This window comes from Desulfovibrio sp., assembly GCA_016208105.1.
GTDB lineage: Bacteria > Desulfobacterota > Desulfovibrionia > Desulfovibrionales > Desulfovibrionaceae > Fundidesulfovibrio.
On record JACQYS010000025.1, the window covers coordinates 1 to 57,671 of the forward strand.

Sequence of the window (57,671 nt, forward strand, 5' to 3'; positions counted from 1 at the left end):
AGGCCTTTTCGGTTCCGAACCGGCGCTGGAATGTAATCAGGTCCATATCGTGGTAAGGTTTGGCCATGGCGAGCCTCCTCAACAGTCTAGATTCTTTCTATAAAGTATGGAAATTGCGGAGCGAAGGCAATAGCCACGTACGGAGAATAATCTCCCTAATATGTATCGTGGGCATATCTCCGTGCCCGAACAGAGGTCAGCATGAAAGACATGACCCTCGGGATCAAAATCGGCATCGGCTTCGCGGTCCTCATCCTTTTTACCGTCTTTGTGGCTTCCGTCGGCTGGTTGAGCCTTGGTTCGGTGACCGACCGGGCCGCCAAGTCTGAAAAAGTAAGTGAGATTTACACTGAAACCCTTCTCTCCCGCATAGATGCCCTCAACATCATGTATGCCAACGATGAGAAGCGGGTCGACTCGTTCAGAAAGAGGTTGGAGACCGCCCGTACCGATGCTTCTTCTCTCAAAAGTGGTTTCAGCGATGCATGGAACAGGGAAAAGCTGGATGCGATAACCAAATCCGTTCTTCTCTATGAAGCTGACTTCGGGAAATACCGCGAAGCCAAGGAATTCAAAATGGGGGCGGTAAGGACCATGGCCGCCGCTGCGGTCGGCCTGCAGCAGGCGGCGGGAGAATTGAATAAGACCCTCAGTGGAGCGTTGGACAAGGCCAACACAGCGGGCGGCTCTCAGGTCTCAGCCCGAAGCATAGGGATGCACCGGAAATTGAGTGAGATAATGCAGTTCTTTCTCTCATCCCGGATCGAGGTCCTCTACTATCTGTGGCAGGACGACAAGGCACGGGCCGCCAACGCCATGAAGCACCTCGACACCGTTGGGGAGGCATGCAGAGAGCTCACCCCCATGGCCTCCACCAATGAAGAGAGATCCATGATCGAGGATATCGCCCAAAAGGCTCAAGCCTACAAAGGCAGGATTGCGGATCTGCTCGCGGCTTCGGATTCACAGCTCGCTGCCGTCAAGGACATGGTGTCGCGGGCTGCTGAAATGAGCCAGCTCACCCAGGAGTCTCTGGAGTTTCAAAGAAAAAAGATGAGCTCCGACGCAACCAGTGCCAGCATGGTCAATACGGGGGTGGCTGCAGCCGCAGTATTTATCGGAATCCTGGTGGGCGTTTTTCTTACCAGAGCGATCACAGGACCAGTCACTAAGGGCGTCAATTTCGCCCGGAACATGTCCGGCGGCGATTTCACCGCAACACTGGACATCGCCCAGAAGGATGAAATCGGTATTCTGGCCCAGTCGCTCAATGTCATGGTTTCCAAGCTGCGCGATGTGGTGGCTGAAGTGCAGACCGCGTGCGATAATGTGGCGGCCGGGAGTGAAGAACTTTCCGCCACAGCCCAGACCCTGTCCCAGGGAGCTTCCCAGCAGGCCGCCAGCGTTGAGGAAGTTTCCTCCTCAATGGAACAGATGACCTCCACCATCCAGCACAACGCGGACAATTCGGCTCAGACCGAAGCTCTTGCCATGAAGGCGGCCGCCGAGGCCGAGGAAGGAGGCAAGACCGTGGCCTTGACCATGAACGCCATGAAACAGATCGCTGAGAAGATTTCCATCATCGAGGAGATCGCTCGTCAAACCAATCTGCTGGCCTTGAACGCTGCCATTGAGGCAGCCAGAGCCGGCCAGCATGGCAAGGGTTTCGCCGTTGTGGCGGCAGAAGTGCGCAAGCTGGCGGAACGCTCGGGCCTAGCGGCCGCGGAGATATCCACTCTCTCCGTCGAGTCCGTGGCCGTGGCCGAAAAGGCAGGGGCCATGCTCGCCGCCATCGTACCGGACATCAAACAGACAGCCGTTCTGGTCCAGGAGATCGCCTCATCTTCGCGTGAACAGAACTCCGGAGCCCAGCAGATCAATCAGGCCGTGAACCAGCTGAGTCAGGTGGTTCAGAACAGCGCGGCCGCTGCCGAAGAAATAGCCTCCACCGCGGAGGAGCTCTCCAGCCAGGCCGAACATCTGCAGCAGGCAATCTCCTTTTTCCATGTGGGCAATCTTGACTCGGCACGATCTTCAAGTAGTATCCGACCATCAGCAATCCGAGGGCGGCCACTTCCTCTCACAGCATAACGTCTTTGATGCGGCCAAGGGTCTACGCCGGGCTTTGGCAAAGGAGAACAGCATGTCTGACAGGCTTAAGATATCTCTTGGGTTCACAGGACAGCAGTTCGAGCCGGGCGTTCATATCTGCCAGATATTCAGCGAGGACAACGAACGCCAGGACGCTCTCCTGCAGTTTATTTTGTCAGGACTGCAGGCGGGGGAGCGTGTCAGCTGTTTTTCGGAGAAAGCCACCGAAGAGGCCCTGGACGAATATCTGTCCAATTTCGGAATATCCTACTCCAAGGTTCGGGAGTCCGGCTCGTTGACACTTTCCGGGACCCGACAAGTCTATTATCAAGACGATCGTTTCGATCCTGAAAGGATGCTGGGTCTCTTGCGGACCTTCTATGAGGACGCCACCGGCACGGGCTACAGAGCGGCAAGGGTCATCGGTGAAATGACGCCCGAGGTGCAGCATCTGCCAGGTGGATCACGCCTTCTGGAATATGAATCACGGGTCAGCATGCTGCTGCGGCAATACCCCGTGACGGCCGTATGCCAGTACGATGCCCGTTCCTTTGATGGAGCAACCATCATGGATGTCCTCAAGGTGCACCCGTACATGATCGTCCGCAATTCAGTGGTCCACAACCCATTTTTTATCGCACCGGAACAGTATCTCCAGAGCGAACGGCTCATGTGAAGCCAACGGCCCGCCCATGCTCGACCCAAAGCCCCTGGGGCAACTCCTGCTCATGCAGAGCATCGTGGTCAACCTGCCCGATGAGCACTCCGTCTTCAGTTTCGTCTGCCGGGGCCTGACAGACGTGCCCGGCGTGGCGCGAGCCGAGTATTCGCCGTCTCCATCGGAGAGCCTCCCAGTTTCCGTCACGCGGCTGTCCATTTCCGCAGGGTCTTTCAGCAAGGGAGAACTCCTCCTAACCGTCACCGACCCTGAAGCTTTCACCCCCTACCTTGAGTATCTCCAGAACTTCTCCTTCATGCTAGGAGTCATATTTGAAGAGCGGCGGCAACGAGACCTGGTAGAATCCCACAAGAAACACCTGGAAGAGCGTGTCCTGGAGAGGACGCTCCAATTGCGCGAGCAAATCGAGGAACGCGAGCGCACCCAGGAGGACCTCCGCCAGTCCCGAGCCCTCTTGAACGACATCCTCGATTCCATGCCCTCGGTAGTGGTCGGCATCAGCGACCAGGGCCTTGTCACGCACTGGAACGAGAGCGCCGCGGCCATGACCGGGGTAGCCCGCAAGGACATCCTGGACAAACCCCCGTGGGTCGCCCTGCCCATGCTGGCCTCGCTTAAGGACAAGCTGGACGAAGCGCTCGCCCAGAAGCAGGCGGTATTCGTGCGCAAAGTTCCTTTCACAAGAGACAACGACCTCCAACTTCTCAACATCCTGTTCTATCCATTGCAAGGCAAAAGCACGGGCGGGCTGGTTGTACGCATCGACGACGCCACGGAACAGGAGCGTCTGCACGAGATCATGATCCAAACCGAGAAGATGATGAGCGTTGGCGGGCTAGCCGCAGGCATGGCCCATGAGATCAACAATCCTCTGAGCGGAATAATGCAAAGCGCCCAGGTACTTTTGAGCCGCCTGACTGACGATTCCCCGGCCAACCTGAGGGCAAGCCGGGAGGCCGGGTGCGAACTGACCGTTATACACGACTTCCTTCGCCGCAGGGACATCCTCACCATGATCGGCATTATACAAGACGCGGCCCAGAGAGCGGCGCATATCGTCTCCGGCATGTTGGAATTCAGCCGCAAAAGCGAATCATCACTTGCTCCAACGGATATAAACCAGCTGATCGTCAAGTCTCTTGAACTTTGCTCCACGGACTACAGTCTGAAGAAAAAGTATGATTTTCGTAATATTCTGATCGTTAGGGACTTTGCCCCGAATCTTCCGGAAGTTCCCTGTTCCAAAACCCAAATCCAGCAGGTTCTCATGAACCTGCTGAGCAACGCCGCCCACGCTCTTTCCGGCCTTGAGCCCGGGCATGAGCCTGCTCGCATTGTGGTACGCACGGCAAGAGAGGACAGGTTTATTCGCATTGAAATAGAAGACAACGGCCCGGGCATGGATGAAATGACAAAACGCAAGATATTCGAGCCCTTTTTCACCACAAAGCCGGTCGGTGAAGGCACGGGCCTTGGGCTGTCGGTGTCGTACTTCATTGTCACCAGCAACCACCATGGAACCATCGAGGTGGATTCATGGCCGGGCATGGGAGCAAAATTCACCATCCGCCTGCCACTGCGGGACCAATAATTTGCCAAGTCAAAAGTGATATTGACGCGCCTGGCATCGAAGCAGAATATCTCCCCCTCGGATTGAGCTCATCCGTGCCCCCCCAAGTAATCGCTGAAGTGGAGAAGTGTCATGCTCGACAAGTCCCAAGTTCGCGAGATTGCCCAAAGTCTGGTTGACGATTGGAACAAACACGACCTTGTGAGTATCCTCAAACACTACCACGAGGATGTTCAGGCAACCAATCCCATATTCTGTCTTCTACTTGGCAAGGAGGACGGGGTACTGTGCGGCAAAGCGACCCTTACACCATACTGGGCCAAAGCGCTGGAACAGATGCCGCACCTGCACATCAAGATACACAACGTCTACCTGGGAGTGGACAGCTTCGTGATCCACTACCAAGGTATATTCGAACGCGACGTGGTGGAGGTCTTCAAGTTGGACAGCGCGGGTAAGATTGTGGCCACGACAAGCTTCCTTGAATCGTTGGACATGCCCTGAAGCAACCCACGGGAATATCCGAGGTTCACGCCGCGGTCTGCCGGTCCAGATTCCGGTAATTTATGGCTTCGGCCAAGTGCTCCACCCGGATGTCCTTTTCTGAATCCAGGTCAGCTATGGTGCGGGCCAGCCTCAAAATTCTGGTGTGGGCCCGGGCCGAAAGCCCCAGGCGGGCGTTGGCCATTTCCAGAAAGCGGTGACTGTCTTCAGTGATGGGGCAGAACGTTCCCAGGGCCTTGCCTGAGAGCTGGCTGTTGGTGCGAATCTTTATTCCCTGGAACCGCTCGGCCTGCACGTGTCTGGCTCCAAGCACCCTTCGCCGCATGGTGGCCGAATCCACTTTTCCCGCCTCGGCCTTCAAGTCCTTGTAGGGCACCGCCGGGACCTCCACCTGCAGGTCGATGCGGTCCAGAAGCGGACCGGAAAGCTTGGACAGATACCCCCGCACCTTCATGCCCGTACAGGTGCAGTCGTGGCGTTCATCACCCCTGAAGCCACAGGGGCAAGGGTTCATGGCCGCCACCAGCATGAATTCCGCCGGGTAGGTCAGGCTCATGGAGGCCCTTGCGATGGTCACTCGGCCATCCTCGATGGGTTGGCGGAGCACCTCCAGCACGCTTTTCTTGAACTCCGGCAGTTCGTCCAAAAACAGCACCCCCCTGTGAGCCATGGACACCTCCCCCGGCCGGGGAACGCTTCCCCCGCCGATGAGCCCGGCATCCGAAATGGTATGATGCGGAGAGCGGTAGGGGCGAACAGTGATGAGCGATCCCCCGCGCAAAAGCTCGCCGGCCACGGAATAGATCCGGGTGACCTCCAGAGCCTCATCAAAGCTGAGGGGTGGCAAAACCGTGGGGATGCGTTTGGCCAGCATGGTCTTGCCCGATCCTGGCGGTCCCATGAACAGAAGGTTGTGTCCGCCCGCCGCAGCGATCTCGATGGCCCTCTTTGCGTGCTCCTGCCCCTTCACTTCGGCGAAATCCAGAGGGAAGAGACCCTGGTCCGGATCGAGCACAGCCGCATCGAAGGGCGTGGGGGGCAGACGTTCCTCGCCGGTCAGGTGGCGTACGGCCTGATCCAGCGAGTCCACTGCGAACACGTCCAGTCCCTTGACCACCGAGGCTTCCTGGGCGTTGGCAGCCGGGACCAGAAGGCCTCGCGCCCCTTCCCGGCTGGCCCGGATGGCCAGGGGCAGAATGCCTGACACGGGTTTTACTTCCCCGGTCAGGGAGAGCTCACCTGAAAAGAAATAACCCGCGAGCGAATCGGCTGGAATTGCCTCTGCGGCTGCCAGGAGCCCCAGCGCCAAGGGCAGGTCGTAGCCCGCACCCTCCTTGCGCATGTCGGCAGGAGCCAAATTCACGGTGATGCGCGAAGGCGGCAGCTTATAGCCCCGGTTCTTGAGCGCGGCAAACACCCGCTCCTTGCTTTCGCGCACCGCTCCTTCTGCCAAGCCTACCATGGTGAACGACGGCATGCCCTGGCGGGCCACGTCGGCTTCCAGAACGACTGTATGGGCCTCCACTCCGACAAGGGCGGCGCATAATGCACGAGACAGGGCCAAGACCACCTCCGGACATGTTCCGTTCGAAAACCAACACCCCGGCCGGGGGCATCGTTCGGGCGAACCAATACCGCTTTATGCGCTTTAAATCCACAGTCCGTTACATGCCGCCACACCTGAAAATAGCACTTTACATACAAACCCCGACAACAGTTTTCTTGTGCTGCCCTGGTTTCAAAATTGGCAACGCCTGTGGGGAGTCTTCCGAACGGCGAAATGAAAAAGCGCCCCGTCCGCATGGGACAGGGCGCTTCAATGGACTGATGGTCGCTCGTACAGTTAGCGGATGACGCTTCCTATCCGTCCCCAGCGCATGTCTGTACCGCCGCCCCAGGACCAGTAGATCACCCAGGCCTTGCCCCGGATGTATTCGCGGGGAACGAACCCCCAGTAGCGTGAATCCTGCGAGTGGTCCCGGTTGTCTCCCAAGACGAAGTACTTGTCGGCAGGAACGGTGATTGGACCGAACGTGGACCTGTTGCCACCCACGGGCGCCGGATCAACCTTCTTGTAAGGCTCGTCTACTTTCTGCCCGTTGCGATAGAGGACATTGCTTTTCAACTCGATCACATCGCCGGGCAGCCCGATGATGCGTTTGATGTAATCCAGGTCGCGGTTTTCGGGGTATTCGAACACGATCACATCGCCGTGCTGCGGATCGCCGGTTTTGATGATGGTTTTGTCCATGAAAGGCAGCTTGACCCCGTAGGAGAACTTACTCACCAGCAGGTGGTCGCCCACAAGCAGGGTTTCCACCATGGATTCGGAAGGAATCTTGAAGGCCTGGACCACGAAGGTGCGGATGATGAGCGCCAAGACCAGCGCGACGGCCAGAGCCTCAACATATTCCTTGAGCAATTTCTGCCAGCGAGGATTCATTCTGTGTCCTTTCTTTTTAGAGAGAAACGGGGCACCGCCCCGTGCCCCGGCAGGGCTCCGCCCTGCACCCGCCAGGGGAATGATTCCCCTGGACCCCCAAAAGGGCCATCGGGATTATTCGCCTGCTTTCAGGGCGGCCAGGAAGGCCTCCTGGGGAAGCTCCACATTGCCCATGCGCTTCATGCGCCGTTTGCCTTCTTTCTGCTTTTCCAAGAGCTTGCGCTTGCGCGTGATGTCGCCGCCGTAGCACTTGGCGATGACGTCCTTGCGCAGGGGGGCCACCCTCTCGCGCGCGATCACCTTGGCCCCGATGGCCGCCTGGATCACCACCTCGAACATCTGGCGAGGAATGACCTTTCTCAGCTTCAAGGCCACATCGCGGCCAAGATAATAGGCCTTTTCGCGGTGAACGATCACGGCCAGGGCGTCTACGGGGTCGCCGTTCAACAGGATGTCCAGCTTGACAAGATCAGAGGCCCGGTAGTCGATCAGTTCGTAATCCAGGGAGGCGTAGCCCCGGGTGCCGGACTTGAGCCGGTCGAAAAAGTCGTAGACGATTTCCGCGAAGGGCAGCTCGTAGGTTATTATCACCCGGGTGGCGGTCAGGTAGCGGATGTCCTTCTGGATGCCGCGTTTTTCCTCACAGAGCTTGAACACGTTGCCCACGTACTCGTTGGGAACATGGACCTCCACCCTGGCATAGGGCTCGTAGAGGGTGACCGTGTCCTGCTGTTTGGGCAGCTTGGACGGGTTGTCGATGGAAATGGTGGTGCCGTCCTGCTTCTCAACCTTGTAGACCACGGACGGGGCTGTGGCGATGAGTTCCACCTGGAACTCCCGCTCCAGGCGCTCCTGCACGATTTCCATGTGCAGAAGCCCCAGGAAGCCACACCGGTAGCCGAAACCCAGTGCCTGGGAGGTCTCGGGCTCGTAGGTGAGGGCCGCGTCATTCAGCTGGAGCTTTTCCAGGGCGTTTTTCAGCTGCTCGTAGTCGCTGGCGTCCACGGGGTAGAGCCCGCAGAACACCATGGGTTTTACTTCCTTGAACCCCGGCAGGGGTTCAGGCGCGGGATTGCCGGCCAGGGTGATGGTGTCGCCCACCCGGGCCTCGTGCAGATTCTTGATGGCTCCGCACAAGAAGCCCACCTCGCCCGGACCGAATTCGGTCATGTCCACCGGCCCCGGGGAGAACACGCCGAGTTTTGTAACCTCGAATTCCGCGCCAGTGGAAAACATCTTGGCCCTGCTGCCCACCTTCAAGGTGCCGTCCATGACCCGAAACAAAACCACCACTCCCTGGTAGGCATCGTACCAGGAGTCGAAGATGAGCGCTTTGAGCGGAGCCTTGGCATCGCCCCGTGGGGCGGGCAGGCGGTCCACAATGGCCTCGAGCACCTTGTCCACGTTAAGACCGGTCTTGGCGGACACGGACACGGAATCCTTGGTGTCCAGGCCTATGGCTTCCTCGATCTCGCTCTTGACCCGCTCCGCATCGGCGGAGGGAAGGTCGATCTTGTTGAGCACAGGAATGATTTCCAGATCGTTGTCCAAAGCCAGAAAGACGTTGGCCAGGGTCTGGGCCTCCACTCCCTGGGTGGCGTCCACCACCAGGAGCGCTCCTTCGCAAGCGGCAAGCGACCTGGACACCTCGTAGGAGAAGTCCACGTGCCCCGGGGTGTCGATCAGGTTGAGTATGTAATCTTGCCCGTCATGGGCCTTGAAGGGAATGCGTACGGTCTGGGCCTTGATGGTGATGCCCCGCTCGCGCTCCAGGTCCATCTTGTCAAGGTATTGCTCGCGCATCTCCCGGGCGGTAATCACCTTGGTGACCTCGAGGATGCGGTCGGCCAGGGTGGACTTGCCGTGATCGATGTGGGCGATGATGCTGAAGTTTCTTATGCGCGACGGATCTACCATTTTTCACCTGCTGACATATGTGCAAACGCCCTCTAAAAGATGGCGGGGGGAAGGTCAATTGCCGCTTTGAGGAGAAACGCTTCCTGGAGAGCAAAAAAAAGCTAACCTCCTCAAGGTATTGGACTCACGGGGTTGCAAAAAATCCCCTTGGTGCTACCAAGTCGATCAAGGAGAAACACACATGACACCACTTCCGCGGCTTATAGCGATCGCGGTCTTCATCGCTCTTGCCCTCGCGAGCCTTTCGGGGGACTCCCTGGCCAAGAGCGCGGCCCTTCCCAAGCCGGTCTCCCCTGAGGAGGCGGCACAGCTCCTGGCCAAACCTCCGGCCGGGTTCGAAATAGTGGACATTAGGTCCCACTTGGAGATCGCCGACTACGCTCTGCCAGGAAGCATCGGCCTGGAGCCGGAAGCCGCGCTGGCTGATGAATCCCTGCAAAGCGGCGACGGCCCCATTCTCCTGGTGGACAAGGACGGCACCAAGGCCTTCGCCGTGGCCGGGGTGCTCTCCCAGAGGAGTTCGCGCCAGGTGCTGGTCCTCAAGGGCGGAATCACCGCATGGTGGGAAGCCAAGGAAAAAGGATTGGCCGTGAAAGAAACTCCGCTGGGCAATGCGCCAGCTCCGGCTTTTGCACCTGAGCAGGAGAAAGCTCCCGCCTCTTCCCCCGCACCCGGAGCGCCAGCTCCGGCTCCTCAGGCCCCGCAACCCCCGGCCTCCAAAAGCGCAGGATGTTAAATCATGAGCGATCAAAAGATACCAGATACTCCGCAAGATTCCGCTGAAACGCCCACCGGAGACGCCGAGCAATCCGCCGGAACCGTCAGCTCAGCCGCTGTCGGCGACACATTCAAGGGCGCTCCCGTCGCAGCCAATATCCCGAACGCTCCGCCCATGAACCCCTATCTGGCTGGGATGTTTCTTGGGCTGACGCTTTTGGCCTCCTATCTCATTCTCGGCACTGGCCTTGGGGCATCCGGAGCTTTCGCCCGCTTCGGCGCCTGGATCGAACACCAGTTTTTCCCCTCCCGGGTGGAAGCAAGCGCCTATTTCGGGCCGTGGTTTCCGGCTCCGCTGTCCTATTACCTGATCTTCATGGTCCTTGGAGTTTTCGCGGGAGGCCTTATTTCCGCGGCATCGGGCGGGCGCATCGGTTTCAAGGTGGAACGAGGTCCGACAGCCTCCGCTTCAACACGCCTGATCCTGGCTCTCATCGGTGGCGTTCTGGCCGGCTTCGCCTCGCGTCTGGCCCAGGGCTGCACCTCGGGGCAGGGACTGAGCGGCGGAGCGCTGCTTCTCACCGGCAGCTTCGTATTCATGGGCTGCCTGTTCGCCACAGGGTATCTCACTGCCTGGGCATTCAGGAGGCAGTGGAAATGATCGACACACTCTACTCAACAGGCCAGTTGAACGCCCCGTTGGGCTTCATGGCCGCCCTGGCCCTGGGCTTCTGCTTCGGACTCTGCCTGGAGAAAGCCGGATTCGGCAGTTCCAGGCGCCTTTCCGGCGTTTTCTATTTTACTGACATGTCCGTGGTGAAGGTGATGTTCTCGGCCATGGTCACGGCCGCCATCGGCTTGGTGGCCGCTGAACGCCTGGGAGTGGTGAGCCTTGACGCCCTCTACCAGATGCCGACCATCCTTGGTGCCCACGCCGTGGGCGGTGTCATCTTCGGCCTCGGGTTCGCCATGGGGGGCTGGTGTCCTGGCACTGCTGCGGTCGGCCTGGCTTCGGGCCGGCTGGACGCCCTGATGTTTCTTGCAGGCATCGTGCTCGGTTCCATCGGCTACAACGAGGCCTTCCCCTGGATCGCCCCGCACGCCTCGACAGGCTCGAAAGGCGTGGTGTTTCTGTACCAAAGCCTGGACATCACCAAGGACCAGCTTGTGCTGGGGCTCACGGTATCGGCCGTGGCCATGTTCTGGATTTCCGAGGTTATAGAGCGAGGCCCGGCCATCGCCCGGCCAGGAGTGAGCCGGCTCTTCCTGGCCGGTTTCAGCGTGGCCCTGTGCATCTTCGCCCTGGTGGCCTTGAACATGCCCAAGCTGGACTTGGCCAAGGTCCGGCAAGCTCCCACCAGTGGGGTCACGCAGATCCCGGCTCAGACGCAGCCTTCGACGTCTCCATCCGAAGGCCAGATTCTGGCTGCGGTCCAGTCAGGCAGGGACCACATGGAGCCCGAAGAGCTGGCCAAACGGATCATGGCCAACGACTCCACACTCACCCTGGTGGACATCCGTTCCAAAGAGGAATTCGACACCTTCCACCTCAAAGGCGCTTCCAACATTCCCATTTCCAAGTTGCCTGAAGCCCTTGCCCCAAAGCGCGGCCAAGGGGTCATCGTGCTCTATTCCAACGGCATGACCCACCCGGCCCAGGCCCGGGACGCCTTAGCACGTCTGGGCTTTGCAAACGTGTATATACTCACGGACGGACTCGCCGGATTCTTCGACACGGTTCTCAAGCCGGCATCGCTTCGCGAAGGTCCCGTTACGCAAGAAAAGGCCGCGGAGATCCGCGCCGCCAGGCAGTTCTTCCTGCCAGCCGAGCTGACCAAACCCACATCCCCGGCCTTGCTCTCGCCCCCAGGCCAGCTGCCCGGCTTGGTGGACACCACCTGGCTTGCGGCAAATCTCGGTAAGCCAGGGCTCAAGGTCGTGGATCTGAGGCCCCAGCCCCAGTACAACTCGGGGCACATTCCCGGAAGCCTGTCGCTTCATCTGGAAAGCCTACGCGGCAATGTGGGCGGGCTGCCTTCCATGCTCCTGCCCGGCCCCATGATAGCCCAGCACCTGGGGCAGATGGGCATCACGTCCCGCGACCTGGTGGTGATAGTGTCCGGGGAATCGCCTCACGACGCAACGCTTCTGGCGGTTGCCCTGGAACGTGTGGGACATTCGCGCTACGCCGTGCTCTCGGGTGGCATGAAGGCCTGGGCTGCCGGGAATCTCCCCAAGGACACCGTGCTTCCCAAGGTGACGCCCGTGCGCCATCCGGCTCCAGAAACCGGAGATGCGCCTGACGGGTTTACCGTAAGCGGCAGAGAGGTCCTCGCGGCCATGAACAGCGGCAAGACCGTGATCATCGACGTGCGCCCTGTGGAATTTTACACGGGAGCAAAATCCGACGAGGCCCGGGCCGGCCACATACCTTCGGCCGTGAACCGGCCCTTCACAGAAGACCACGCCAAGGGCCAAGGGGACTTGGTGGTTCTCAAACCCGTGGCCGAGCTGGAAAAGGCCTATTCAGCCGTTATCCCCGCCAAGAACTACCCGGTCATCGTGCACTGCCGCACCGGACACCAGGCTTCGCAGACGTGGTGGGTGCTCACCAGACTTCTGGGCTACACCAACGTGAAATACTACGACGCCGGCTGGACCGAATGGGCCGCCCGCCCGGATTGGCCTGTGACCGCTCCGGTACCCGCCGAAAAGGAACAGAAAAAATGAGCGTCATTGCCGAACTCTCTCTCTTTCCTCTGGGAGCACAGGGGAGCCTGTCGCCCTATGTGGCCAAGGCCGTGGGTGTTATCAAGGATTCCGGCCTTCCCTACCAGCTTGGGCCCATGGGGACCTGTATAGAAGGGGATTGGCAGGAAGTGATGGACGTTGTGACGCGCTGTTTCAACACCCTCAAGGAGGACCAGGACCGCGTCTACCTGACCCTCAAGGTCGATTGGCGCGCCGGGCGCGCGTCAGGGCTTACTTCCAAAACCCAATCTGTGGAATCATACCTGCGGAGCTGACCATGAAATCTGTAATGCTCATCCTTGCGACGCTGGTTCTAACCTCCTGCGCCCCCTCTTCCAAGCCCATCGACCAGGAGCAGCTGGCCCAGGCCAACATGCAGGCCGACATGAACTCGCTCAAATCCCGCTCCCAGGAAATGCGTATGCGTTTGGAGGAGATAGAATCCATCCTGGGCAGACAGGGGAGAGGATTCACCCTGGAGGATGTCAACAAGCGCCTGGCCCAGTTGGAAGAGACCGTGGCCCGCATGGCCGCCACCCTGGGCGTGGACACCGGGGCCCGCGCTCCTTCCTCGTCCGGTCCGGGTTTCTCTTCGTCCGGACATACTCCCTCACTCTCTGATACGGCTCCGGTTGGCCCCATCACCATGGGGCCCGACAGCACAGACCCGGCCGAAGCCATCTACAACATGGCCATGGAAGCCTTCAACCAGCGAGACTATGACCGCTCCAACACCTTGTTCTCGGAACTCGTGAAGAGCTACCCGTCCTCAAGGCAGACTCCGAACGCCCTTTTCTGGCAGGCCGAGTCCAACTACCAGCAAGGCGACTACGCCAGGGCTGCGCTCATCTGCCAGGACCTCATCCAGAAGTATCCCAACCATCCCATGGCCCCCTCGGCCATGCTCAAGCAGGGGCTTTGCTTCCGCAAGCTGGGCAAAGTCCAGGCCGCGAAGATCGTTTTTCAGGATGTGGAGAAACGCTATCCCGGCAGCCCGGAAGCCAGGAGCGCCCAAACCCAGCTGAGGGAACTGAGATAGGCACCAAGCATAGCCCGCCACCAGCCGGAGGGAGCAATCCCTCCGGCTTTTTTTGCTGCCGCATCAAGCCCCATTGTGTTCCTAACCGATCACACTTCCAGCAAATATTGACCGGATTAAGAGGCGGGAGTAGACGGATGAGCAGCCTCTCCTGTAATGTCTAGACGTTTCAATAACGAGTCGCAATGCAAGCCCGCTCAAAAGAAAAAATGCCAGCCCCACGAACCAACGAACCCAATTCGCCCGCTTCTTCACAGGGGAAAACCCGGGTGCTTGTCGCCGGCTGCCTGGCTCACCTTACCCACGACGGCCTGACAGACATGCTGTATGTCTTTTTTCCCGTGTGGCAGCAGCTTTTTTCCTTGAGTTTCCTGGAGGTCGGCTTGCTCAAGACCTTCTTCTCAGGGACCATGGCCAGCTTCCAACTACCGGCGGGCAGGCTGGGAACTCGCCTGGGACTCTTGCCCACCCTGGTGACCGGCACCATGATCACCAGCCTGGCCCTGTTCGCTACCGGTTATTGCTCAACCTTCCTGGCCATCGGCATTCTGCTCTTCCTGGGCGGCCTCGGCTCCAGCGCCCAGCACCCTCTGGCCTCCTCGGCCATCGCCAACGCCTATGCCGGCCAGGACCGCCGCACCGCGCTCAGCGCGTACAACTTCATCGGCGATGTCGGCAAATTGCTGATGCCAAGCCTCGCCGCCCTTCTCATCGCCCGCCTCGACTGGCAATCGTCCATCCGTTTCTTGAGTCTCTGCGGCATTGCCTCAGGTTTGATCGTGGCCGTTACCCTGGCCCGCGCGAATGCATCGCTCCCGATGAACGCTCCTGCGGGCAAGACGAGAAGCGGCTGGTTTACATTTCCCATAACCCCGGCCTTCGCCTCCCTGTCCGCCATAGGCGTTCTGGACAGCGCCACCAGGGTGGGGCTCCTCACCTTCCTTCCTTTCCTGCTCAGAGACAAGGGCGCGGACCTGCCCACCCTTGGGCTGGCTCTGGGGCTAATTTTCGCAGGAGGCGCGGCCGGCAAGCTCGCCTGCGGCATACTGGCATCCCGACTGGGTATCCTGCGCTCGGTTATTCTGACAGAGACGGCCACGGCCTGCGCCATCCTGTGCATGGTCTTCCTGCCGCTTTCGGGCGAACTGCTCCTGTGCCCAGTCCTGGGGGTGGTGCTCAACGGCACCTCGAGCATCCTCTACGGCAGCGTGCCGGAACTTGTGGACCCTCCCCGCAACGAAGCGTTCGCCTTCTTCTACACGGTGGGCATCGGGTCCGGCGCGGTCGCACCGTTTTTCTACGGGCTGTTGGGGGATGCCCTGGGCGTTGTGACCACGCTTGTAATCGTGGCCGTTATGGTCCTGGCCACCACTCCGCTCACATTTCCGCTACGTGGCAAACTCCGCTAGATACGGCTCAAAAAGACCAGCAGGGCATGGATGGAAAGGGAGTCTTCGGCTGTGGGAGGCTTCTGCGAATTACTTGCAACCCTTTCTGGGCCGCACAGGAAACGCTCTAGGCCACGTCTTGAAACACCAGGATTGGCAGGGCCGGAAGCCCGAGCAGACGCTCATCCACGGACGCCGCGCGCTTGCGTTTGGCCCTGGCCAAGTTCGCGCTTCCGATGGGGTCGAAATTTTTAAGGACAGACTCTTCCGGCGAATGCAGCACATCAAAAACCGCCCGAAGGGACAACTCGAACATGTCCTCTACGGGCTTTTCTCCGTTGGGCAGTGGCATCAGACGTTGGGCGAAACGCAAGGAGCGATTCCAGCCGCGCAGTCTGGAGAGCCTGACGCTGCCACCGAAAACCCGCTTGCGGCAAAGATAGGAAAGGGGATTCTTATCCAAGGCAGCCACAAGGCTGCGGTCCACCATGCGCTGCGAGGGCCGGGACAAACGGCCTTTCAGGGCATGCCCGCCGGTGAGGTGCGAATCCGCCTGCATTTCCACGTACACATGCGCCAGATTGCCGGGCATGGCCGTACGGGCCATCACGTCGGGCACATAGTAGTTGTGGGCCACCACGTCCGCAGCCAGGTGGGACATGTAGCCCAGGGCGTGCGCCATGAGCTGGGGTGAGTGCGCCGCGTCGGCCAGGCGGAAGGCCGAATCCCAGTTGTGGCTGTGACCCGGTTTTCCTTTCGTTCCCTTGCCCACGAAGAAGTCCGCGCTCAGGCAGCCGTACAGGTATGTGTTGGGGAACTGGGTTATCAACGAGGCGACGCTCACAGGCACGAGATCGAGGTTGGCCAGCACGAACCGGGCCGCGGCGGTATGAACGCCGGGCCCCCAGGCCAGGGCCTCCCCAGGAAGCAGGAGCACCAAAAGAAATGAGAACGCTATAAGAAGCGCCAAGGCAACGCCTCCATCACCGATTGCGGACGGGGTTGTATGTATGCCTCGTAATCGTCAAGTCAAGTGACAACCACGTTCATATTTAAAAGAGGGAATCCTTCCCGTCCAAAAGCGCGCCCATCACCGAGGGGTCTGCCAACCCGGAAACGTCTCCCATTCGGCCCTCGGCCGCGCCGCGCAGAGCCTGGCGGGCAATCTTGCCCGAGCGGGTTTTGGGCAGCTCCTCCACCACGCGGATCACCAGTGGAAACTCCGGGCCTTCCACTTCCTTGCGGACCACATCGGCCAGCACATCCTCGATGCCGTAGGGTTCGGCGGCTTCGGCCCTCAAAGTGGCATAGACGACCACCTGCTCTCCGGACGCCACGGCAGCGGCCTCTGCCACGTCCGGATACGCGGCAACCGCGGCTTCCACCGCTGCCAGGGGGAACTCGTTACCGACAAGTTCCGAGCGCCCCTGGATGATGATCTTGCCGTCTGGAGATGTGCGGGCCAGGTCTCCGGTATCGTATCGTCCTGAGAACTCCAGTGTCCCTCCCACCAGGCCAATGGCCAGACCTGGCCATGGACTGTCCAGTAAGAGCCGCCCGTCCTCGCCGGTCGAAACATCCACTCCGGTCAGGGGAGCCAATCCTCCCTGGCTGCCGGAGATCATGAGCACGCCGCCGGTTTCGGTCTGGCCCCAGGCATCCACCACCGGGGCGCGGCCCTTGCCCACGGAGCGGGCCAGCCAGCGACGGCTCTCCGGGGTGAGCTTTTCGCCCACACTCACGATCAGCTTGAGAGCGGGAAGGTCACGCGCCGCAGGCCAGGCCTCGCCTTCGCGCATGAGTTGGCCGGTCAGGGCGGGAGTGGTGATGAGCGTTGCCACCTGGTGCTTCTGGGCGATGCGCCAGATGCGGTCCGGCCTGGGGTACCCGGGCGAGCCTTCATAGAGAAGCGTGGTGGCCCCGAGGCACAGGGGCGCGAACACCGCGTAGGCATGCCCCATGATCCAGCCGGGCTCGGCCAGACACCACATCGTCATTCCCGGGCCGCCCCCGAAGGCCTGCCTGGCCGAATAGGCGCATGCTGTAAGGAATCCGCCCGCAGAGTGAACAAGCCCCTTGGGACAGCCGGAAGACCCAGAAGTATAGAGAATGAACAGCGGATCGGATGCACCGTGAACCGTCCCCGGGAGCATCGGTGGAGCACCCCGGGAATCCATGAGTTCGTGCCACCACAGATCATCCGGTCTCTCGTCCTCCATGGGTCTGCCCGTGCGGCGGACTACCACGCGGCGCGGCCCTCCCGGGGGCTGGCTCAGGCTGACGGCTTGGCCAGCCTTGAAATATCCGTCGGAGGTGATGAACAGGATGGCCTTGCATGCTAGCATGCGTTCCAGCACCACCGCGGGAGCTATCCCCGCAGGAATGACAAGATGCACCGCGCCAAGCCTGGCCAGTGCGAGCATGGCGATGACCAATTCAGGCAACGCCGGCAGGGCAATCCCCACCACGTCCCCCTTGCTTACTCCGAGTCCGGCCAACACCACGGCTGCCCTGCGCACCTGCTCCTGGAGCTTGGCGTATGTGAAGACTGCTGCCTCGTCCTCGGGCTCACCCTGCCAGATCAGGGCGGGAACATCCGCCCTGCCCGCCTCTATGTGCCGGTCCAGGCAGTTGGCGCTCACATCGAGGGTCGCCCCTTCAAACCAGTTTTCGGAGGGTGTGAATGATTCGGGGCAGGCCTTGGTCCACGGCGAGCTCCAGGTTATAAGTTCTCTGGCTCGCTCGTCCCAGAAGCGTTCACGGTTCGCGTGGTTCATGGCTCTCCTTGGCGCAACGAAAATGAGGCTTGCCGTATTGTTGCGGGACTACTATCCTGCAAAAAGTAAGGTAGTAATAGCCCAACCTCAGGATATCAACAAGCGGCGGACCATGAGCGTTGCCAATCTAGACGGACTCTTTAAGCCCAACTCCGTGGCTGTCATCGGTGCCTCCAACCAGCCCGGACACGTTGGGCGGGTGGTGATGGAAAACTTGCTGGCCGGAGCATTTCTGGGCCCGGTGATGCCACTGTGCCTGGACGAGGACGAAGTGCTTGGCGTCGAGGCGTACAAGGGGGTCGACACCCTTCCCCTTACTCCTGACCTGGCCATCCTGTGCATACCCCCCGCAGAAGCCCCGGACTACATTTTCCGGCTTGGCCGGCGCGGCGTCAAGGCTGCGGTGGCCCTCTGCCCTGGATATGCCAAACTGACGCCAGCGGAAAAATGGGAGATTCAGGAAAAGATGCTCGCCGCGGCCGAGGACGAGGACATCCGCATCCTCGGACCCTCCGGTCTGGGGCTCATCATTCCTCCCATCGGCTTGAACGCCAGCCTGGTGGCTGCGGAGCCGCCCAAGGGGCGAATCGCCTTCATCTCTCAATCCGCCTCGCTGTTCACCGGTGTTCTTGACTGGGCCAGGGGGCACGGAATCGGCTTCTCCTACGTGGTATCGCTTGGCGACCGCCTGGACCTCAAATACCATGACCTTTTCGACTATCTCTCCCAGGACCCCAACACCCGCTCCATCCTGCTCTATCTGGAGTCGGTGTCCGACGCCCGCAAGTTCATGAGCGCGGCCCGGGCCGCCGCGCGCAACAAACCTGTTCTGGTGGTCAAGCCCGGACGCAGGCGTGGCCCTGGCGGCGAATCAATCGCCAGGCCTGGCCAGGGACTGGACGAGGTCTACCACGAGGCTTTCCGCCGCGCGGGCATGCTGCGTGTTTTCGAGATCGACGCCCTGTTCGACGCCGCCCAGACCCTGGCCCGCTCCCAGCAGCTCAAGGGCGACAAACTGGCCATCCTCACTAACGGCGGATCCATCGGCGTCATGAGCGCGGACACCCTTGTGGAACGCGGTGGCAAGCTCTCTGGCGTGTCCGAACAGACCGGCCAAACCTTGCGTGAACTCTTGGGCCCCAACTGGCTTCGCGAGAGCATCATCGACATGGGACTCACGGCCACTCCTGAACACTATCACGACGCCCTGGCCGCCGTACTAAAGGATAAGGAGCCCAACGCGGTTCTCGTGATGCACGTTCCTTTCGCCGCGGTTCAAGGTGAAGAGGCCGCCAAGGCCGTGATAAAAGCCGCATCGAAGAGCCAGCGCCCTGTATTCACCTGCTGGCTGGGACACGGCATGGCCGAACCGGCACGCACTCTTTTCAGCCAGGCCGGAATTCCCACGTACAATACTCCGGACACCGCAGTACGAGCCTTCCTGGACATGGCAAACCACCGCCGCACCCAGGAACTGCTTATGGAAATGCCTGCCAGCATTCCGGCCGGGTTCACCCCGGACAGCGAGTGCGCCCAGGGAGTGGTGCAGGCGGTTCTCGAAGAAGGGCGCAGCGAGCTGACAGAACCCGAGGCCAAGGTGGTGCTTGCCGCCTATGGCATCCCGGTAATCCACTCCAGACTGGTGCAGACCACGGAGGAGGTGCTGGAGGCGGCCGAGGAGCTGGGCTATCCCGTGGCCATCAAGGTGGTCTCCCCTGACATTCCCCAGCCTTTCGACGTGGGCGGCGTGGTACTCGATATCGAGGACAGGGAAGAACTCAAACAGGCAGCGCTGGCGGTAAAAGCCCGAGCGCGCAAGCTGGAACTCGGCGCCAGAATCAAGGGCTTCATCGTCCAGAAGATGGGGCGCCGGGGAGCCCAGGAGCTCTTGCTCCAGGCTCAGGTGGACCCCGTGTTCGGCCCGTACCTCCGCTTCGGCCAGGGCGGCCTTGCTGCCAAGCTCTCTCAGGACAAGGCCATCGCCCTGCCGCCACTCAACATGAGCCTGGCCCGCGACCTCATCAACCGGACCCGCGTGTCAGCCTTCCTGCGTGGTTTGGGCGGCCGGGCGGCAGCGGACATAGACGCCATCTGCCTGACCATCATACAGGTGGCCCAGTTGCTCATTGACGTCCCGCAGATACAGGAGATCGACATCAATCCCCTCTTCGCGGACAGCCAGGGGGTGGCTGTACTGGGGACGCGCATCCGCGTCGCCGACGTGATGGCTTCCGGGCAGGACCGGTTGGCCATCCGCCCCTACCCCAAAGAACTGGAGGAATCCGCCGTCCTCAAGAACGGGCGCAAAATCATGATCCGCCCCATCCGCCCGGAAGACGAGCCAGCCCACTACGAGTTCTTCAAGCACCTCTCGCCGGAGGATCTGCGCTTCCGTTTTTTCGGGGTGGTGCGCGAACTTTCCCATATGGAAATGACCCGGCTCACCCAGATCGACTACGAACGCGAAATGGCCTTCATTGCCACTGCGCCCAATGAAGAGGGCGTGAGCGAAACCCTGGGGGTTGTGAGGGCTTCGGCCAAGCCGGACAACAGCTCGGCGGAATTCGCCATCATTGTCCGCTCCGACCAGAAGGGTCAGGGGCTTGGGAGGCGCTTGATGGAGAAAATCATTCAATATTGCCGTGACAGGGGCACGGGGTCCATTACCGGCCAGGCCCTTCTGGACAACAAAGGCATGCAGGGGCTGGCCGAAAAAGTGGGATTTGACGTGTGGCGCAACACGGACGACGAAGTGGTCGAAATGCTCCTGGACCTCAAACAACCGTCAACTGTACGATAAGTATCCAAACATTCTTACTGTAAACTGTGGCCGGCTGGAGTCTCCTACCCCGACCTGAGCGCTTCAACGATATTCAAGCGTGAGGCTCGAAGCGCGGGTAAAAAACCGCCAGCCACGCCCATGAACAGGGCGAACCCCAGAGACCAGGTGACAATCTCGCCTGTGAGCGTGAACCGGAAGGCCAGCTCCGCGAAGGTCTGGAAGTTGGTGGTGGAAAAGGTCAAAAAAGACAGAAACGACGAGAAGAAGAGCCCCCCTGCCCCGCCCAAGAAACCCAGCAGGAGCGACTCCGCCAGGAAAGCCGCCAGTATCGCCCGGCGCTTGAACCCAAGCGCCCTCATTGTGCCGATCTCCCCCACCCTGGTGGCCACGGCCGAGTACATGGTGATCATTGCACCGAGCATTGCCCCTATGGAAAAAATGCCCGTGAGAGTTATACCCAGCACCCGCAGAAAGCGCGACAAGGCCTTGGACTGGTCCTCGTAGTACTGGCGCTCCTCCTTCACTTCCGCTTGCAAACGCGGGTCCGCCTCTATGGCTGTCTTGAAGGCGTTAAAGTCATCGCGTGACTTGAGCTTCACCACGGTGACGGAATAGGCTTGGCGTCGAAAAGCCTGCATGAGCTGCTCCGCATCACCCCAAATCTCAGAGGCGAATCCGGTGTTTCCGGCGTCGAAGACACCAACAACAGTCCAGTCGCGCTGTCCGAAACGAAGCGATTGCCCAAGGCTCACCCCAGAGAATTTGGAAATCACGCTTTGGCCAACCATGATCTCCGTTGAGCCGGGTTCTGGCAGGCGACCTTCCCGGAGCACGACCTGCGGTCGCAATTCGATGGAAGCGTAGTTGGTTCCCCTTATGGCCACATTTGAGGATGTGCCGCTTTTTTTGGGCAGAGAGATCAGAACCACCAGTTCCTTGGCTGCGGAAAGCCGCCCTTCACCATCCACCGCGACCTCTGGCCTGGAGGCAACCACGTTGGCCGCGCTGCGCTCCATCGATGACTGGACCTCGGTCTCGGAGCTTTTACGGAGCACCACCGCGTTGTCAGGGCTTCCGGTTGCCACCAGAGTCTGGCGCAGCCCCTCGGCCAACATGAGGGTGGCCGTAAACACGAAAACCACCAAGGCCATGCCTCCAGCGGTGAGGATGGTGGTGGCCCTGCGGGTGAGCAGGTTGCGCCAGGAGTAGCTCAACGGGATGGCCACGCTATCCAACCTTCCGCAGAGCGACAGCTATGCGCACCCGGGCCGCGTACCAGGCAGGATAGATACCCGACAGCACTCCCACCGCAAGACCGGCGAGCATGCCCCACAGGATGGTCTCGTCCGACACTGCGAATACCGGGAAGAAATCGGTCATGAATGTCCCGAAAGCGCTGGCGCAAGGTCCAATGAGAACCAGGCCCAAAGCCGCCCCGGAAAGGCTTATCACCAGAGCTTCTCCAGCTATGAGCACGGCCACTGTTGAAGCGCGAAAGCCCAGAGTTTTGAGAACCGCATACTCACCCGTACGTTCCCTGGCGGACATGGCCATGGTGTTGGCCGCCACGGCCAGGATTATGAGCACAACAACAACGCTGACCAGCCTGATGGCCAGAATTATGGCCTCGGACATGGACACGAAGCTCATCTGGAAGGATTTTTCTGTTTCCGTGAGCGTTTCGGCGAGTGAGTTGACAAACTGGGCGTCCACGGCGCGGGAAATGTCAGCGGCCTTGTCCGCTTCCTTTATTCCCACAAGATAAAAGCCCACCTGTCCGGCCCGCTGGGGATAATTCACCCGCATGGTTTCATCCAGATAGGCCCAGTGGAAAAAAAACTGGGTTTCATCCGTGTTGGCCCGCCCTCCCCGGTAGATGGCCCTCACGGTCATACTCCAGTCACCAGGGAAGATTGTTCCGCGAAGTGTGACGCTATCCCCTACTTTCCAACCGAAACGCTTGGCGAGCTTTGCCCCGACGAGACATCCTTTTCGATCCTTCAGAAAATCCGCCTTCTGTCCCGCATCGTCGATGACAAATTCAGGGTAGAGTTCCAGGAGCGTCTGGGGCTCGTAGGCGAAGTTGGCGAAGAAGTTCTTCTCGTCGATGTAGATGCCGCCGAACCAATTGCCGGGGCAGACCTGCGTTACCCCTGGCACCGCCCTTATCTTTTCCCTGTACGCCAGAGGCAGGGAGAAGGTCATTGAGATGGCGTTGCGAGTGACCAGACGATTGGCGGAACTGGATTCCACTCCGGAATACCAGGCGTCGATGACAGTGCGCAAAAGGCCGAAGGCCAGGATGGCCACCATGACCCCAAGAATGGTCAGAAGCGAGCGCAGTCTGTGGCGGAAGGCGTTCCTAATGGCCAGCTTGACCAGCAACACGGGAGAGCTCCCCCTTGTCCAGCTGGAGCTGGATATGGGCCTGCTGGGCAGCGCGGGGATCATGAGTGACCATGATGATTGTCTTGCCAAGCTCGACGTTCAAGCGCTCAAGAAGCCCAAGAATCTCCTCGGCGCTCACCCGGTCCAGATCTCCTGTTGGCTCGTCCGCAACCAGGATGTCAGGGTCGGTGACTATGGCCCGGGCAATGGCCACCCTTTGCTGCTGGCCGCCCGAGAGTTGGGCCGGGTAATGGTCCATGCGGTCGCCCAATCCCACCGCCGCCAGAGCATGCTCAGCGTGTTCGCGCCGCTCGCGCCCAGAAAGGCTTGTGAGCAGCAAGGGCAGTTCAACATTCTCCAAGGCGGTGAGCACCGGGATGAGATTGTAGAACTGGAAGATGAAGCCAACGCTCTGGCTTCGCCACTCGGCCAGCTCCGTTTCGCCGAGCAGGGTAATATCCTGGCTGTTGACTGCGATGCTGCCTGAATCGACCCGGTCGATGCCTGCCAGGCAGTTGAGCAGTGTGGACTTGCCAGAACCCGAAGGCCCCATGAGAGCCAGGAACTCCCCGCGTTCGATGTCGAAGGAGATGTCTGCTAGTACCGGGATCACTTGTCCGCCGCGCTGGTAGGTTTTTGTGAGCCCTCTGATTTCGATCAGGATTTCCGCGTTCCGCGAACTGGCGTCAGAGGTTCCGGGCGTGCCTGCACCTGAAGAAGAAAGGGCGTCCCCGGTCACTTTGTGGCCGCCGCTATCTTGTCGCCGTCCTTTAACGAGGACGGTGGGGAAAGGACCACCCGGTCACCTGGCTGTATACCTTCGACAATCTCCAGCATATCTCCAAGAGCCATTCCATCCTTTACCAGAGCCAATCGGGCCACCCCGTCCCTCACCACAAACACGGCTTTGCCAGAGGCAACTCCCACCACTGCCTTCAGTGGCACCGCCAATCGGGGGTTTCTTTCTTCCGACGATGGCGCACGCTCCAGAAAGGCCACCTTGGCGCTCATCTGGGGGAGCACCCGGGGGTCGAGCGTGTCGAAACGAACCTTGACCATGACCGTTGCCTTGGTCTTGTCCGCAGTGGGCACCACCATGTGCACATAGCCCGGGAAGCGCTCCTCGCCGAAAGCGTCCAGCATGATCTCCGTGGGCTGACCCGTCCGCACCTTGGCCAAATTGGATTCGGACACATCTGCCTCGACCTGCAAAGACCCAAGGTCCGCAAGGGTAACAACCGAGGCTTTGGATGTGGTGGAGGCGCCGATGGGAGTCACGATGTCGCCCACATCGGCGCTCTTGGTGAGCACAACCGCGTCAAAGGGAGCCCGTATCTCGGTGTAGCCCGCCTGGGCTCTTGCCACATCCAAGGCGGCCGTGAAAGAAGCCACCTGCCGCACCGCGTTGCCGTAGGCTCCCTTGGCCTTATGGTAGCGAGCCACTGCGGTGTCGTAATCAGCCCGAGCCACCAAGGCCTGGTCCACGAGCTTCTTGAACCGGTCGAGGTTGAGTTTGGAATCGGCAAGCTCGGCCTTGGCCACATCCACGTTGAATTCAGCGGCATTCAAGTCGGCCTGGGCCTTGACCAAGGCGGCAGACACGTCCAGGGCTTCAAGCTTGGCGATCAGCTGTCCGGCCTTCACTCGGTTTCCTTCCTCCACCCCGAGCCATATCAAGGTGCTGGTGACCTTTGCGGCCACGGCGGCCTTGCGGTCGGCCACAACGTAACCAGTTGCGTTCACCAGGGTGAAGGACCTCGTTGGGTAGACAAGTCCGGCCTGGGCCGTTTCCACTTCGTACTTGCGGGGCATGATCCACCACGCGCTCAAGAGCACTATTGCTGCAGCCAGCACCCAAACCCACCGGCCAATCTTTCTCCGAGCGGGCTGCTGCGGTGAAGCGGAACGGTTTATGCGAAGATTTCCGAGATCCTGGTTCATGTCGCCGGAACTATAGCCAAGGCCTGGCCGAAGGTCACCAGCAATTTCGGTCAGCTGCGCCCGACGTGGACACTACCGAGACGTTGATATAAGGATCACAATACCGCCATGGCTCAGCAAAACACCAAAAAAACCCCCGCGCAGCCCTTACGCGGGGTCTTTTCCACCGAGACCGTCACCACGGTCGGCTTCGGCGCAACCAAACGCAGGGTCAAGCAAGCGGTTCATGTGTTCGCGGTGGAAACATCTGACGGCATGATCGAATACCAACCGCTGAGCACGCAGTACGTTCCCTTGAATGAAAAGCATCAGATAACCAAGGAAGAGCTCTTCGAGAAATTCATCCCTGCCCCGCACATATACCACGACAAGGTCCTCCCCGCCCTGGCCGCGCTGGAACGGGTAGTGGACAACGCGGACCGTTGCCGCGAGCAGGACCAGCTCTTTACCGCCGAATTCGAATACAAGAACGCCTTGCGCATAGACGAAAACCACATCCGTGCTTCTTTTGGCCTCGGCCTCACCTACCTGGAGCGGGGAGACGCGCCCAACGCGGATATCGTATTCCGCAAACTGTCCAGGCTCGAAGGGACATTTAGCCCTGACTACAAACACCTTTTCAACGAATTCGGCATACAGCTCCGCAAAAACGGCATGTATTCCCAGGCTCTCGGCCACTACGCCAAGGCCCTCAAGTTAAGCCCGACGGACGAGCACCTGCTCTACAACCTTGCCAGGGCCCTTTATGAAAAAGGCCGCGCCGTTCCTGCCGGCAAAATGATCGCCCGAGCCCTGGATGTCCGCCCCGACTTTCCAGAGGCAGAGAAGTTCCTCACTTTCTTGAAAAAGAAAGCCGCCCAGGCCAAAACAGCACACGCCAAGTCCACACCCGGCGCGAAATCATCCCACCCGGCAAAGCCGGAGGGCGCATGAACTTTCAGTTTCTTGGTGCTTTCCTGCTGGAACAGGGGATCATCACCCAGCAGCAAATCGATGAGGCAACAGCTTTCCAGGCCGAAACGAACCACCGACTTGGAACGTATGCCCTCGAAGCGGGACTGCTCACCCAGCAACAGGTGAATATTGTTCTTGGTTTGCAGCGCGAAACTGATTTGAGTTTTGGTGAACTCGCCGTCCTCAATGGGTTTGTTCCGAAACGAGATTTGGACTCATTGCTTTTTCGCCAGCGAGTAAATCAGATTCACCTTGGCGAAGCCTTGCTGATGCTTGGCCACCTCAGTTCCGAACAATTCAGCGACATGCTGGGAAGATACATCGCGCGCGAAAACCGCCGTCGGGCCAAATTAGCCAGACTTTACAGCCATCGTTGCGACTGTGACCTGCTTGACGTGCTCATCACCTCGATTGAAAGGGCATTCCTTCGTTTCGCCCATTGTCCCCTCAAGGCCCAGGGTGAACTCTCAGCGAACGAACTCGAGGGCCTCACCCTGGGCTTCTCTTCAGGAATTTTCATCGAGGAAGACGCAATGCTTCGGTTCACCCTGCACCTTGGCCCGGACATGCTTTCGATAATAAGCCGCGCAGCCGCGGGCGAGGACCTCCCCGAGGCAGAGACCGTGGAAGCGGCACGAGAGATCGTTGATGTGGTTTGCCGTTATCTGCGCAAAGCGGTCGACGCTTCCTCCACAGTAATTGAGCCTTGTGCGCGTGCTCTTTCAGACAACACGCCGGACGAAGAGTGTCTTCGGTTGAAACTCGCCTGCCCGAGAGCGGCTATCGGGTTGACCGTCTGCCTAGTCACCGGACAACCGGAAATAGCTTCTTTATGCTGATGTTCGGTCCTGGCTGTTGCGTCGCTCTTGGAAGATCGGGTTCCATTCCCTGCGTAGCCTTTTCTCATGGATACCCAGACACTTGGTTCCAAGATTAGCGCCCGTCGCCTGGCATTCTTGACAAGAGGCCACAACCGGGTAATCTCCTGGGGTTTAGCATTATTGCCATTTCATTCCGCGAGGTGACCGTCCAATGCCCATGATAGAATTCAAGGATGTCCACAAGTGGTACGGGGATTTCCACGTGCTCAAGGGCATCGAGGAATCAGTCGAGCAGGGCGAGGTCCTGGTCATCTGCGGCCCCTCCGGTTCGGGTAAATCCACTCTCATCCGGTGTGTGAACCGACTGGAGGAATACCAGCGCGGTACGATCAATTTCGACGGCAAGGACATCCATGACCGCACCGTGGACGTCAACCTGCTGCGCGCCGAAATCGGAATTGTCTTCCAGCAGTTCAATTTGTACCCGCACCTCTCAGTCCTGAAAAACGTTACGTTGGCGCCCATCAAGGTGCGCAAGGCGGACAAGTCTGAAGCCGAACGTCTCGCCCTTGACCTCCTGGAGCGGGTCGGCATCCATGATCAGGCGCACAAATTTCCGGCTGAGCTTTCCGGAGGCCAGCAGCAGCGGGTTGCCATTGCCCGTGCCCTGGCCATGCGCCCCAAGGTCATGCTTTTCGACGAGCCCACCTCCGCTCTCGACCCGGAGATGATCAATGAAGTTCTGAACGTCATGAAGGACCTGGCCCGCGACGGCATGACCATGCTCTGCGTCACCCATGAAATGGGTTTTGCGCGCGAAGTGGCCGACCGCATCATCTTCATGGACGGCGGGGAAATCATCGAGAGCGGGCCGCCCCAAGAGTTCTTCAAGAACCCCAGACACGAGCGCACACGCGCTTTCCTCAAGGAAATCCTCTAACAACATCAACTCAGGAGGAGGTTTTCGATGAAACGTCTTGCCGTGGCCCTTACGGCCATTCTGGCCCTGGCCCTTTTTGTTTCCCCCGCCTTTGCGGGCAAGATCGACGACATCAAGAAACGAGGCACCCTGATCGCCGGGGTGAAGGATTCGCAGCCTCCCTTCGGCTACGTTGACGAGAAAACCAAGCAGATCGTCGGCTTTGAAATCGACATCATGAAATTTTTGGCTGACAAACTTGGCGTGAAACTCGACGTCAAGGCCGTCACCTCCTCGACCCGCATCCCAATGCTCACCCAGGGCGAAGTGGACATCGTGGCTGCCACCATGACCCACAAGAAAGACCGCGAGGGTCAGGTGGACTTTTCCATCACCTATTTCATGACCGGTCAACGCCTGCTTGTGAAAAAGGGCGGTCCCATCAAGGGAGTGAAGGACCTTGCCAGCAAAAAGATCGGCTCCGTGAAGGGCTCCACCTCCGAGCAGAACGCCAAGAAAGCAGAGCCTTCCGCCACCATCGTCTCCTTTGAAACCTACCCCGAGGCCTTCCTGGCCCTCAAGCAGGGGAAGGTCGAAGCCGTCACCACCGACGAAGCCATCCTGGTTGGGCTTAAATACTCTGACGACAAGCCCGACGCCTGGGACATCGTGGGCGACTACATCTCCCCCGAGCCTTACGGGTTCGGTCTGATCGAGAACGACTCCAAATTCCGTGACTTCGTCAACATCTCACTGATGGAGATGTGGGAGTCCGGCGAGTACAAAAAGGTCTACGACAAGTGGTTCGGCAAGGACACCAAGAACTACATCCCCCTGACCTGGACCATGGAGCTTTGGCCCTAAACGGCGTTTACACCAGCCGGGGGGCATCACGCCCCCCGGCATTCATGGCCGGCTCACGACGGTCTTAGCTACTGGAGCAGCACGTTGGCGTATCAATTTGATTTCGGTCTTGTGGTTTCAGGCCAGTACGGCGACTGGATCGTCGACGGCCTTGTAACCACCCTCAAAATATCCGGGCTCGCCATCGCTTTTTCTCTGGCTCTTGGCACGCTGGTCTGCATCATGCGCCTCTCCAGGCTCAAACCTCTGGAGTGGATATCCTGGACCTACATCGAATTCTTTCGCAACACGCCGCTTCTCGTTCAAATTTTCTTCTGGTATTTCGGTTCTTACACCATACTCCCTGAATTCGCGACCAATTGGCTCAACAGCGTTGACCAGGAATTCGCCTGCGGCGTCATCGCCCTGACATTTTACACCGGGGCCTTTATTGCCGAGGATCTGCGCTCGGGAATCTTTGCCATCCCCAAAACGCAACTCGAGGCATCGCGCGCCTGCGGGCTCACCTTCATTCAGGCCATGGGCTACGTCATTCTCCCTCAGGCTTTTAGAATCATAGTACCGCCGCTCATTTCCCAGTTCCTGAACCTCATCAAGAACTCGTCTCTGGTCATGACCATCGGCGTGGCCGAGTTGACCTACATGGCACGCCAGATCGAGGCTCACACTTTCCATGGCCTGGAGGCGTTCACGGTCACGACACTCATTTACCTGACTATTTCACTCACCGTTTCCTTCACCATCCAACAGTACAATCTGCGCGTTTTGCGCACGGCAAGGTAGCGGTCGGCCATGCATTGGGATGTCGTCTGGAACAACTTTGGCTTCTTTCTCTGGGGCGCATACCCCACGGGTCCACTTGGCGGCCTGGCCATGTCCATCCTCATGGCCCTGGGCGGCATCTTCGGAGCCTTCTGGCTGGGGCTCATTATCGGCGTATGCAGACTCTCGAAGCGGGCTGCGCTCAAATATCCGGCCATGGTCTACATCGAAATCATCCGGGGAACCCCGCTTCTCATGGTGATCTTCTGGTTCTATTTCCTGGCTCCGGTACTTTTTGGACGCAGCCTGCCGGATTGGCAGTCGGCTATCTTGGCGCTCATCGTGTTCACCAGCGCCTACATTGCCGAAATCGTGCGTGCGGGCGTACTGTCCCTGCCCAAAGGGCAGATGGAGGCAGCGCGTGGTTCCGGGCTCACGCACACTCAGACCATGATCCACATCATCCTTCCCCAGGCGCTCTTCAACATGGTCCCGTCCTTCGTGAATCAGTTCGTCTCCCTCACCAAAGACACTTCCCTGGCCTATATCATCGGAGTCGGGGAACTCACCAAAGCGGCCACACAGGTGAACAGCCGGACCATGAAGGCCCCCTTCGAGATATTCCTGACCGTGGCCCTGCTCTATTTCGTGATTTGCTTTGTCTTAACTGAGCTTTCCAGGCGGCTTGAGACGAAGATTAATAGGTACCAGGCCAGGGGGAGGTAGGAGCACTGCTTTCTTAGCCTTTATCTAATCTCATCATTATTATTCAATCCATGCGGACCACCTCCAATCTTACCAAGAAAATTCTTCTCATCACAATTAATACACGTTAGAGTATACTATTATCAGGTCGATTATTTATTACACTTACGCACTTTCCTAGTTGACTCCCAGGGATAAATGACCATGAAACAATGAGAAGGCATTGAGGTAGAAATAGCAATCGTCTTTGAATGTGCCCAGGATGAATAAGTGGTAAATTATACACCTAACACAGCATTACTCAGATGTAATATACCAGCTGGCGACGTTCTCCAGACAATACAGCCATAATATTGTTATTTTCATTATGTACAATATGCTCGGATCGCACCAGAAGGGGAAAATTAAGCTCGTAGATTGGCCTGCCAGTTACTCTTTGAGTAAAATACAGATCGTTGCCCTCGATGAAGCGCGGCCTGCTGTGTCCCGATAAGTTGGACAGGTTGGCGGCGTTTCTAAACTATTGGCCGGTTGATTGTTATGCCTCCTTCAGTGAGGCCGTTTCTTCCCGGTAGACATCCACGAACCGCTGTTCGTTGAAATGGCCCCAGTGTTCAAACGCCCGCCGCGTCTGGCTTCCGGTCTCAAGCTCTTTCAGGTAGAGGCATACCCACCTCACCGAGCCCAACAGCGCGTAGGCTGAAGACGTTGTCCGTCCAGCGCCCTTTGCCGTCCATGAAAAAAGAGACTCCTGCGTTTTAAACACCTGAGTAAATACCTGGAGGCTAAATTGCGCTCCCTGGTCAGTGTTGAAGTTTTTTGGAACTCCATATCGATTCATGACCTCTTCCAAGAACGCAACACAGAAGCTCGTGTCCATGATGCTGGACAGCCTTCAGGATAGCACAGCCCGGCTGTGCCAATCCATGATCGCCAACAAGTACAAGAATTCCCGCTTCATCGGTACATACGTGAAGTCCGCACACCACACATGATTCGGTCGATCAATTCGCATCCCTCGCAAAGATACAGGTAGACCCTGTGATCAGGGTGTGGGGCGTCCTGGGCTTCTAGTAAATCGCCGTCAGCTCAATCTTGCGCATCAAACGTCGAACTCGCCCCCCACCAAGATGCCCTGATTCTTGAAATGGAGTCGCCTGGCATGAGCTGTTAGTGGGCGCACCCAGAAACTGGGCATCATTGATACGTATCAGCCCACGATTCATGACACTCTCTTGGGGCGATGATGCAGTGAGGACCGTGGCAAGCCGAGGACCCAGCATTGCCGGGAGATAACGAGGCTTGGATGACCAGTTTCGACACTCCCACGCCTCCGCTTCCGACTCACCGTCGTGCGAAGGTACTCTCCAAAAAGAATCCTTTTTCACGGTCAGTTGGCCGATCTTCGCATGCAGATCGTGGATCTCGCCTAGCCATCCTTCCTCACGGCAGCGGCCTTCCCGGAGAATGCCGACATTCTGCTGTCCCTGGCTTGGCGCTTCCAGGACGCGATCGTCGTGGGGTGCACGTCTTACTTGCTCGCCAGTTCAGATAAGGTGAAATCGTCTATCAAGGCCTCTAGAGCCACCTTGGCTTTTAACTCTGCAGAAAACTTACTTCGCTCGGACATCGTAGGCCGTCCTCCTCACTTGAGGGCTACAACTGAGCGAACTGTCCAATATCCCGCACCAACTTCAATATATTTGCTTAACTCTTCGCTGTTCAGATCCAAAATGGTCAGACGATGCAATCCCAATCTGGTAGCGTGCTGTCACTAGGAAAGGCATGCGCTCGATGCTTTGTCGCATGCCCAAACAGCACTCGGCTGGCTCTACGATTATTTACAAAGATATCCTTGAAGACCAACTTGCCTACATTAATTCAGTAACGTGGTGTTTAAGCCTCAACTTTCACCTCCCAGCCGCCTAAATCATGAATTTCGTAAATTCAACCCGCCACCTGTTGCTCCGTTTGCAGACACCGGCCAAACGTCACGCTCTGTTTGTATTACTCGTTCAAGACTAAGCTTGTTGAAGACACAAATTGCTTCCTCATCGAAGAAACGGCCGTCCTTATGATTAAAACCTTGCGACTAAACTCACGAAAATCAACAGGACTATCCTTTGGGAAGATCCTTGACTCGTCCTGAAGCTTCGCATATGGCCCCACAGTCTAGCTTGAGCAGCAATATTGTCGAACATCTTCTTCGATTTATATTCCCGCGATGCGCCTTCATGGAGAACTTATGACCCCGCGCGCTCTGATCACCGGCATTACCGGCATGGTCGGTTCCCATCTGGCCGACTACCTTCTGGAAAAAACCGATTGGGATGTACACGGCATGTGCCGCTGGCGCAGCCCTCTCGACAATGTTTCTCATCTGTTGAAACGGGTCAACCAGTGCGACAGGGTCTATTTCCATGATGGTGACCTAACCGACTCTTTTTCCCTGGGGCGGGTGATGGAGGCTGTGCAACCTGATTACGTCTTTCATCTGGCGGCCCAGAGTTATCCTTCCACCAGCTTTACCTCCCCCATCCAGACCTACGACACCAACATCCTTGGTACCCACCGCCTGCTGGAAGTCATTCTGCGTACCGAAGGTGTTGATCCAGTTATTCATGTCTGCTCCTCCTCGGAGGTTTTCGGCCGAGTCAGCCGGGACAAGCTGCCCATAAACGAGTTCTGCGCCTTCCACCCGGCTTCGCCTTACGCTATCTCCAAGATCGGCACGGATATGATCGGGCAGTACTTTGCCGAGGCTCACGGTTTGAAATGCTTAGTTACCCGCATGTTCACTCACACTGGTCCGCGTCGTGGTGATGTGTTCGCCGAGTCAACCTTCGCCAAGCAAATCGCCATGATTGAGGCCGGACTCATCCCCCCAGTGGTGAAAACCGGCAACCTGGAGTCGCTTCGAACCTGGGCTGACGTTCGTGACGCCGTGCGAGCTTATCACCTGCTGGTGACGGTGAATCCCATACCTGGCCAGTGCTACAACATCGGCGGAAGCTTTTCCTGCGGAGTGGGCGACATGCTGGCCCATTTGGTGTCCATCTCTACCCGGCGCGATGACATCCGCGTGGAGCAGGAACCTTTGCGCCTGCGCCCCTTGGACGCCGACCTCCAGATTCCCGACACCTCCAAATTTAGGAACCACACTGGCTGGGAGCCTCGCATCCCATTTGAAAAGACCATGCAGGATTTGCTGGACTACTGGCGTGAACGCGTGCGCCACGGCACCTTCCTGACGCGCTGACGGCGGGCCTGAAACGAATGGATTCCTTGGCCGGGCAGACCGTATTCATTGCAGGAGCATCAAGCGCAGCAGGTATGGGCGTCGTGGAACAACTGCTGGCGCTCTGCCCCGAGACACGCATACGGGCCTGCTGGAATCACACCAAGCCTCAGTTGAGAAACGACCGAGTGGAACTCGTCCAGGCCGATCTGCGCCTGGAACAAGACTGCCGCAGGGTCGTGGCTGGTTGCACTGCGGCTGTCATGACCGCCGCCGTCTCGGTTGGCTCGGCCGGGCTCAGGAACCGGCCCTGGGAATCGGTGAACGCCAACCTCGCCATGAATGCCGCCATGCTGGAGGCATTCCACCAAGCCAGCATTGGCAAGATTGTTTTCGTTGGATCGGCCACGGTATACCAACCCTTCGATGGATTCATCTCGGAAGAGGATCTTGACCTCAACCAGGACCCGCACCCGGCCTATATGGGCGTGGGCTGGGCTATGCGCTACCTTGAGAAACTGTGCCTGTTCTGGCACAAGACCACGGGCATGCGCTTCGGCGTTGTTCGGGCGGCTAACATATACGGCCCCTTCTCACGGTTTGATCCGGCCACAGCCAACGTCATTCCCGCTCTTATCCGAAAGGCCGAGGCCCGGCTCGACCCTTTCGAGGTGTGGGGAGCGCCCCAGGTGAGTCGGGACGTCATTTTTCATACGGATTTCGGCCTGGCCATCGTGGAGCTCCTTCGGGCGGACCTCGAATTCGAATGCTTCAACATCGGCTCGGGCCGGCCAGCCACGGTGGCGGACATAGTGTGCCTGGCGCTCGCCTCTGCTGGACATACCCCCGGCAGCGTGGTCTACCTGGGCGACCAGCCCACGACCATCGCCTTCCGGGGCCTGGATTGTACCAAGGCCCAGCGGCTCCTGGGTTGGCGGAGCGAAACGCCGCTGGCTGAAGGCATCGCCAGAACCGCCACATGGTGGCGGGATAACCAATCAAGGTGGACCAAATAATGAAGACCAAAGAGCATCAGGCCATTTTCATGTCCAGCAGCCAGGAAAAGAACGGGTACGAGCGATTCGCCGAATGCCTGCACAACACCCCACTGCCCACTGGCGAGCTGGCGCATAACTCCGCGCTGTACGTTCCCTCGAAGACCATGACGCGAATGCTGTTCTTCTACGAGTTGTACAAGAAGCTGGTGAACACCCACGGCGTTATCATCGAGTTCGGCGTGCGCTGGGGCCAGAGCCTGTCCATCCTCTCCGCCCTGCGTGGTATCTTCGAGCCTTTCAACCGCCACCGTAAAATCATCGGCTTCGACACCTTCGAAGGTTTCGCCGGAGTCAGCGACAAGGACGGTGAACGCTCCGGCTGCGATGAAGGCGCCTATTCCGTGCCTAGCGGCTACGAAGCCCACCTATCTGAAATCCTGTCCCTTCAGGAAGAACTGAACCCCATTAGCCACCTCAAAAAGTTCGAGTTGGTCAAGGGCGATGTACGCCAGACCGTGAGCGAATACCTGGCCCGCCAGCCCGAGACCGTGGTCTCCATGGCTATCTTCGACCTGGATATCTACGAGCCCACCAAAGTAGCCCTGGAAGCCATTCTGCCCCATCTGTGCAAGGGATCCATCCTGGTGTTCGACGAACTTTCCGACGACATCTTTCCCGGCGAAACTTTGGCCCTGGACGAAGTCCTCGGGCTCCGCAACATCCGCTTGCAGCGCTTCCCCATGACCGCCCGCATGTCTTATCTGGAGATCGAATAATGCTGGAATCATGCAAAGCCATCCGCCGCGAGATTCTGCAAATCGCCCGGCACACCGGCCATGGCCACATCCCGTCGTGTTTTTCCGTGGTAGAGGCCTTGACCGCCGTCTACTCGGTGATGCGTCACAACCCCGCCCAGCCGGACATGCCCGGCCGGGACGTGTTCATCCTGAGTAAAGGTCACGCCTCGCTGGCCCAGTATACCCTCCTGGCCCAGATGGGCTACGTGTCCATGGAGGAGGTCTACACCTACGGCGCGCTCAACGCCCGCTTCGGCTGCCACCCGGACCGCACCAAGATTCCTGGCGTGGAAGCCTCCACCGGCTCGCTTGGCCACGGCATCGGCCTGGCCGTGGGCGTGGCAATGGCCTTCCAGATAAAGGGCACGGACCAGCGGGTATACACCCTGGTGGGAGATGGCGAAGCCAACGAAGGCAGCGTGTGGGAAGCCGTGCTTGTGGCCGTGGACCAGAAGCTCAACAACCTGACCGTCATTTACGACAATAATCGTTCCCATGCGCGCGGCCTGCAAATCGAGGATCCAGCCGCTCACTTCGCGGGGTTCGATTGCGAGGTGGCAGTAGTGGACGGCCACGACGTCCCCGCCCTCACCGCGGCCCTGAAAGCCAAAAACGACAGGCCCAGGGCCATCGTGGCCAATACCACCAAGGGTTATGGCTGCCCCTCCATGACGGAAAATCATTACGCTTGGCACCGCCGTTCGCCCAAGGACGACGAACTTGCGGCGCTGCTGGCCGAACTTGAGGTGGCCCAATGAGAAAGCAGTTCAAAGACACAGTGATGGATCTGGCCACCACGGATGGATCCATTGTCATCCTGCTAGGTGATGTCAGCGTCTATCTGTTCAACGAATTCAAGGAACGCCACCCCCATCGCTTCTATAACATGGGCATATGTGAGAACACGCTCATCAGCATGGCCGGAGGCATGGCCGCCCAGGGATTGACCCCTTTCGTGCACACCATTGCCCCCTTCCTCACCGAGCGCAGCTACGAACAGATCAAGCTGGACCTGTGCTACAACCGCTTCCCGGCCAACATCCTCACCTGCGGCGCCACCTTCGACTATGCCTGGGACGGTCCTTCCCACCATTGCTATACCGACCTGGCCATCCTGCGCCTGCTGCCCGGCATGGAAGTGCTGCAGCCCGGCTCACGCAAGGAACTCGACGTGTTGCTGCGCAGCCACTACAACAACGGCAACCCTACATATTTTCGACTCTCGGACTTTCCCCACGGGGTAGACATCCCTGTGGCGCCCGGCAAGGCCGTTGTGCTCAAGGATGAGGGTTCGACGGTGACGGTGATGACCGCAGGCCCCCTTCTGGGCGAAGTGTTCGAGGCCTGCAAGGATCTGGCGGTCAACCTGGTTTACCACCACACCATCAAGCCCCTGGACGCCGCTACCGTGGAACGCTTCCGCGATACGCACATCCTGTCCTTCCACGATGCTTTCGGCCTCAAGGAAGCCCTGGCCGACATCCCAGAGCTGCGCGTCACCGGTTACGGCCTGCGCGACGAGTTCTGCACCTGCTACGGACGGGTGGGAGACATGCGCAGCATGTTGGGGCTCGACGCCGCCTCCATCCGGGAAACCGTGCGCCGTAAGCTTGAAAGCGCCTAGCTCCATGGATGCGGTGGCCCAGGCAACACCCGACGAGCGCCTGCGCGTCGGGTTCGTGCAGATAGGCAACAGCTTCGCGGACGCCTGCTATTTCCCGTATTCCGTCGGGCTCTTGCAGGCGTATGTCCAGCGGCACGCCGCAAGGCCCTGCCGCTACGTCTTTCTGGACCCACTCTACCAGCGCCAGCCCTGGATCCAGGCCGTGGAGAGCATGCTTGAGACCGACGTGGCCGCCTTCAGCGTCTACGTCTGGAATCACAACCTCTCGCTCAAGATCGCCCGGGAGCTTAAACGCGCCCGGCCCGGCATCTTCATAGTCTTCGGCGGCCCTCACGTGCCCGACAGGGCTGAGGACTACCTACACGAGCATGCCTTCATCGATCTGGCCTGCCATGGCGAAGGGGAGCAGACCTTCCTCTCGGTGCTCGAGGCCCTTCCGGGGCGGGATTTTTCCGCCATCCCCTCCGTGAGCTGGCTGGAGAACGGCAGATTCCGCTCCACCCCGCGGGCTCCCCGGCTGGAAGACTACTCCACTATACCGTCGCCTTACCTGGAAGGGGTCTTTGACAAACTTATGGCCGCCCATCCCGAGCATAAATGGCTCGGTGTCTGGGAAACCAACCGTGGCTGTCCCTTCACCTGTGCCTACTGCGATTGGGGTTCGGCCAATGCCTCCAAGGTGCATCATTTCGAAATGGACCGCCTGCGGCGCGAAGCCTTGTGGTTCGCCCGCAGCAAGGTTGAATTCATATTCTGCTGCGACGGCAACTTCGGCATGTTCAAGCGAGACCGGGACATCGCGGCTATGGTGGCAGAGATCAAGGCTGAGTATGGCTATCCCCAGGCCCTGTCGGTGCAGAACACCAAGAACGCGGCGGAACGCTCCTTCGAAATTCAGGAGATCCTCTCGCGTGGCGGTCTGAACAAGGGTGTAACCCTGGCCATGCAGACAATGAACCCCACTGCCCTGGAACTGGTGGGGCGCCAAAACATCTCCACCCAAGCCTTCCAAGAGCTGCAAAGCCGGTTTGCCGCAGCAAAGGTGGAAACGTACACCGATCTCATCCTGGCCTTGCCTGGGGAGACCTACCGGTCATTCGCTGAAGGGGTCTCGGAGATCGTCGTTGGCGGGCAGCACAACCGCATACAGTTCATCAACCTGTCCATCCTGCCCAACGCCCGCATGGGCGCACCTGAGTACCAGCGTCTCCACGACATGGTCACCGTGGAATCCAAGGTCATCAACATCCATGGCGCCCTGGCCATGGAGGATGACGACGTGGCCGAAACCCAGGTGCTGGTGGTGGGCACGGGCACCATGCCTGTGGAAGACTGGGTGCGAACCCGAGCCTTCTCTTGGATGACGGCGCTTCTGTACTTCGACAAGCTGTTGCAGATTCCCATGCTGCTCCTGCAGGCCCACCACGGCCTGGCCTGCCACGAACTTGTTGAAGCCTTTCTGGAATCGGACGAGGCTGCGCCGCTGCTGGGCGAAATCAGGGATTTTTTTTTCGAGCAGGCCCGTGCGGTATCACGGGGAGCGCCAGAATACTTCGGCGCATCTGAGTGCCTGGGTATTTTCTGGCCCCATGACGAATACGTCTTCATCACCTTAAGCCGCGACGGCAAGCTGCCCAGGTTTTACCAGGAGGCCGAGGAAGCCCTTTCACGGGTCTGCCTGAAACGAATGGAGCAAATTCCGGCATTTCTGAGCGACGCCGTAGCCCTGAACCAGGCTCTGGTGAAGCAGCCCTTCATCGTGGAGGAATCCGAACTCCGCTTGGAGCACGATGTGTACGGGGCTTACCGAGCCGCCTTGGCCGGAGAAACGAGCCTCTCCGTTTCGGAGATGGACAATCCGGCGACCTACCGGATAAAAAGCGCAGACACATCCTGGTCCTCCTGGGAGGACTGGATGCGCAAGGTCGTCTGGTACGGCAACAAGAAAGGGGACTACCTCTACACTGCGGACGTCCAACGCTAAAACATAAGGCACATCATGTACTTCAAAAATAAACGCGTGTTGGTTGCCGGAGGTACAGGCCTCATCGGCATCCCCTTGGTTGAGTTGCTTCTGGAGCAAGGTGCCGAGGTGCATATCGCCTCTCTTGACGACCCCGCCCGGGCGCACCCGGACGCTGAGTTCACCCGCGCCGACATGATGCAGCCTGAAAACTGCCTCTCGGCCTGTAAGGGCAAGGACTTCGTTTTCAACATGCTTGGCGTGAAAGGCTCGCCCAAAGTGACCACCACCAAACCCGCAAGTTTCCTGGTTCCCACCATTGGCCTGGCCTTCAACCTGCTTGAAGCCACTCGCAAGCAGGGCGTGGGGGGGTATCTCTATGCCAGCTCCATTGCCGTATATTCCCCCTCGGAAGTGATGCACGAGGACGAAGTGTGGAAATCCTTCCCCTCGCCTAACGACTTCTATGGTGGATGGGCCAAACGTACCGGTGAATTGCACGTGGAGGCCTGCCGTAAGGAGTACGGGTTGGAAAACCTAACTATCGTCCGCCCAGCCAACGTTTACGGTCCCTTCGATAATTTCGACTCACAGAATGCAATGGTGGTACCCTCACTAATCCGCCGAGCCCTCTCCGGCGAGCCGGAGCTGACCGTATGGGGCGACGGATCCCCTGTGCGCGATTTCATACATGCTCGCGACGTGGCCCGCTGTATGTTGCTTGTCGCCGAAAAAGCACCTCAGCAACCCATCAATATCGGGAGTGGTGAAGGCGTTTCCATCCGGCAGCTTGTCGAGGTGATCGTTGATCAGCTGGACATGAAGCCCAAAGTGGTCTGGGATACATCCAAACCTACGGGTGATGCCAAACGCATCTTGGATGTGGCTCGCTCACGCGAACTCGGCTTCACCCCTCGGATTTCCCTGAAGGAAGGCGTGCGTGAAGTGATTGAATGGTACAAGGCCAACCGAGAAGCTGGCGACCGGCGTTACGACATCTTCGCGTAGATGAACATCTCAAGCAGAGTTTTCATTGTTCTACAATAACGCCAAAGTGCTCGTAACCGGCGGGGCAGGATTCGTGGGATCCCACTTTGTGGACGCATTACTCGCCCTGGGAGCGCGTGTTCGGACCACTACTCATCGCCGCTCCCTGTACGTCCAACATCCAAACCTAGAAGCCATTCAGGTCGATCTGACCCGCAAGGAAGATTGCCTTGCGGTCTGCCGCGATGTTGACTATGTCATCCACGCCGCAGGTTCTGTCGGGGCTGCGGGGATCGGCGCCGCTGGGGTGATGGCCTCCATTACCGGCAACCTGGTGCAGACCTCGCAGATGCTGGAAGCCGCCTGGGGCTCCGGGGTCAAACGGATGCTCGTCTTCAGCAGCAGCACGGTCTACCCGCCGACCGAACACCCCGTTCGCGAAGAGGAGATGTGGTCCGGCCCGCCGTATCCGGGATATTTCGGGTACGGGTGGATGCGACGCTACCTGGAGCGCCTAGCGGAATTCACGGCTCATAATGCGGACATGGGCGTAGCCATCTGTCGTCCAACGGCAGTATATGGGCCTCGCGACAATTTCGAACCGGCCACCAGCCACGTTATTCCAGCTCTTATTCGCCGCGCCGTGGCCAAGGAAAACCCTTTCCTCGTGTGGGGCACGGGGGAGGAAGTGCGCGACTTCTTGTACGTGACCGACCTTGTTCAGGGTTGCCTCACATTATTAGAAAAAAAAGCTGATGCCGACCCGGTCAATATCGGTTTTGGGCAAAGCGTACCTATCCGAGAAGTTGTTAACACCATTCTTAAATTTGCAGGACATGATCAAATTAATGTGATTTTTGATGCAACTAAACCGGTCGCGCTCCCTGTCCGGATGGTAAGTATCAATAAGGCCAGGAAGGATATTGTTTTTTCTCCTATGATTTCTTTGCAAGAAGGCATCCGATTGACAATAGAATGGTACAATGCTCAATAATGTACCATTTTTGTGTAAGGATTGACGAGAAGGGGTGACTAGCTATGCGCGTATATATAAAAGGGCTGAATACTTGCGTAATGAGAAAGCAAAAAGTACTCCAGTATATGGCGTATATTACTGCAAATGGACATATGCTGGTAAACTCGCCTGAGGAAGCAGACTATTCAATAATCTGGACCTGTTCTTTTCGGCAAGATGTCCGAGATAATTCCTTGAGTGAGATTCAACGCTACGTGAATGGATATGATACGGAGGTCATCGTTGCGGGATGCATGCCTGATATTGACCCTGAGTTCTTAGCAGATGGCTTCGATGGGAAAATTGTTAACTGGAAAGATGATGCGCTTAAATTAGAGGCGATTTTTGGAGACAAGATCAAACTCGATGACATGTCATCGATATTCATAGAACCGAAGTTGTACGACGATGTTGCAGCTTATAAGAAATCGAACCCACAAGCCGAAGCAACTTTTTATGACCAGTTTATCAAACTCTTGATTTCCGAGGGGTGCAATTATTCCTGTACATATTGTTCCGAACGGCTAATGTTCCCAAAATTTAAAAGTTTTTCCATGGATTCTCTTTTCAAAAAATGTGAATTGATGGTAAACGAAACCGGATTCACGAAAGTTGCACTGTTTGCGGATAGTCTCGGAGAGTATGGGAAGGACATCGGCACAGATTTTCCTTCCCTATTGCGAAGACTTCGGAAAATTCATCGAGAGTTACAATTTGTTCTTTTTAATTTCAATCCGACTCATTTCATATCATTTTTTGATGAGATGAAAGAATTATTTGAGGAGAACTCTTTTTTCCATTTAAACCTACCGATACAGTCGGCCTCAGATAGAATATTACAGCTGATGCAACGGCCATACAGTCGTATCGATATTGATCGAATCTACTCGTTTCTTAATGACATTAAGTTTGTAGAATTTGACACGCACATTATTGTAGGTTTTCCAGGTGAAACTGAAGAGGAATTCCAGGAAACTGTGAACTTTGTATCACGCCATTGCCCAAAGTATGTCCTATTAAGCAAATGCCTTCTCAACAAACAAATTCCAGCATCCTTTCTTCCTGGGCGCATTGACTCTTGTACAATGCAAAATCGGATACAAAGCTTCGAGCAGCAAATAAAACCTCTTGGAATCATATGCAACTCGGACGGAAGCGACCACATACAGGATCGCTTTAGAAGACTTAACAAATCTTAGTTGTTACAAGCAGCACGTAACCACGGTTTCACAAGCCAACTCTGAGGAGCTCAATATGGATTCTAAAATAAATATTTCAAAAAAAGACACCCCAAAAAGCGAGATTCAGGGGTCTCGTCGGAAAGAAGACTTTGAATACTGGGATGAAATGATCGGTCTTATCACCAATCATGATCATACAATTAAGCACGTCTTAGAGCAATGGCCTGTGTACGCTCGACGCATGCACCTTCAACGATTTCTTGCACATTACGAACTTTTTAAAAATATCATAGACCTACCTGGGTGCATTGTCGAGCTAGGTGTTTACCGTGGAGCAAGTTTTTTCACTTGGTCGAAATTACTCGAGACATTTTGTCCTACCGACAGGCGCCGCAAAGTTTTTGGCTTTGATCATTTTCGTGGGCTCCAGGACTTCCACTCTAAAGATGGCGCTCTCGATCCCATGGACGGGAAGATTCCGGGTGGCTACGATACCTCGGATGTTAAAACAGAAGTTGAAGGCTTAGTCAGATTGCACAACATGGACAATTTGATAAGTGGCATTGAAAGATGCCGAATCATTGATGGCGACATTAAGGAAACTATTCCTCGCTTTCTTGAAGAAAATCCAGGCCTTCGAATCAGCCTCCTTCACTTTGACGTAGACCTGTATGAACCGACACTGTTGGGATTAGAGTATCTATTCCCTCTGGTGGTTAATGGAGGTGTTGTGATGTTCGATGAGTATGGATTGATTCCATGGGAAGGAGAAAGCCGCGCCGTGGACGAGTATTTTGAAAAAATCGGGTACAGGCCAATGATAAAAAAATTCCCCTTTTCTGTTCAGCCTCACGGTTTTTTTTTCAAGTAACGGACACCACTTAACACCCAGTGGCTCACGCAACACTACCAACGTCAACTATTCAATTACATCGAGTACACTAAAATCATGACACAGAAACTTGACTTTACATTAATATTGCCTACACTTAACGAAATTGAAGGATTACGGGTGATTATTGCCCAATTTGACCCTGCTATGATAAACAATATCATTGTTGTAGATGGTGGCTCAACAGATGGCACCATTGAATATCTGAAAGATATTGGCATCAATGTTTTCATTCAATCCGGAAAACTTCTATCTAACGCCCTTGAAGAAGCTGTTGAAAGATCTGAATATGATACTATCGTAACATTCAGCCCAGACGGGAACTGCCTCCCTGAGCGTATCACTCCACTTGTCAACAAGCTACAGGAAGGATACGACATGGTTGTTGTTTCCCGCTATTATAAAACAGCTTCCAGTGAAGATGACGACTTTGCCACAAGTCTTGGAAATAAATTTTTCACGAAACTCGTAAACATACTATTTAAGGCAAACTATACAGACACACTTGGAATATTTCGCGCTTATACAAAATCTGCAATCATAAAAATGGCTTTACCTGGTATGATAGAAGAAAATTTTTTACGGAAAAATTTCGGATATATGAACAGTTGGGAACTTGGATCGTGTATTCGTGCCGCAAAGCTTAAGCTCAAAACTGCTGAAATCCCCGGTGACGAACCGGCTCGGATTGGAGGAACCCGAAAACTGTCAATACTTAAGAATGGAGTTGGTGCGTTGCTCCAGGTCTTCTATGAGTTCCTCCTTGGAAACCGCGTATTTAAAAAAAAGCAGATCTAATTGTCACTCAAATTAAGCATTGATGTATACAATGAAAATCTGCATAGTATCTTTGAACTCGTGTGTCATGCGCAAGCAGAAGCTTGAGCAGTATGCACTGTTTTTCCGCGCCAACAACCATATCATGGTAGACAATGTCGACGAGGCCGACTGTTGTCTCGTTTGGACGTGCGGTTTTCGCTCTGATTTCCGAGACGCCTGCCTGCTAGCCCTGGACGCCGTGCTGGCCAAATGCCCTGGCGAGACGATCATATCTGGCTGCCTGCCAGACATTTGCCCGGAGCTGCTTCCCCGCACCCCGCGAAGCCGCATCGTAGCCTGGCGAGACGACGCCGAGGTGCTGGAGGGGCTGTTCGGCCAGGACGCAGCCCTGGACTCCTTCAGCCCTATCTTTGCCGAGCCCCGCAAATGCGAGGACACTGCTGCGTTTCGCAAACTCCATCCCGGCGCGGACGTGACCTTCCACGACCAGTTCATCAAGCTGGTGATCTCGGAAGGCTGCTTGTTCGACTGCACGTACTGCTCTGAAAAACTTGCCTTCCCCCCCTTCCGGAGTTTCCCTCTTGACGGACTTCTCTCCGCGGCCAAGGACATGATGGAGCAGACGGGCGTCTACGACCTCATCCTCATGGCCGACTCCCTGGGCCAGTACGGGCTGGATATAGGCGAAACCTTCCCGGGTCTGCTGAACGCCCTATGCGCCCTAGACGCGCGCGTGGGCATAGCCCTGAACAATCTAAATCCCGCCAACTTTGCAGCGCAGATCGATGACATGTCCGAACTGATCCGACAGGGGCGCTTGCGCCACCTGAATCTGCCTATCCAATCCGCCTCGGACAGGATTCTCAAGCTGATGAACAGAGCGTACAATCAGAGGGATCTTCATCTCATCTACGAGCGGCTGGCCTCGCTTGGTTTCACTGCCCACGACACCCACCTCATCGCGGGCTTTCCCGGCGAAACGGCTGAGGATTTCCAGAAATCCATCGACTTCATCCTCTGCCACAGGCCTCGCTATGTTTTGCTGTCCCAGTATATGGAGTCCCAGGCCGCGCCTTCCGCTCGCCTGGGGAACAAGGTCGATGCTTCCACTGTACGATCACGTTTGCAGGCAGCCGAAGCTGCTTTTGCAAAGGCCGGAATCATCTGTAACTGTGACGACAGTGAACTCAGCCGGCAGCGCCTCGTGACACTTTTCCTGAACAAAAGTTAAGGAGCCCCCATGCCTACATCAAATGCCGATGGCGAACGCATATTCGATGGACGCGCAAAGTTTACAGCCGACAACTCCATCGAAGAGCTCCTCCTTAAGCATTTCGAGAAATTCGATGTTTCCCATACGGAAATCTGCAACAACTTTCCTATCTACGCCCGGCGCATCTTTTTAAAACGCTTTCTTGCCCATTATGAATTCTACCAGAGAGTAGTAGATCTCCCAGGCGACATCGTCGAGCTTGGGGTTTATCGCGGCACAAGCCTCATGTCCTGGGCCAACTTCCTGGAAATCCGCAACATGGGCGACCGCCAGAAGCAGGTCTTCGGCTTCGACAACTTCGTGGGTTTCACCTCCATGCACGAGAAGGACGGCAAGGAAGACGCCAACGTGGGGAAAACCCTCTCCGGGTTCAACAGTCACGCCTTCGCCGAAATGCTCGAGGACGCAATCTCCATTTACGATCAGGACCGCTTCATTCCCTACAAGCCACGGGTCAAGCTGATCAAGGGCGACATCGAAACCACCGTTCCCAGGTTCGTGGAGGACAATCCCGGCTTGCGCATCTGCCTGCTGCATTTCGACTGCGACATGTACCTGCCCACGAAAACAGGTCTGGAGCACCTCTGGCCCCTGGTGGTCCCGGGAGGCGTGGTGCTCTTCGACGAGTACGCCATCCGGCCGTGGGAAGGCGAAAGCGCCGCAGTGGACGAATTCTTCAAGGGCAAGGTGAAAATACGTCGTTTGGATTGGGCTCCGAACCCCGGTGGATACGTCATCAAGGAATAACCCATTCCTTAATGGACTCCGTTATGATCATAACAAGAACACCTTTTCGCATTTCCTTTTTCGGCGGCGGTTCCGATTACCCGGCCTATTACAATGACAATGGCGGAGCTGTACTGGCCACCACTATCAATCGCTACTGTTACATATCGTTGCGCAATCTTCCGCCGTTCTTCAACTATAAATATCGTATCGTATACTCGAAAACAGAGCTGACGAAAACGATCCAGGACATCGTTCACCCCTCTGCACGGGAATGCCTGAACTACATGGATATTGCCGAGGGGCTTGAAATCCACCATGATGGAGATCTGCCGGCGCGAACCGGACTTGGCTCCAGCTCGGCTTTCACGGTGGGCCTGTTGCATGCCTTACACGCCCACATAGGGAAAATGGTAAGCAAACATGACCTGGCCGAGACGGCTATCCACATTGAGCAAAATGTCATCAAGGAGAACGTGGGATCGCAGGATCAAACCATGACCGCGTTTGGAGGGCTGAACCTCATACGCTTCAACTGCGGAGACTCCCACCTCCAGGTTACTCCGATGTGCCTTACGGGAAAACGTCTCGAAGAACTCCAAAACCATCTCTTGCTGTTCTTCACGGGTTTCGTGCGCTACGCTTCGGATATTGCCGCCGAGCAGATTCGCCAAACGCCCAGCAAAAGATGCGAACTCAACATGATGGCCCAGATGGTGGACCAGGCGGCAGAAATCCTCTGCGGGCAAGGTGACATCATCGATTTCGGAAAGCTACTCAACGAATCCTGGCTTCTCAAACGAAGCCTGACTGACCTTATCAGCACCTCCGATATTGACAACATCTACTCCCGTGCGCTGAAAGCAGGTGCAGTCGGCGGCAAGCTGCTAGGGGCGGGTGGAGGCGGATTCATATTATTCATGGCCCCCCCGGAGCGCCACCAAGAAATCATAGATCGTCTTGGCATCCTCCATGTGCCGTTCCGATTCGAAAACGCTGGAAGCCAAGTCATCTTCTATGAACCTGACAAAAAAGGCTAATGTCCTTTTCCCAGTCTGTGTTGCGCTGGTCCGAATTGCTTGGAACCCATGTTTCACAACGTCTGACTAGGCTAGACCATGCTTTATCTCACCTCCTGCTGTTCACCCAGTCGAGCCATTGTCGAAGCCGTGGCAAGCATAGTCGCTCTGGGCATCACAAACATCGAACTGACTGGAGGGACCCTCTATGAACACTATGATTTAAGCGCCTTAAGAGCTTTGAAAACGAAACATAACCTGAACTTTCTCATCCATAACTACTTTCCTCCCCAGTCCGAGGAGTTTGTACTCAATCCGGCCTCGACAAACCCGGAAATCCGCTCCCGTGTGCACCAAACCTTGGCCGACAGCATCTCCCTGGCCCAGTCTTTCGGCCACAACCTCTACAGCCTGCATGCAGGATTCAGTTACGACCAGATACCGATTTTCCGCGATGACGGCCTCTTTACGCCCATGAGCGGGCCGCGTTTCTGCCGGGACAATCTTTACGAAGGGGTGGAACGTATCGCCGCTACTATCCTACCGCCAGAGGTCAACCTAGCTTTAGAGAACGCGTTTCCCCTGTCCAAGGCAGGGCGATTCTCGCTCATGGCTTCGCCCGAGGACATCCTGGCATTTCTTGAGCGTTTCGCCGACAGCAAAAACGTCGGGCTACTGCTTGACCTGGGGCACCTGAACCTGTCCGCCTGCCGTCTGGGATTTGATAAGATCGCATTCTTGGACAGACTGCTTGGCGATTGGGGGCACAAGATTTTCGAGGTCCACGCCAGCGCCAACAATGGCGAGCACGACAGCCATAACCTGAACACGGTGGACGACTTCGAGATTCAGTTTATCAAGGGTGCCCGGAAGATTTTGGAACATGCCCCCATCATCCTGGAGTGGCATGACTGTCTCTCGCAGCAGGCGGCCGAAACTTATTTCGACATCGCCCGGTATCTTGATCTTATACCCTCACCCCTGGACGCAAACCCATGAGAATTCCTTTCGGAACCCTTACCATCACCAGTAAGGCCAAGCAGCTCGTAATGGAATGCCTCGACAAAGGCCGAGTCTCCAGCGGGCGCCTCGTCCGGGAACTGGAGGAGCGCATCGCCGACCTTATCGGTGTCAAGGAAGCCGTGGCTGTCTCCAGCGGCACCGACGCCGACACCCTAGCCCTGGCTGTGGTTCACGATCTAGGCGCTCAGCGCGGCGATGAGGTCATAATTCCGGCCCTTTCGTTCGTGGCCACGGGCAACGCAGTGCTCCACGCCGGGCTCACTCCCGTGTTTGTTGATGTTGACCCTGAGACCCTGAACATCGATCCGGCCCGAATCGAGGCGGCCATCACCCCCCGCACCAGAGCCATCATGCCAGTGCACCTCATGGGCAAGCCCGCCGACATTGATGCCATAAACTCCATCGCTAGGCGGTACGATCTTCTGGTGGCCGAAGACGCTGCCGAGGCTTGGGGAGCACGCTACAAGGACCGGACTATCGGCTCTCTGGGGGATATGGGCGCGTTCAGCCTCTACGTGGCCCACGTAATCACCAGCATCGAGGGCGGCGTCATAACCACAGACAACGAGCACTACGCCGAAATTCTGCGATCTCTGCGCTCCCATGGCCGCTCCTGCACCTGCAAGACCTGCGTCTCCAACACCACATCGGGGTTCTGCGAGAAGCGCTTCGATCCCAAGCTGGGCGACATCCGTTTCCGGTTCCAACGGGCGGGATATTCTTGCAAGATGAACGAGTTAGAAGCCGCTGTGGGAATAGGCGGATTCGACATGTTTGAAGAAATCCGTGCCATCCGCCACGCCAACCTCATGGCCATGATTGATGGATTCCAGGCCTTCAAGGACGTACTGTGGACCTACCGGGAAGAACCCCACGAACTCATCGGCCCCCACGCATTCCCCTTTGTGGTGCGCAAGGGCGCCCCTTTCACTCGGGACGAGCTTATGATCCACTTGGAGCGCAACGGGGTGGACGCTAGGACGCTCTTCACCTCTATCCCCACCCAGTGCGGCGGGTACGAATTCCTGGGGTATAGTTTGGGAAACTTCCCCAATGCGGAATATATCGGCGACAATGGCATCCATATCGGCGTACACCAAGACGTGACCGTCTCGGACATCGACTGCTTCCTCGAATGCATTCAGGGATTCGTGCGGGAAAAGTGTTGACCATGAATCGCTTGAAAAGCGGTGTTTGACCGGAAACCTCGACCGCAGCCCGAGCAGAACTTGTCCAAATCCCTTCCCAAGCACCTTACCGGAGTCGGACTAGCCCTCGTCTTTGCAGGGTTGGTTATCTCACTGCGCCGCATCGCCCTTTGGAAGGAGCACTACTCCGGTGGTGGGACGCTGTACCCATTTAACAACTGCCTCAAACTGGCCTTCTTCGCCCTGGTCTGTTGGCAGCTCTACGCCGTGGGCCGGTTCATCTTGGGGAAATGGCGTGCTGGAAACGCGCTGAGGCAAAGCGTCGTCTGTCTATTATGTGGAATGGGGATCGTCTCAATATCCATACATGGGTTGGGTTTGCTTCACATCATGTATTTCCCGGTAGTTTTCATTTCTTCTTTGGCGGTGATAGCGCTTTCCGGTCCTCTGTTTTGCGATGCAGTGTCAGGCGCCTGGGAGAAGCTTGCCACCTTGCGGAACGAAACTATTGTCACCACAGCATTGTCGGTAGTGCTATGGCTCGTTGCCGGTGCGATCTTCTTGTATATGGCCATGGCCAAGGGCATTTATCCGGATGTAATCACCATGGACACGGTAGGGCATTACTTGCCCTTTTTCCGGGACAGCCTCTCAATGGGTAGCCTGGACATCTTCCCGTATTTCGTCAACTTTTACATTTCAAAAGGAGCCGGGCTTTCCTTTTTTTTCGCGGCCCTGTCCGACGTGCAATCTCTGCAACTCGCTTCCTTAACGGCGATCCTGCTCATCTGTCTCATACTGGCCGGAGTGGTACGGGCCCTGGACAGTGGCCCGTCTTTCCTAGCCCCAGCGGCGGTGGTGACATTCCTGTCAGTTTCCGACCTCTACCAATTGGAGTTTCAGAAGCAGCATGCCTTGGTGGCGGGGCTTATCTTCGGCCAATGGCTTATCCTTTTGCTGCTCCTTACCTGCAGAAATAACAACTGTAGCGGGTTATTCTTTGCAGGGATTATTAACGCCTTACACCTCGTCATTCTTCTCCCTGCCGCCGCCTTGACCATATTGACCCCGCTGACCGTATTGGCTCTGGTTGCCTCCCTCTGGACGAAACATCCAGGCAACAGGTGGATTTTCTGTTTATTCGTTTTGACACTATTCACTCCGCTGGCCTTGTATATCTCATATAATACCATGCTCGGCCTGGCGGATCTGAACCCGGCTCATTTTTTCAACAAGTTCCGGGATGAAACCGTTCTCGCCAGACATATTGATGTACAGGCTCTGGATTTTCTCCTGTCAGTGCAAAATTACGATAGCAAAGTAGCAGCTTCGGCAAGCTTCCTCCTTGACCGTTTCCTCCATGTGAATCCGCTGGACTACTGGTGGTCGCGCCAGCTGCCCCCGTTGTGGCTCGTGGCGACCGTCTTCCTTCTGGCCGTCTGGCATCTGCGTCGTACCGGTGGCGCTGGAACTTTGGCCTGGACCGTGGCTGGCGGCGCGTTTTCCCTCCAGTTCATGGCCTACGCTCTGAACCTCGCGGTCAAACAGGAATCCTTTGCCTTAAGCCGAATGGGGTTCTTCGTTTACGCGCCTATGATCATGCTCTACTCCCTGTCGGCCGTGGTAACTTGCCGGGCGGCCGAAGACTGGTTTGGCCTCAAAAAAAATACGGGCGCTGTCCAGGCCTTCGTGGCTATGGCCATGATCCTCCTCGCCCTGACGCGTTTTCCCCACAACCTGGGGGACGACGTGCGGGAAACCCTTGAATTCTTCACGGGCAAGGCCAGCTACGAGCTGCGCTATTCCAGGGTGCACCGGGAAATTCCAGCGTGCCTGGCCTTTAGCGCTATCACTGACGGGGAGGCCATCACGCCCCTGTACTACGCCGCCGGGTGCTACGGCTTGCCGCTAAGGATATTCCGTCCGCCTTATTTCGACACCCAGGACAAAAACTTCACTGCCCTGGTGCGAGAGGATGCCGATTCCGAGGGACAGCTTCTAAGAGCCGGCAACCGCATCTATTTCTCCGTGAGCCTGGTCGCGAACCCCTCGCCTTACCTGTATCTCCCCCTCTTTGCACCGGAGAGCATCGCCGCGAGGTTCTCTGTGGTCGCGTCCCATGGGGATGACACGTTTCTTCTCAGGCTTGGGGGACCGGGAGACCCGGTAGCCATGCGCGAGTTTCTTCCCCGGTACGCCCTCTATCGTGAAGCCCACAATAACGGGAGAGAAGCCACCACCATGGACAGATTCCGAAGTTCGCTGCCTCCCGCCCCGAATCAGTGAGGATATCCGGATGAACATGACTGACGTCACGGCGATCATTCTGGCGGGAGGTCTGGGCACGCGGCTGCGCCAGGCCATCCCGGACAGGCCCAAGGCATTGGCCCACGTGGCTGGCCGTCCTTTCCTGGATTACATTCTCGACTGGCTGACGGATTCCGGCATCACCCAGGCCGTACTGTGCACCGGACACATGGCCGACATGGTCCAACAGCACTATGGGGACCGGCACGGCGACCTGCACCTGGCCTATTCCCGCGAGGAGACGCCCCTCGGCACGGGCGGGGCCCTGCGCCTGGCGGCCCCTTTGGTGCGGACCGACCTGGCCTTGGTGCTCAACGGAGATTCGTTCGTTGAGGCCGACTTGCGGGAATTCGCCGATTGGTTTCACGAGAGGAAGGCCCGGGTGGGGATACTGGCCGTGGCGGTTCAGGATGCGAGCCGCTTCGGCAGACTTGTGCTGGACCGGGAGGGCGCTGTTCAAGCCTTTCTGGAAAAAGAACCCGACGCGGGGCCGGGCGACATAAACTCGGGGGTGTATCTCATGGAACGCGATGTACTCTCGCATCTGTCCCCGGCCACGCCTTTGTCACTGGAGCACGATGTATTTCCCGCGCTCATCGGCCAGGGCTTATACGCCTATACGGCGCAAGGACGTTTCCTGGATATTGGCACGCCGGCCAGCTACGCCGAGGCGCAGGTTTTTTTCTCCCCTGGCCCCCAGTGAGCCGCCGACATCCCCAGCCTGGTGTTCAGCATCCGTCCGCATCAGGCGTGCAAAACCAAGCCTCCAAGGCCGATCAGGACGTCACCGCCAGGACCTGCTCCACAACGTAATCAACTTCCGCATCGCTTAGCCTGGGGTAGAACGGCAACGATATTGTACTGTCACCGATTAACTCGGCGGCAGGGAAGTCGCCCGGCTTGAAACCGTAGGTTTCCCGGAAGTAGGTGAGCAAGTGGATGGCACGGAAGTTGACGGCCACGCCCACCCCGCGCTGCTGCAAGGAGTGCAGGATGTCGTCGCGTCGGGCTGGGTCCACCCAGATGGTGTAGAGGTGATGGCCGCTCTTTCCAACCACCAAAGGCCGCCCCACGCCTAGCTTTCCTGCCAGGCTACGCTCGTAGCGCTGAAAGACCTCGTTGCGCTTGGCCCACAAATCGTCCAGGCGATCCAGTTGATCCACCAGCAGGGCGGCATGGATGTCGTCCAGATTGCATTTCCAACCCAGGGTGAGCATGTCCCAATGCTGATAGGCGCCGTGGTAGCGGCCCGCGGCGTTCTTGCTCATTCCGTGCAGGCTGATGAGTTTCACCTTCCTTGCCAGTTTTTCGTGGCGGGTGATCACCACCCCGCCTTCGCCGCAGGTGAGATTCTTGGTGGCGTACAGGCTGAAGCAGGCTGCGTCCGAGAGCTGTCCCGGACGCACTCCATCGCGTTCGCCCTCAACGCAGTGGGCGCAATCCTCGACCAAATAAAGGCCATGCCTGTCCGCGATTGCGCGCAGGGCGCGCATGTCGCACATCACGCCGTACAGATGCACCGGGAGGATGGCCTTGGTGCGAGGGGTGATGGCCGCCTCCACGGCGGCTGGATCAATGCAGCCCGTGGCCGGGTCCACGTCCACAAGCACCGGTTTGGCGCCCGTATGCTCCACGCAGGTGGCCGAAGCGATGAAGGTCATAGCTGTGGTGATCACTTCGTCGCCCGGTCCGATGCCCAGGGCGGCCAGCGTCAGATGCATGGCCGCCGTGCAAGAATTAACGGCCACCACGTGAGGTAGGCTCGTATAGGCCGAAAATTTGCGTTCGAACTCAGCGGTCATAGGACCCGTGGTCAGAAAGACAGAATTGAGTACCTTGACAACATTGGCGATGTCAGTCGCATCAAGATTATGGCGATAGAACTCAACGCGCATGAATGATCCTTTAGGGTGTAAAGCTTGTGACAGCGTTAATTACTGCTGCTTGATCATCAGCGCACAGGTCATTGTAATAGGGCAAGCGCACAAGTCTGTCCGAAATGTCTTCCGTTACCGGGCACTGCCCCGGAAGTCCCCCGTAAGTAGATCCCATAGGTGAAAGATGCAGCGGCACGTAGTGGAAAACTGCTAAAATACGTTGAGATTTCAACGTTTCGATCAACCTTGTGCGGCTTTCTGGGGTAGGCATTTTGAGATAGAACATATGGTAGGATTGGTCGCAATGATCAGGCACAAACGGCAGTCCGACCCCGTTTCGTTCAGCCCAATCCGCCAGACCTTGGCGGTATCGCTGCCAGATGATCTGACGCTTAACCTGGATTTCCGAGCTTTTTTCCAGTTGGGCGAATAGAAACGCAGCCAATACTTCCGATGGAAGATAACTCGACCCCACATCCACCCAGGTGTATTTGTCCACCTCGCCGCGAAAGAACCTAGAGCGATTGGTCCCTTTCTCCCGCAAAATTTCCGCCCTGGCGACCAGCCCTGGGTCGTTCAGGACCAGAGCACCGCCTTCTCCGCAGGTGAAATTTTTAGTCTCGTGGAAGCTCTGGGTGGCCATCAGCCCGAATGATCCTAGCAGCCGGCCCTTATAGCGGCCGAACAGCCCATGAGCGTTGTCTTCCACGAGCACGACACCCCACCTGTCACAAATCTCAACGATAGGGTCCATTTCACAGGCAACACCACCGTAGTGCACCACAACAACAGCCTTAGTTCGGGGGGTCATCAACGCTTCCAGGGAATTCTCATCGAGGTTAAGCGTATCCGGCCGGATGTCGGAGAACACCGGTTGTGCCCCACGTAACAAAAAAGCATTCACGGAGGAAACAAAGGTGAACGAAGGTACGATTATCTCGTCCCCAGGCTGAAGATTCACTAACAAACCTGCCATTTCCAAGGCATGGGTGCATGAGGTGGTCAGAAGCACCCTTGGGGCACCTAGAATGTCTTCCAGCAAGGCATGGCAGCGCTTCGTGAACTCTCCGTCCCCGGAAATCTTGCCCGAAGCAATGGCTTCCTGGATGTAAAGCTGTTCATTGCCTACGAAACAAGGGCGATTGAAGGGGATGCGGTACTGCATCAGCTGCCGTTTCCCTCTGAGTAGAAATTCAGGCGTTCCGCTTCCGTGTAGACGGGCTTCTCCATGAGTCGCATATGCATACGCGCGAAATATTCCCCCAAGATGCCCAAGGCGAAAAGCTGCGCTCCGGAAAACAGACATATCATGGAGGCCAGGAAGGGAAAGCCCTGCAGGGTTGTCCCTTCGAACAGGTAGCGGCCCAGGACAAAAATCAATAGCACGAAACCCATGAATGTCAGCGCGAAACCTATCAGGCTGGCCAGTTGCAGAGGGAGAATGGTGAAACCAGTAATCATATTCACAGCGTGTATTGCAAGCTTGCGCAAGGTGTATCCTGAGGTCCCACTCACCCGCGTGTCCTGGCGGACAGTTACAGCTCCAAACCTAGTGGTGCCCCAGGAAAGCATGACATCGATATTGGGAAGCGGTCCCTGATAACCTGCAAAGGCTTGGCGAAGCTCCGTATTGAAAACACGAAAGGCCGACACTTTGTTAGCAGCGTTGACGCCCATGGCATTCTGCAGAACTTTCTTGGTAAGCCGCGAGGCAAAATTGCGCAGTGCCCCATGGTGTTCTTCCAGAAATGCCCCATAGACCACATCATGCCCTTGGGAAAAGACCTCTAGAAGACAGGGGATCTCTTCTGGAGGGTGTTGGAGGTCGTCGTCCATGGTCAACACCACGGGGTATGAGGCTGCCCGGATGCCACATAGCAGGGCGTTGTGCTGGCCGTGATTACGCATGAGCCTAATGGCTTTACAGCGAGAATCTTTTAAAGCTAAATCGCACAGGGCGGTCCAGCTACCGTCTTGGCTTCCGTCGTCAACGAATATCACCTCAAACTGTTCGGAATGGGCTGTTAGCACATCATTCAGGCGTGACCACAAGTGTGACAGGGTTTCACGCCCATTATAGACTGGGATGACCACTGAAATGGAAAAGCGACCGGACATAATTAGTTGAGCCTCTTTAGTTAGGGCACTCCTGGGATGGCGACATCAATCCAGAGCTCTTAGTGCCGGAGGTATCCACAATCACAGCATGAGTGGAAATGGCATTATCGCGTATCAATACCCGCCGCAACCAGTCATCAACCGTCGTAGAAAAGGTAGGTTACGCCCAGAGCTCTACTTCCGCCCCCGCAAATATAGACCGGAAGCGATGCGCTCGGCGTCAGGGTGGCGCTCCATCAGGCGGTCAAGATGCTTGAGAGGAAAGAACAACAGCATGAACGCCAATGCGAGGAGGTCCTTGAGGGTAGTACTTCCAAAAGAGAGGAGCATTGACATCCATTCTACAGTTATCCACAGCCAACCGGACGTCGGCCCTGCGCCCACGCCGGATTCGACGATTTCGAAGGAGTCGAAAAGTTCGCATGCCCCACTAAGAGTCCACCTGCAAAAGTCAGATGGGGCGGCGTGAAGTGGCTGACAGAAAGGCACATACCCGAAAATCGTTCCGCCGGGTTTGAGCACGCGATGCATTTCCTCGATCACCTTCTGAGCGTGTCGGACGTGCTCGAGCATAGCCAAGTTGAGGATACAATCCACGGTGCTGTCGCCAAAGGGCAAATCCGTGGCGTTTGCGCAGATGTCAACTTGATCGAACGACGCAATATCCACATTGATGATGTCGGGGCGTCCCGGCAACCCCCGTGGGCCACATCCCAGGTTGACTACAGCTGAGTCTGGACCATGGCAGGCCAGCACGTCAGCAAGGCAAGTCCTCATATTTTTTGAGAGAAGTACGGGGGAGAAGGTGTCCACCAGAAACTGATAAAGCTGCGGCCAGCGTTTGAGAACCCCCTGAAGTTTGGATGCAGCCCCAGTGCCCACGCTACCACTGATGGGAATGAACTGGGTGCAATGGTACTTTCCCTCTACTACATTGAATGGCTTGGCAAGCAACGTGAGAATTTTTTCGTGTTTGGTCATTTTTGGAGCAGGCTCATGTGTGGCGCAGCACGACATTTTTTTCTTGCTATACTAAAGTATTCTTGCCCACAAGCCATGGTAAGACAACCGATTCTCAGCGTTTGAAATACAAGGCTACGAAATGTGTCCCCTCCGGAACCGGCACAGCTACGACCCCCGCAGGCCCCTTTTGGGGAAGAACCGTCTCGCTGTCCACCTGAGCCACCCAGTGCCTGTGCCACGGCAAAGCGAAAAAAACCCGGCCCGCAGACGGCGCGGCTACGGTTGCAAATGCCTCACGGGGGGTTACGCTGGCATGGGTGACCAGAGGTGCGCCATGCAAAGACATGGGCCTGGCAGCGGCGGTAAGCAGGCGGACCATTCCCCCAGCCTTCGTGGGGTTAATCTCGTACTCGACATCCGCACCGCTCCCCCTCCCTAAACGGACTTCATATGGCACCAACATGGTGGTCTGGCCTGCCCCCATGACATAGGCTCGGCGTTCACCCCCCCCCTTCACCAGGACATCCACAGGCGCATCAGCGTCCACCTCCAGTCTGACCTCGATCATATCCGCTCCTACACGATCCAAGACTTCACTACTGATCAGTTTACCCGCTCCCGGCAGGGGGCGTAGTCGCACCAAACCACGGCCGGCTTTTCGCTCGTCCCAGGCGGTATCCGGCGCGAACAGAGCCTGCCCCAGATACCCCTCGAACAGGAACGCGCCAAACCCAGAATGATCTTTGACCTCTAGCCCAGGAAGCTCCACCGGACTTAGCGGATACTTTCCCTGCAGGACATTCTCAGTAAAAGCCTCATCAAGCATGGCCCACACATATTTCACACCCCAAAGGGTTAGCGTGGCTGGCCCGACATGGTGCACATAAGCCACAGGTGAACTCTCGTGCCTCAGACTGCGAGCGAGCAACCCCATGGGGAATGGCACCAGAGTGTCCGCCTGCTTGCGGAGGAGGTTCACGGTAATGGGGTAGAAACGCATAGCCTGGTATTGTAGCAAATTGAAATTCCGTTCCGGATCATTGTACACTAGACTGCCCACCCCATGTTCCCACGACGCAGGACCAACTGTCTTACCAGAAGGTCCGAGGCGCTCAAAAATTATAAAAGGTTCGTCCTGGAACATACCCACCCGAGACCTGGGAAGATTGTCACCCTGGGCGAAGATGGCAATCGGGTTGTAGTGTGGTATCCTAGCATTGGGCGTGGTTTCGCCAGATTCAAGTAGAAGGAAGCGCGGCTTTAGCTCTTCCAGATGCTCAAGCCCGATGCCCAGAGTTTCAACCTGATAGCGGAATGGATTCACGCGTACGTACTGATTAACAGGCTGTCCTTTGGATGGCAGTCGCACACCTACGGAAGCATCTTCAGGTAGGTTGGATTCAATCCACCCGTGAGCCATTTGACGGTTCGACGGGTAGGTGACGTAGTTCACCACCTGAACATTCACCACGACCATGGGCAGCAACACAAGAAACACCAAGCTCGCTCCCCACAACCGCCGATATGCATTTGCGGCAATCGCCGTCTGGAGGAAATCCAAACAGCAGGCAATGAGCAGAAGCCCCAATATGGAAACAGCATAATAGTAATACGTTGTCTGTAATGTTGCACTTCCACCAACCAGGACGATGTAAATCAGCTGCAAAAAACAACATACTGACAGTACTGAAAAACCATCTGTAGGACCACCTCGACAGATGAACCGCACC

At 57.2% G+C, this 57,671-nt stretch carries 51 protein-coding genes (1 of these 51 running past the window's edge); 36 read left to right on the forward strand and 15 right to left on the reverse strand.

Annotation, left to right across the window (positions count from 1 at the left end; all coding sequences use genetic code 11):
* The first annotated feature begins 201 nt into the window (after window positions 1–201).
* The 4 genes from HY795_16170 (at window position 202) to HY795_16185 (ending at window position 4,844) form a co-directional block, all read left to right on the forward strand.
* Window positions 202–2,091, forward strand: coding sequence for a methyl-accepting chemotaxis protein (locus tag HY795_16170; protein ID MBI4806756.1), 1,890 nt, complete (start codon window positions 202–204; stop codon window positions 2,089–2,091).
* A gap of 52 nt (window positions 2,092–2,143) precedes the next feature.
* Entirely contained in the window at window positions 2,144–2,767 is a 624-nt protein-coding gene (locus tag HY795_16175; protein ID MBI4806757.1) for an MEDS domain-containing protein, read from the forward strand.
* 16 nt (window positions 2,768–2,783) lie between these two features.
* Window positions 2,784–4,361 carry a PAS domain-containing protein gene (locus HY795_16180; protein MBI4806758.1) on the forward strand — a complete coding sequence of 526 codons (1,578 nt, stop codon included), beginning with the start codon at window positions 2,784–2,786 and terminating at the stop codon, window positions 4,359–4,361.
* A 111-nt stretch (window positions 4,362–4,472) separates the two neighbouring features.
* The gene (locus HY795_16185; GenBank protein MBI4806759.1) at window positions 4,473–4,844 is read left to right on the forward strand and encodes a nuclear transport factor 2 family protein; all 372 of its coding nucleotides are present in this window, start codon (window positions 4,473–4,475) and stop codon (window positions 4,842–4,844) included.
* 25 nt (window positions 4,845–4,869) lie between these two features.
* Here HY795_16185 and HY795_16190 read toward each other — a convergent pair whose 3' ends face one another.
* The 3 genes from HY795_16190 to lepA all read right to left on the reverse strand — a co-directional run bounded on the left by HY795_16190 (window position 4,870) and on the right by lepA (window position 9,204).
* Window positions 4,870–6,408 carry a YifB family Mg chelatase-like AAA ATPase gene (locus HY795_16190; GenBank protein ID MBI4806760.1) on the reverse strand — a complete coding sequence of 513 codons (1,539 nt, stop codon included), beginning with the start codon at window positions 6,406–6,408 and terminating at the stop codon, window positions 4,870–4,872.
* Window positions 6,409–6,687: 279 nt separating this feature from the next.
* Window positions 6,688–7,287, reverse strand: coding sequence for a signal peptidase I (gene lepB, locus HY795_16195; GenBank protein ID MBI4806761.1), 600 nt, complete (start codon window positions 7,285–7,287; stop codon window positions 6,688–6,690).
* Between the two features lie 114 nt (window positions 7,288–7,401).
* Complete coding sequence (gene lepA, locus HY795_16200) at window positions 7,402–9,204, reverse strand: elongation factor 4 (GenBank protein MBI4806762.1); 1,803 nt, start codon at window positions 9,202–9,204, stop codon at window positions 7,402–7,404.
* Between the two features lie 181 nt (window positions 9,205–9,385).
* Between lepA and HY795_16205 the strand changes: the two genes are divergently transcribed.
* From HY795_16205 to HY795_16230, 6 genes are all read left to right on the forward strand, one after another.
* The gene (locus HY795_16205) at window positions 9,386–9,940 is read left to right on the forward strand and encodes a rhodanese-like domain-containing protein (protein MBI4806763.1); all 555 of its coding nucleotides are present in this window, start codon (window positions 9,386–9,388) and stop codon (window positions 9,938–9,940) included.
* 156 nt (window positions 9,941–10,096) lie between these two features.
* A complete protein-coding gene (locus HY795_16210; GenBank protein ID MBI4806764.1) occupies window positions 10,097–10,582 on the forward strand; it encodes a YeeE/YedE family protein in 486 nt (161 codons plus the stop codon).
* A gap of 47 nt (window positions 10,583–10,629) precedes the next feature.
* Window positions 10,630–12,651, forward strand: a complete 2,022-nt coding sequence (locus HY795_16215) for a YeeE/YedE family protein (protein ID MBI4806765.1) — start codon at window positions 10,630–10,632, stop codon at window positions 12,649–12,651.
* A complete protein-coding gene (locus HY795_16220) occupies window positions 12,648–12,947 on the forward strand; it encodes an MTH1187 family thiamine-binding protein (protein ID MBI4806766.1) in 300 nt (99 codons plus the stop codon). Before HY795_16215 ends, HY795_16220 begins: the two co-directional genes overlap by 4 nt.
* A 2-nt stretch (window positions 12,948–12,949) precedes the next feature.
* Window positions 12,950–13,711, forward strand: coding sequence for a tol-pal system protein YbgF (ybgF, locus tag HY795_16225; protein ID MBI4806767.1), 762 nt, complete (start codon window positions 12,950–12,952; stop codon window positions 13,709–13,711).
* 209 nt (window positions 13,712–13,920) lie between these two features.
* On the forward strand, window positions 13,921–15,120 hold the full coding sequence (locus HY795_16230) for an MFS transporter (GenBank protein ID MBI4806768.1): 1,200 nt from the start codon (window positions 13,921–13,923) through the stop codon (window positions 15,118–15,120).
* Window positions 15,121–15,226: 106 nt separating this feature from the next.
* Here HY795_16230 and HY795_16235 read toward each other — a convergent pair whose 3' ends face one another.
* Both HY795_16235 and HY795_16240 read right to left on the reverse strand, forming a co-directional pair.
* Window positions 15,227–16,069, reverse strand: coding sequence for a zinc dependent phospholipase C family protein (locus HY795_16235; GenBank protein MBI4806769.1), 843 nt, complete (start codon window positions 16,067–16,069; stop codon window positions 15,227–15,229).
* Window positions 16,070–16,151: 82 nt separating this feature from the next.
* Complete coding sequence (locus HY795_16240) at window positions 16,152–17,876, reverse strand: AMP-binding protein (protein MBI4806770.1); 1,725 nt, start codon at window positions 17,874–17,876, stop codon at window positions 16,152–16,154.
* Window positions 17,877–17,988: 112 nt separating this feature from the next.
* Between HY795_16240 and HY795_16245 the strand changes: the two genes are divergently transcribed.
* On the forward strand, window positions 17,989–20,676 hold the full coding sequence (locus HY795_16245) for a bifunctional acetate--CoA ligase family protein/GNAT family N-acetyltransferase (GenBank protein MBI4806771.1): 2,688 nt from the start codon (window positions 17,989–17,991) through the stop codon (window positions 20,674–20,676).
* Between the two features lie 44 nt (window positions 20,677–20,720).
* Here HY795_16245 and HY795_16250 read toward each other — a convergent pair whose 3' ends face one another.
* The 4 genes from HY795_16250 to HY795_16265 all read right to left on the reverse strand — a co-directional run bounded on the left by HY795_16250 (window position 20,721) and on the right by HY795_16265 (window position 24,987).
* Window positions 20,721–21,884: an ABC transporter permease gene (locus tag HY795_16250; GenBank protein ID MBI4806772.1), complete on the reverse strand. Its 1,164-nt coding sequence runs from the start codon at window positions 21,882–21,884 to the stop codon at window positions 20,721–20,723.
* A 1-nt stretch (window position 21,885) separates the two neighbouring features.
* Window positions 21,886–23,046 carry an ABC transporter permease gene (locus HY795_16255; protein MBI4806773.1) on the reverse strand — a complete coding sequence of 387 codons (1,161 nt, stop codon included), beginning with the start codon at window positions 23,044–23,046 and terminating at the stop codon, window positions 21,886–21,888.
* Window positions 23,021–23,710 (reverse strand): ABC transporter ATP-binding protein, encoded by a 690-nt coding sequence (locus HY795_16260; protein ID MBI4806774.1) that lies wholly within the window; start codon window positions 23,708–23,710, stop codon window positions 23,021–23,023. The genes HY795_16255 and HY795_16260 overlap by 26 nt, the downstream gene beginning before the upstream one ends.
* A gap of 71 nt (window positions 23,711–23,781) precedes the next feature.
* Window positions 23,782–24,987, reverse strand: coding sequence for an efflux RND transporter periplasmic adaptor subunit (locus HY795_16265; GenBank protein ID MBI4806775.1), 1,206 nt, complete (start codon window positions 24,985–24,987; stop codon window positions 23,782–23,784).
* A gap of 108 nt (window positions 24,988–25,095) precedes the next feature.
* Here HY795_16265 and HY795_16270 point away from each other — a divergent pair, with 108 nt between their 5' ends.
* The 6 genes from HY795_16270 to HY795_16295 all read left to right on the forward strand — a co-directional run bounded on the left by HY795_16270 (window position 25,096) and on the right by HY795_16295 (window position 30,033).
* Complete coding sequence (locus HY795_16270) at window positions 25,096–25,920, forward strand: tetratricopeptide repeat protein (protein ID MBI4806776.1); 825 nt, start codon at window positions 25,096–25,098, stop codon at window positions 25,918–25,920.
* Window positions 25,917–26,780 (forward strand): hypothetical protein, encoded by an 864-nt coding sequence (locus HY795_16275; protein ID MBI4806777.1) that lies wholly within the window; start codon window positions 25,917–25,919, stop codon window positions 26,778–26,780. Before HY795_16270 ends, HY795_16275 begins: the two co-directional genes overlap by 4 nt.
* 199 nt (window positions 26,781–26,979) lie before the next feature.
* Complete coding sequence (locus HY795_16280) at window positions 26,980–27,702, forward strand: amino acid ABC transporter ATP-binding protein (protein MBI4806778.1); 723 nt, start codon at window positions 26,980–26,982, stop codon at window positions 27,700–27,702.
* Window positions 27,703–27,729: 27 nt separating this feature from the next.
* Entirely contained in the window at window positions 27,730–28,545 is an 816-nt protein-coding gene (locus HY795_16285; protein ID MBI4806779.1) for an ABC transporter substrate-binding protein, read from the forward strand.
* An 84-nt stretch (window positions 28,546–28,629) separates the two neighbouring features.
* Window positions 28,630–29,328: an amino acid ABC transporter permease gene (locus HY795_16290; protein MBI4806780.1), complete on the forward strand. Its 699-nt coding sequence runs from the start codon at window positions 28,630–28,632 to the stop codon at window positions 29,326–29,328.
* Window positions 29,329–29,337: 9 nt separating this feature from the next.
* Entirely contained in the window at window positions 29,338–30,033 is a 696-nt protein-coding gene (locus tag HY795_16295) for an amino acid ABC transporter permease (protein MBI4806781.1), read from the forward strand.
* Between the two features lie 517 nt (window positions 30,034–30,550).
* Here HY795_16295 and HY795_16300 read toward each other — a convergent pair.
* On the reverse strand, window positions 30,551–30,853 hold the full coding sequence (locus HY795_16300; protein MBI4806782.1) for a hypothetical protein: 303 nt from the start codon (window positions 30,851–30,853) through the stop codon (window positions 30,551–30,553).
* On the opposite strand from HY795_16300, the gene HY795_16305 reads away from it, so the two are divergent.
* The 19 genes from HY795_16305 (at window position 30,852) to HY795_16395 (ending at window position 51,686) form a co-directional block, all read left to right on the forward strand.
* Window positions 30,852–31,007 carry a hypothetical protein gene (locus HY795_16305; protein ID MBI4806783.1) on the forward strand — a complete coding sequence of 52 codons (156 nt, stop codon included), beginning with the start codon at window positions 30,852–30,854 and terminating at the stop codon, window positions 31,005–31,007. The two genes, HY795_16300 and HY795_16305, sit on opposite strands and share 2 nt — an antisense overlap.
* 1,250 nt (window positions 31,008–32,257) lie before the next feature.
* Window positions 32,258–33,271, forward strand: coding sequence for a GDP-mannose 4,6-dehydratase (locus HY795_16310; protein ID MBI4806784.1), 1,014 nt, complete (start codon window positions 32,258–32,260; stop codon window positions 33,269–33,271).
* Window positions 33,272–33,345: 74 nt separating this feature from the next.
* Window positions 33,346–34,266, forward strand: a complete 921-nt coding sequence (locus HY795_16315) for an NAD-dependent epimerase/dehydratase family protein (GenBank protein ID MBI4806785.1) — start codon at window positions 33,346–33,348, stop codon at window positions 34,264–34,266.
* Entirely contained in the window at window positions 34,266–35,024 is a 759-nt protein-coding gene (locus HY795_16320) for a crotonobetainyl-CoA--carnitine CoA-transferase (protein ID MBI4806786.1), read from the forward strand. The genes HY795_16315 and HY795_16320 overlap by 1 nt, the downstream gene beginning before the upstream one ends.
* A complete protein-coding gene (locus tag HY795_16325) occupies window positions 35,024–35,803 on the forward strand; it encodes a transketolase (protein MBI4806787.1) in 780 nt (259 codons plus the stop codon). Before HY795_16320 ends, HY795_16325 begins: the two co-directional genes overlap by 1 nt.
* Window positions 35,800–36,669, forward strand: a complete 870-nt coding sequence (locus tag HY795_16330; GenBank protein ID MBI4806788.1) for a hypothetical protein — start codon at window positions 35,800–35,802, stop codon at window positions 36,667–36,669. The genes HY795_16325 and HY795_16330 overlap by 4 nt, the downstream gene beginning before the upstream one ends.
* Before the next feature lie 4 nt (window positions 36,670–36,673).
* Window positions 36,674–38,653, forward strand: coding sequence for a cobalamin B12-binding domain-containing protein (locus HY795_16335; protein ID MBI4806789.1), 1,980 nt, complete (start codon window positions 36,674–36,676; stop codon window positions 38,651–38,653).
* Window positions 38,654–38,668: 15 nt separating this feature from the next.
* The gene (locus HY795_16340) at window positions 38,669–39,640 is read left to right on the forward strand and encodes an NAD-dependent epimerase/dehydratase family protein (protein ID MBI4806790.1); all 972 of its coding nucleotides are present in this window, start codon (window positions 38,669–38,671) and stop codon (window positions 39,638–39,640) included.
* Between the two features lie 25 nt (window positions 39,641–39,665).
* Window positions 39,666–40,613 carry an NAD-dependent epimerase/dehydratase family protein gene (locus tag HY795_16345; protein ID MBI4806791.1) on the forward strand — a complete coding sequence of 316 codons (948 nt, stop codon included), beginning with the start codon at window positions 39,666–39,668 and terminating at the stop codon, window positions 40,611–40,613.
* Window positions 40,614–40,657: 44 nt separating this feature from the next.
* A complete protein-coding gene (locus HY795_16350; protein MBI4806792.1) occupies window positions 40,658–41,833 on the forward strand; it encodes a radical SAM protein in 1,176 nt (391 codons plus the stop codon).
* 55 nt (window positions 41,834–41,888) lie between these two features.
* Window positions 41,889–42,686, forward strand: coding sequence for a class I SAM-dependent methyltransferase (locus tag HY795_16355; GenBank protein ID MBI4806793.1), 798 nt, complete (start codon window positions 41,889–41,891; stop codon window positions 42,684–42,686).
* Between the two features lie 78 nt (window positions 42,687–42,764).
* Window positions 42,765–43,505, forward strand: a complete 741-nt coding sequence (locus HY795_16360; protein ID MBI4806794.1) for a glycosyltransferase family 2 protein — start codon at window positions 42,765–42,767, stop codon at window positions 43,503–43,505.
* A gap of 67 nt (window positions 43,506–43,572) precedes the next feature.
* Window positions 43,573–44,718, forward strand: a complete 1,146-nt coding sequence (locus tag HY795_16365) for a radical SAM protein (GenBank protein ID MBI4806795.1) — start codon at window positions 43,573–43,575, stop codon at window positions 44,716–44,718.
* A 9-nt stretch (window positions 44,719–44,727) separates the two neighbouring features.
* Entirely contained in the window at window positions 44,728–45,507 is a 780-nt protein-coding gene (locus HY795_16370) for a class I SAM-dependent methyltransferase (GenBank protein ID MBI4806796.1), read from the forward strand.
* Between the two features lie 23 nt (window positions 45,508–45,530).
* A complete protein-coding gene (locus HY795_16375; protein MBI4806797.1) occupies window positions 45,531–46,526 on the forward strand; it encodes a kinase in 996 nt (331 codons plus the stop codon).
* Between the two features lie 78 nt (window positions 46,527–46,604).
* Window positions 46,605–47,504 carry a sugar phosphate isomerase/epimerase gene (locus HY795_16380; GenBank protein MBI4806798.1) on the forward strand — a complete coding sequence of 300 codons (900 nt, stop codon included), beginning with the start codon at window positions 46,605–46,607 and terminating at the stop codon, window positions 47,502–47,504.
* Complete coding sequence (locus HY795_16385; GenBank protein MBI4806799.1) at window positions 47,501–48,697, forward strand: DegT/DnrJ/EryC1/StrS family aminotransferase; 1,197 nt, start codon at window positions 47,501–47,503, stop codon at window positions 48,695–48,697. Before HY795_16380 ends, HY795_16385 begins: the two co-directional genes overlap by 4 nt.
* Before the next feature lie 60 nt (window positions 48,698–48,757).
* Window positions 48,758–50,962, forward strand: coding sequence for a hypothetical protein (locus HY795_16390; protein MBI4806800.1), 2,205 nt, complete (start codon window positions 48,758–48,760; stop codon window positions 50,960–50,962).
* Between the two features lie 10 nt (window positions 50,963–50,972).
* Entirely contained in the window at window positions 50,973–51,686 is a 714-nt protein-coding gene (locus HY795_16395) for a nucleotidyltransferase family protein (protein ID MBI4806801.1), read from the forward strand.
* Window positions 51,687–51,759: 73 nt separating this feature from the next.
* On the opposite strand, the gene HY795_16400 is transcribed toward HY795_16395, so the two are convergent.
* The 5 genes from HY795_16400 to HY795_16420 all read right to left on the reverse strand — a co-directional run.
* Complete coding sequence (locus HY795_16400; protein MBI4806802.1) at window positions 51,760–52,878, reverse strand: DegT/DnrJ/EryC1/StrS family aminotransferase; 1,119 nt, start codon at window positions 52,876–52,878, stop codon at window positions 51,760–51,762.
* A 10-nt stretch (window positions 52,879–52,888) separates the two neighbouring features.
* Window positions 52,889–54,025 (reverse strand): dTDP-4-amino-4,6-dideoxygalactose transaminase, encoded by a 1,137-nt coding sequence (gene rffA / locus HY795_16405; GenBank protein MBI4806803.1) that lies wholly within the window; start codon window positions 54,023–54,025, stop codon window positions 52,889–52,891.
* Entirely contained in the window at window positions 54,025–54,978 is a 954-nt protein-coding gene (locus HY795_16410) for a glycosyltransferase family 2 protein (protein MBI4806804.1), read from the reverse strand. Before HY795_16410 ends, rffA begins: the two co-directional genes overlap by 1 nt.
* 174 nt (window positions 54,979–55,152) lie before the next feature.
* Window positions 55,153–55,959, reverse strand: coding sequence for a class I SAM-dependent methyltransferase (locus HY795_16415; GenBank protein ID MBI4806805.1), 807 nt, complete (start codon window positions 55,957–55,959; stop codon window positions 55,153–55,155).
* Between the two features lie 94 nt (window positions 55,960–56,053).
* Window positions 56,054–57,671, reverse strand: the 3' portion of a protein-coding gene (locus tag HY795_16420) for a glycosyltransferase family 39 protein (protein MBI4806806.1). The gene runs 1,028 nt beyond the window's last position; 1,618 of the gene's 2,646 nt are visible here — the last part of the coding sequence; its start codon lies off the right edge, out of view; the stop codon is at window positions 56,054–56,056.

What these genes read in the sequence shown, in the direction of transcription:
- HY795_16170 (MBI4806756.1), top strand. Translation starts at nt 202, where the DNA reads ATGAAAGACATGACCCTCGGGATCAAAATCGGCATCGGCTTCGCGGTC.
- HY795_16175 (MBI4806757.1), top strand. Translation starts at nt 2,144, where the DNA reads ATGTCTGACAGGCTTAAGATATCTCTTGGGTTCACAGGACAGCAGTTC.
- HY795_16180 (MBI4806758.1), top strand. Translation starts at nt 2,784, where the DNA reads ATGCTCGACCCAAAGCCCCTGGGGCAACTCCTGCTCATGCAGAGCATC.
- HY795_16185 (MBI4806759.1), top strand. Translation starts at nt 4,473, where the DNA reads ATGCTCGACAAGTCCCAAGTTCGCGAGATTGCCCAAAGTCTGGTTGAC.
- lepB (MBI4806761.1), bottom strand. Translation starts at nt 7,287, where the DNA reads ATGAATCCTCGCTGGCAGAAATTGCTCAAGGAATATGTTGAGGCTCTG.
- lepA (MBI4806762.1), bottom strand. Translation starts at nt 9,204, where the DNA reads ATGGTAGATCCGTCGCGCATAAGAAACTTCAGCATCATCGCCCACATC.
- HY795_16205 (MBI4806763.1), top strand. Translation starts at nt 9,386, where the DNA reads ATGACACCACTTCCGCGGCTTATAGCGATCGCGGTCTTCATCGCTCTT.
- HY795_16210 (MBI4806764.1), top strand. Translation starts at nt 10,097, where the DNA reads ATGAACCCCTATCTGGCTGGGATGTTTCTTGGGCTGACGCTTTTGGCC.
- HY795_16215 (MBI4806765.1), top strand. Translation starts at nt 10,630, where the DNA reads ATGGCCGCCCTGGCCCTGGGCTTCTGCTTCGGACTCTGCCTGGAGAAA.
- HY795_16220 (MBI4806766.1), top strand. Translation starts at nt 12,648, where the DNA reads ATGAGCGTCATTGCCGAACTCTCTCTCTTTCCTCTGGGAGCACAGGGG.
- ybgF (MBI4806767.1), top strand. Translation starts at nt 12,950, where the DNA reads ATGAAATCTGTAATGCTCATCCTTGCGACGCTGGTTCTAACCTCCTGC.
- HY795_16230 (MBI4806768.1), top strand. Translation starts at nt 13,921, where the DNA reads ATGCCAGCCCCACGAACCAACGAACCCAATTCGCCCGCTTCTTCACAG.
- HY795_16240 (MBI4806770.1), bottom strand. Translation starts at nt 17,876, where the DNA reads ATGAACCACGCGAACCGTGAACGCTTCTGGGACGAGCGAGCCAGAGAA.
- HY795_16245 (MBI4806771.1), top strand. Translation starts at nt 17,989, where the DNA reads ATGAGCGTTGCCAATCTAGACGGACTCTTTAAGCCCAACTCCGTGGCT.
- HY795_16265 (MBI4806775.1), bottom strand. Translation starts at nt 24,987, where the DNA reads ATGAACCAGGATCTCGGAAATCTTCGCATAAACCGTTCCGCTTCACCG.
- HY795_16270 (MBI4806776.1), top strand. Translation starts at nt 25,096, where the DNA reads ATGGCTCAGCAAAACACCAAAAAAACCCCCGCGCAGCCCTTACGCGGG.
- HY795_16275 (MBI4806777.1), top strand. Translation starts at nt 25,917, where the DNA reads ATGAACTTTCAGTTTCTTGGTGCTTTCCTGCTGGAACAGGGGATCATC.
- HY795_16280 (MBI4806778.1), top strand. Translation starts at nt 26,980, where the DNA reads ATGATAGAATTCAAGGATGTCCACAAGTGGTACGGGGATTTCCACGTG.
- HY795_16285 (MBI4806779.1), top strand. Translation starts at nt 27,730, where the DNA reads ATGAAACGTCTTGCCGTGGCCCTTACGGCCATTCTGGCCCTGGCCCTT.
- HY795_16295 (MBI4806781.1), top strand. Translation starts at nt 29,338, where the DNA reads ATGCATTGGGATGTCGTCTGGAACAACTTTGGCTTCTTTCTCTGGGGC.
- HY795_16305 (MBI4806783.1), top strand. Translation starts at nt 30,852, where the DNA reads ATGACCTCTTCCAAGAACGCAACACAGAAGCTCGTGTCCATGATGCTG.
- HY795_16300 (MBI4806782.1), bottom strand. Translation starts at nt 30,853, where the DNA reads ATGAATCGATATGGAGTTCCAAAAAACTTCAACACTGACCAGGGAGCG.
- HY795_16310 (MBI4806784.1), top strand. Translation starts at nt 32,258, where the DNA reads ATGACCCCGCGCGCTCTGATCACCGGCATTACCGGCATGGTCGGTTCC.
- HY795_16315 (MBI4806785.1), top strand. Translation starts at nt 33,346, where the DNA reads ATGGGCGTCGTGGAACAACTGCTGGCGCTCTGCCCCGAGACACGCATA.
- HY795_16320 (MBI4806786.1), top strand. Translation starts at nt 34,266, where the DNA reads ATGAAGACCAAAGAGCATCAGGCCATTTTCATGTCCAGCAGCCAGGAA.
- HY795_16325 (MBI4806787.1), top strand. Translation starts at nt 35,024, where the DNA reads ATGCTGGAATCATGCAAAGCCATCCGCCGCGAGATTCTGCAAATCGCC.
- HY795_16330 (MBI4806788.1), top strand. Translation starts at nt 35,800, where the DNA reads ATGAGAAAGCAGTTCAAAGACACAGTGATGGATCTGGCCACCACGGAT.
- HY795_16335 (MBI4806789.1), top strand. Translation starts at nt 36,674, where the DNA reads ATGGATGCGGTGGCCCAGGCAACACCCGACGAGCGCCTGCGCGTCGGG.
- HY795_16340 (MBI4806790.1), top strand. Translation starts at nt 38,669, where the DNA reads ATGTACTTCAAAAATAAACGCGTGTTGGTTGCCGGAGGTACAGGCCTC.
- HY795_16350 (MBI4806792.1), top strand. Translation starts at nt 40,658, where the DNA reads ATGCGCGTATATATAAAAGGGCTGAATACTTGCGTAATGAGAAAGCAA.
- HY795_16355 (MBI4806793.1), top strand. Translation starts at nt 41,889, where the DNA reads ATGGATTCTAAAATAAATATTTCAAAAAAAGACACCCCAAAAAGCGAG.
- HY795_16360 (MBI4806794.1), top strand. Translation starts at nt 42,765, where the DNA reads ATGACACAGAAACTTGACTTTACATTAATATTGCCTACACTTAACGAA.
- HY795_16365 (MBI4806795.1), top strand. Translation starts at nt 43,573, where the DNA reads ATGCGCAAGCAGAAGCTTGAGCAGTATGCACTGTTTTTCCGCGCCAAC.
- HY795_16370 (MBI4806796.1), top strand. Translation starts at nt 44,728, where the DNA reads ATGCCTACATCAAATGCCGATGGCGAACGCATATTCGATGGACGCGCA.
- HY795_16375 (MBI4806797.1), top strand. Translation starts at nt 45,531, where the DNA reads ATGATCATAACAAGAACACCTTTTCGCATTTCCTTTTTCGGCGGCGGT.
- HY795_16380 (MBI4806798.1), top strand. Translation starts at nt 46,605, where the DNA reads ATGCTTTATCTCACCTCCTGCTGTTCACCCAGTCGAGCCATTGTCGAA.
- HY795_16385 (MBI4806799.1), top strand. Translation starts at nt 47,501, where the DNA reads ATGAGAATTCCTTTCGGAACCCTTACCATCACCAGTAAGGCCAAGCAG.
- HY795_16395 (MBI4806801.1), top strand. Translation starts at nt 50,973, where the DNA reads ATGAACATGACTGACGTCACGGCGATCATTCTGGCGGGAGGTCTGGGC.
- HY795_16400 (MBI4806802.1), bottom strand. Translation starts at nt 52,878, where the DNA reads ATGCGCGTTGAGTTCTATCGCCATAATCTTGATGCGACTGACATCGCC.
- rffA (MBI4806803.1), bottom strand. Translation starts at nt 54,025, where the DNA reads ATGCAGTACCGCATCCCCTTCAATCGCCCTTGTTTCGTAGGCAATGAA.
- HY795_16410 (MBI4806804.1), bottom strand. Translation starts at nt 54,978, where the DNA reads ATGTCCGGTCGCTTTTCCATTTCAGTGGTCATCCCAGTCTATAATGGG.
- HY795_16415 (MBI4806805.1), bottom strand. Translation starts at nt 55,959, where the DNA reads ATGACCAAACACGAAAAAATTCTCACGTTGCTTGCCAAGCCATTCAAT.